Annotated in this window: 58 protein-coding genes and 4 tRNA genes; 28 read left to right on the plus strand and 34 right to left on the minus strand. The window is 72.2% G+C overall.

Translation table 11 applies throughout. The features are described 5' to 3' along the window. Window positions 1–87 precede the first annotated feature (87 nt). The 8 genes from AC0693_RS23590 (at window position 88) to AC0693_RS23625 (ending at window position 7,923) form a co-directional block, all read left to right on the plus strand. The gene (locus AC0693_RS23590; protein ID WP_469319641.1) at window positions 88–399 is read left to right on the plus strand and encodes a hypothetical protein; all 312 of its coding nucleotides are present in this window, start codon (window positions 88–90) and stop codon (window positions 397–399) included. A 173-nt stretch (window positions 400–572) separates the two neighbouring features. After that, window positions 573–1,730 carry an acyl-CoA dehydrogenase family protein gene (locus AC0693_RS23595; RefSeq protein WP_478802776.1) on the plus strand — a complete coding sequence of 386 codons (1,158 nt, stop codon included), beginning with the start codon at window positions 573–575 and terminating at the stop codon, window positions 1,728–1,730. Between the two features lie 80 nt (window positions 1,731–1,810). Next, the gene (locus tag AC0693_RS23600) at window positions 1,811–2,749 is read left to right on the plus strand and encodes a bifunctional MaoC family dehydratase N-terminal/OB-fold nucleic acid binding domain-containing protein (protein ID WP_469319656.1); all 939 of its coding nucleotides are present in this window, start codon (window positions 1,811–1,813) and stop codon (window positions 2,747–2,749) included. Continuing rightward, a complete protein-coding gene (locus tag AC0693_RS23605; RefSeq protein WP_478802777.1) occupies window positions 2,749–3,813 on the plus strand; it encodes an acyl-CoA dehydrogenase family protein in 1,065 nt (354 codons plus the stop codon). The genes AC0693_RS23600 and AC0693_RS23605 overlap by 1 nt, the downstream gene beginning before the upstream one ends. An 18-nt stretch (window positions 3,814–3,831) precedes the next feature. Continuing rightward, complete coding sequence (locus AC0693_RS23610) at window positions 3,832–4,239, plus strand: MaoC family dehydratase (protein ID WP_478802840.1); 408 nt, start codon at window positions 3,832–3,834, stop codon at window positions 4,237–4,239. Continuing rightward, window positions 4,236–5,402: a lipid-transfer protein gene (locus AC0693_RS23615; protein ID WP_478802778.1), complete on the plus strand. Its 1,167-nt coding sequence runs from the start codon at window positions 4,236–4,238 to the stop codon at window positions 5,400–5,402. Before AC0693_RS23610 ends, AC0693_RS23615 begins: the two co-directional genes overlap by 4 nt. 133 nt (window positions 5,403–5,535) lie before the next feature. Beyond that, a complete protein-coding gene (locus tag AC0693_RS23620) occupies window positions 5,536–6,081 on the plus strand; it encodes a SigE family RNA polymerase sigma factor (protein WP_469319645.1) in 546 nt (181 codons plus the stop codon). Window positions 6,082–6,273: 192 nt separating this feature from the next. Next, window positions 6,274–7,923 (plus strand): long-chain fatty acid--CoA ligase, encoded by a 1,650-nt coding sequence (locus AC0693_RS23625; protein ID WP_478802779.1) that lies wholly within the window; start codon window positions 6,274–6,276, stop codon window positions 7,921–7,923. Between the two features lie 33 nt (window positions 7,924–7,956). Here the strand turns inward: AC0693_RS23625 and AC0693_RS23630 are convergent, their stop codons facing one another. The 3 genes from AC0693_RS23630 to AC0693_RS23640 form a co-directional block, all read right to left on the minus strand. Continuing rightward, window positions 7,957–8,532 carry an antibiotic biosynthesis monooxygenase gene (locus tag AC0693_RS23630; RefSeq protein WP_469319647.1) on the minus strand — a complete coding sequence of 192 codons (576 nt, stop codon included), beginning with the start codon at window positions 8,530–8,532 and terminating at the stop codon, window positions 7,957–7,959. A gap of 13 nt (window positions 8,533–8,545) precedes the next feature. Beyond that, entirely contained in the window at window positions 8,546–11,860 is a 3,315-nt protein-coding gene (locus AC0693_RS23635; protein ID WP_478802780.1) for a response regulator, read from the minus strand. 130 nt (window positions 11,861–11,990) lie between these two features. After that, window positions 11,991–12,419: an SSI family serine proteinase inhibitor gene (locus AC0693_RS23640; RefSeq protein WP_356403404.1), complete on the minus strand. Its 429-nt coding sequence runs from the start codon at window positions 12,417–12,419 to the stop codon at window positions 11,991–11,993. 191 nt (window positions 12,420–12,610) lie between these two features. On the opposite strand from AC0693_RS23640, the gene AC0693_RS23645 reads away from it, so the two are divergent. Together AC0693_RS23645 and AC0693_RS23650 are read left to right on the plus strand one after the other, a co-directional pair. Continuing rightward, window positions 12,611–12,701, plus strand: a tRNA-Ser gene (locus AC0693_RS23645). A gap of 237 nt (window positions 12,702–12,938) precedes the next feature. Next, window positions 12,939–13,011 (plus strand) — tRNA-Arg (locus tag AC0693_RS23650). A gap of 79 nt (window positions 13,012–13,090) precedes the next feature. On the opposite strand, the gene AC0693_RS23655 is transcribed toward AC0693_RS23650, so the two are convergent. The 12 genes from AC0693_RS23655 to AC0693_RS23710 all read right to left on the minus strand — a co-directional run bounded on the left by AC0693_RS23655 (window position 13,091) and on the right by AC0693_RS23710 (window position 20,265). Further along, on the minus strand, window positions 13,091–14,326 hold the full coding sequence (locus tag AC0693_RS23655; protein ID WP_478802781.1) for a site-specific integrase: 1,236 nt from the start codon (window positions 14,324–14,326) through the stop codon (window positions 13,091–13,093). Beyond that, a complete protein-coding gene (locus AC0693_RS23660; RefSeq protein ID WP_478802782.1) occupies window positions 14,314–14,523 on the minus strand; it encodes an excisionase family DNA-binding protein in 210 nt (69 codons plus the stop codon). Before AC0693_RS23660 ends, AC0693_RS23655 begins: the two co-directional genes overlap by 13 nt. Then, window positions 14,511–15,923: a replication initiator protein RepSA gene (gene repSA / locus AC0693_RS23665; RefSeq protein WP_478802783.1), complete on the minus strand. Its 1,413-nt coding sequence runs from the start codon at window positions 15,921–15,923 to the stop codon at window positions 14,511–14,513. The genes AC0693_RS23660 and repSA overlap by 13 nt, the downstream gene beginning before the upstream one ends. 5 nt (window positions 15,924–15,928) lie before the next feature. Continuing rightward, a complete protein-coding gene (locus AC0693_RS23670) occupies window positions 15,929–16,114 on the minus strand; it encodes a hypothetical protein (RefSeq protein WP_478802784.1) in 186 nt (61 codons plus the stop codon). Window positions 16,115–16,204: 90 nt separating this feature from the next. Continuing rightward, window positions 16,205–16,750 carry a GGDEF domain-containing protein gene (locus AC0693_RS23675; protein WP_478802785.1) on the minus strand — a complete coding sequence of 182 codons (546 nt, stop codon included), beginning with the start codon at window positions 16,748–16,750 and terminating at the stop codon, window positions 16,205–16,207. A 5-nt stretch (window positions 16,751–16,755) separates the two neighbouring features. Continuing rightward, window positions 16,756–17,118 (minus strand): SpdD-like protein, encoded by a 363-nt coding sequence (locus AC0693_RS23680; protein WP_478802786.1) that lies wholly within the window; start codon window positions 17,116–17,118, stop codon window positions 16,756–16,758. Window positions 17,119–17,129: 11 nt separating this feature from the next. Continuing rightward, a complete protein-coding gene (locus tag AC0693_RS23685) occupies window positions 17,130–17,285 on the minus strand; it encodes a hypothetical protein (protein WP_478802787.1) in 156 nt (51 codons plus the stop codon). Window positions 17,286–17,297: 12 nt separating this feature from the next. Further along, window positions 17,298–17,483, minus strand: coding sequence for a mobile element transfer protein (locus AC0693_RS23690; protein WP_478802788.1), 186 nt, complete (start codon window positions 17,481–17,483; stop codon window positions 17,298–17,300). A gap of 20 nt (window positions 17,484–17,503) precedes the next feature. Further along, window positions 17,504–18,232: a DUF2637 domain-containing protein gene (locus AC0693_RS23695; protein ID WP_478802789.1), complete on the minus strand. Its 729-nt coding sequence runs from the start codon at window positions 18,230–18,232 to the stop codon at window positions 17,504–17,506. Window positions 18,233–18,304: 72 nt separating this feature from the next. Then, on the minus strand, window positions 18,305–18,502 hold the full coding sequence (locus tag AC0693_RS23700) for a hypothetical protein (RefSeq protein WP_478802790.1): 198 nt from the start codon (window positions 18,500–18,502) through the stop codon (window positions 18,305–18,307). A gap of 81 nt (window positions 18,503–18,583) precedes the next feature. Further along, window positions 18,584–19,933, minus strand: coding sequence for an FtsK/SpoIIIE domain-containing protein (locus AC0693_RS23705; protein WP_478802791.1), 1,350 nt, complete (start codon window positions 19,931–19,933; stop codon window positions 18,584–18,586). Window positions 19,934–19,935: 2 nt separating this feature from the next. After that, window positions 19,936–20,265, minus strand: a complete 330-nt coding sequence (locus AC0693_RS23710; RefSeq protein ID WP_266614957.1) for an SCO3933 family regulatory protein — start codon at window positions 20,263–20,265, stop codon at window positions 19,936–19,938. Window positions 20,266–20,417: 152 nt separating this feature from the next. On the opposite strand from AC0693_RS23710, the gene AC0693_RS23715 reads away from it, so the two are divergent. The 10 genes from AC0693_RS23715 (at window position 20,418) to AC0693_RS23760 (ending at window position 32,045) form a co-directional block, all read left to right on the plus strand. Then, window positions 20,418–21,284: a GntR family transcriptional regulator gene (locus AC0693_RS23715; protein ID WP_478802792.1), complete on the plus strand. Its 867-nt coding sequence runs from the start codon at window positions 20,418–20,420 to the stop codon at window positions 21,282–21,284. Next, window positions 21,271–21,960: an HAD family hydrolase gene (locus tag AC0693_RS23720; RefSeq protein ID WP_478802793.1), complete on the plus strand. Its 690-nt coding sequence runs from the start codon at window positions 21,271–21,273 to the stop codon at window positions 21,958–21,960. The genes AC0693_RS23715 and AC0693_RS23720 overlap by 14 nt, the downstream gene beginning before the upstream one ends. 1,355 nt (window positions 21,961–23,315) lie before the next feature. Continuing rightward, window positions 23,316–23,681, plus strand: coding sequence for a PH domain-containing protein (locus tag AC0693_RS23725; protein WP_356403407.1), 366 nt, complete (start codon window positions 23,316–23,318; stop codon window positions 23,679–23,681). Between the two features lie 117 nt (window positions 23,682–23,798). Next, complete coding sequence (locus AC0693_RS23730) at window positions 23,799–24,233, plus strand: Lrp/AsnC family transcriptional regulator (RefSeq protein ID WP_356403410.1); 435 nt, start codon at window positions 23,799–23,801, stop codon at window positions 24,231–24,233. Between the two features lie 17 nt (window positions 24,234–24,250). After that, a complete protein-coding gene (locus tag AC0693_RS23735) occupies window positions 24,251–25,126 on the plus strand; it encodes a DUF2797 domain-containing protein (protein WP_478802794.1) in 876 nt (291 codons plus the stop codon). Window positions 25,127–25,227: 101 nt separating this feature from the next. Then, complete coding sequence (locus AC0693_RS23740) at window positions 25,228–26,253, plus strand: amidohydrolase family protein (protein ID WP_478802795.1); 1,026 nt, start codon at window positions 25,228–25,230, stop codon at window positions 26,251–26,253. 69 nt (window positions 26,254–26,322) lie between these two features. Continuing rightward, window positions 26,323–27,090 carry a response regulator transcription factor gene (locus AC0693_RS23745; RefSeq protein ID WP_356403419.1) on the plus strand — a complete coding sequence of 256 codons (768 nt, stop codon included), beginning with the start codon at window positions 26,323–26,325 and terminating at the stop codon, window positions 27,088–27,090. An 11-nt stretch (window positions 27,091–27,101) separates the two neighbouring features. After that, window positions 27,102–28,637, plus strand: coding sequence for a sensor histidine kinase (locus AC0693_RS23750; RefSeq protein WP_478802796.1), 1,536 nt, complete (start codon window positions 27,102–27,104; stop codon window positions 28,635–28,637). Window positions 28,638–28,662: 25 nt separating this feature from the next. Next, window positions 28,663–29,931 (plus strand): bifunctional glycosyltransferase family 2/GtrA family protein, encoded by a 1,269-nt coding sequence (locus AC0693_RS23755; RefSeq protein ID WP_478802797.1) that lies wholly within the window; start codon window positions 28,663–28,665, stop codon window positions 29,929–29,931. Continuing rightward, window positions 29,928–32,045 carry an ArnT family glycosyltransferase gene (locus AC0693_RS23760; RefSeq protein ID WP_478802798.1) on the plus strand — a complete coding sequence of 706 codons (2,118 nt, stop codon included), beginning with the start codon at window positions 29,928–29,930 and terminating at the stop codon, window positions 32,043–32,045. Before AC0693_RS23755 ends, AC0693_RS23760 begins: the two co-directional genes overlap by 4 nt. A gap of 94 nt (window positions 32,046–32,139) precedes the next feature. On the opposite strand, the gene AC0693_RS23765 is transcribed toward AC0693_RS23760, so the two are convergent. Next, window positions 32,140–33,753 (minus strand): MDR family MFS transporter, encoded by a 1,614-nt coding sequence (locus tag AC0693_RS23765; RefSeq protein WP_478738394.1) that lies wholly within the window; start codon window positions 33,751–33,753, stop codon window positions 32,140–32,142. A gap of 83 nt (window positions 33,754–33,836) precedes the next feature. Then, the gene (locus tag AC0693_RS23770; RefSeq protein WP_469330949.1) at window positions 33,837–34,286 is read right to left on the minus strand and encodes a MarR family winged helix-turn-helix transcriptional regulator; all 450 of its coding nucleotides are present in this window, start codon (window positions 34,284–34,286) and stop codon (window positions 33,837–33,839) included. Window positions 34,287–34,406: 120 nt separating this feature from the next. Here AC0693_RS23770 and AC0693_RS23775 point away from each other — a divergent pair, with 120 nt between their 5' ends. Beyond that, window positions 34,407–34,625 (plus strand): hypothetical protein, encoded by a 219-nt coding sequence (locus AC0693_RS23775; RefSeq protein WP_356403434.1) that lies wholly within the window; start codon window positions 34,407–34,409, stop codon window positions 34,623–34,625. Between the two features lie 19 nt (window positions 34,626–34,644). On the opposite strand, the gene AC0693_RS23780 is transcribed toward AC0693_RS23775, so the two are convergent. The 9 genes from AC0693_RS23780 to AC0693_RS23820 all read right to left on the minus strand — a co-directional run bounded on the left by AC0693_RS23780 (window position 34,645) and on the right by AC0693_RS23820 (window position 40,590). Next, the gene (locus AC0693_RS23780; RefSeq protein ID WP_478802799.1) at window positions 34,645–35,490 is read right to left on the minus strand and encodes a hypothetical protein; all 846 of its coding nucleotides are present in this window, start codon (window positions 35,488–35,490) and stop codon (window positions 34,645–34,647) included. Between the two features lie 84 nt (window positions 35,491–35,574). Then, window positions 35,575–36,426: an RNA polymerase sigma factor SigF gene (locus tag AC0693_RS23785; RefSeq protein WP_283456862.1), complete on the minus strand. Its 852-nt coding sequence runs from the start codon at window positions 36,424–36,426 to the stop codon at window positions 35,575–35,577. Between the two features lie 219 nt (window positions 36,427–36,645). Beyond that, window positions 36,646–37,527 carry an RNA polymerase sigma factor SigF gene (locus AC0693_RS23790; RefSeq protein ID WP_478802800.1) on the minus strand — a complete coding sequence of 294 codons (882 nt, stop codon included), beginning with the start codon at window positions 37,525–37,527 and terminating at the stop codon, window positions 36,646–36,648. A gap of 222 nt (window positions 37,528–37,749) precedes the next feature. Further along, the gene (locus tag AC0693_RS23795) at window positions 37,750–37,911 is read right to left on the minus strand and encodes a hypothetical protein (protein ID WP_356403443.1); all 162 of its coding nucleotides are present in this window, start codon (window positions 37,909–37,911) and stop codon (window positions 37,750–37,752) included. 376 nt (window positions 37,912–38,287) lie between these two features. Then, entirely contained in the window at window positions 38,288–38,575 is a 288-nt protein-coding gene (locus AC0693_RS23800; protein WP_356403446.1) for a hypothetical protein, read from the minus strand. Between the two features lie 197 nt (window positions 38,576–38,772). Further along, window positions 38,773–38,859: transfer RNA gene (locus AC0693_RS23805), tRNA-Ser, on the minus strand. Window positions 38,860–38,982: 123 nt separating this feature from the next. Next, complete coding sequence (gene tadA / locus AC0693_RS23810) at window positions 38,983–39,411, minus strand: tRNA adenosine(34) deaminase TadA (RefSeq protein ID WP_478802801.1); 429 nt, start codon at window positions 39,409–39,411, stop codon at window positions 38,983–38,985. A gap of 89 nt (window positions 39,412–39,500) precedes the next feature. Then, on the minus strand, window positions 39,501–40,067 hold the full coding sequence (locus AC0693_RS23815) for a tRNA adenosine deaminase-associated protein (RefSeq protein WP_356403702.1): 567 nt from the start codon (window positions 40,065–40,067) through the stop codon (window positions 39,501–39,503). Between the two features lie 325 nt (window positions 40,068–40,392). Further along, on the minus strand, window positions 40,393–40,590 hold the full coding sequence (locus tag AC0693_RS23820) for a hypothetical protein (RefSeq protein WP_478802802.1): 198 nt from the start codon (window positions 40,588–40,590) through the stop codon (window positions 40,393–40,395). 211 nt (window positions 40,591–40,801) lie between these two features. Between AC0693_RS23820 and upp the strand changes: the two genes are divergently transcribed. After that, window positions 40,802–41,437, plus strand: coding sequence for a uracil phosphoribosyltransferase (gene upp, locus AC0693_RS23825; RefSeq protein WP_356403452.1), 636 nt, complete (start codon window positions 40,802–40,804; stop codon window positions 41,435–41,437). 101 nt (window positions 41,438–41,538) lie between these two features. On the opposite strand, the gene AC0693_RS23830 is transcribed toward upp, so the two are convergent. Together AC0693_RS23830 and AC0693_RS23835 are read right to left on the minus strand one after the other, a co-directional pair. Then, a complete protein-coding gene (locus tag AC0693_RS23830) occupies window positions 41,539–42,201 on the minus strand; it encodes a LytR C-terminal domain-containing protein (protein ID WP_468466905.1) in 663 nt (220 codons plus the stop codon). 137 nt (window positions 42,202–42,338) lie between these two features. Further along, the gene (locus AC0693_RS23835; protein ID WP_330331599.1) at window positions 42,339–42,635 is read right to left on the minus strand and encodes a type II toxin-antitoxin system VapB family antitoxin; all 297 of its coding nucleotides are present in this window, start codon (window positions 42,633–42,635) and stop codon (window positions 42,339–42,341) included. Window positions 42,636–42,723: 88 nt separating this feature from the next. Between AC0693_RS23835 and AC0693_RS23840 the strand changes: the two genes are divergently transcribed. Both AC0693_RS23840 and opcA read left to right on the plus strand, forming a co-directional pair. Beyond that, window positions 42,724–44,322 (plus strand): helicase HerA-like domain-containing protein, encoded by a 1,599-nt coding sequence (locus AC0693_RS23840; RefSeq protein ID WP_478802803.1) that lies wholly within the window; start codon window positions 42,724–42,726, stop codon window positions 44,320–44,322. 106 nt (window positions 44,323–44,428) lie between these two features. Then, window positions 44,429–45,364, plus strand: a complete 936-nt coding sequence (gene opcA / locus AC0693_RS23845; RefSeq protein ID WP_356403460.1) for a glucose-6-phosphate dehydrogenase assembly protein OpcA — start codon at window positions 44,429–44,431, stop codon at window positions 45,362–45,364. Here the strand turns inward: opcA and AC0693_RS23850 are convergent. Then, window positions 45,313–45,819, minus strand: a complete 507-nt coding sequence (locus tag AC0693_RS23850; protein ID WP_468466898.1) for a cupin domain-containing protein — start codon at window positions 45,817–45,819, stop codon at window positions 45,313–45,315. The genes opcA and AC0693_RS23850 overlap by 52 nt on opposite strands. Before the next feature lie 73 nt (window positions 45,820–45,892). Next, on the minus strand, window positions 45,893–46,486 hold the full coding sequence (locus AC0693_RS23855) for an HhH-GPD-type base excision DNA repair protein (protein WP_478802804.1): 594 nt from the start codon (window positions 46,484–46,486) through the stop codon (window positions 45,893–45,895). Between the two features lie 151 nt (window positions 46,487–46,637). Here AC0693_RS23855 and AC0693_RS23860 point away from each other — a divergent pair, with 151 nt between their 5' ends. Further along, window positions 46,638–47,450, plus strand: coding sequence for a VOC family protein (locus tag AC0693_RS23860; RefSeq protein WP_478802805.1), 813 nt, complete (start codon window positions 46,638–46,640; stop codon window positions 47,448–47,450). 6 nt (window positions 47,451–47,456) lie between these two features. On the opposite strand, the gene AC0693_RS23865 is transcribed toward AC0693_RS23860, so the two are convergent. After that, window positions 47,457–47,972: an SRPBCC family protein gene (locus AC0693_RS23865; protein ID WP_468466892.1), complete on the minus strand. Its 516-nt coding sequence runs from the start codon at window positions 47,970–47,972 to the stop codon at window positions 47,457–47,459. 550 nt (window positions 47,973–48,522) lie between these two features. On the opposite strand from AC0693_RS23865, the gene AC0693_RS23870 reads away from it, so the two are divergent. From AC0693_RS23870 to AC0693_RS23880, 3 genes are all read left to right on the plus strand, one after another. Then, entirely contained in the window at window positions 48,523–48,726 is a 204-nt protein-coding gene (locus AC0693_RS23870; RefSeq protein ID WP_330331611.1) for a cold-shock protein, read from the plus strand. A gap of 112 nt (window positions 48,727–48,838) precedes the next feature. After that, window positions 48,839–49,594 (plus strand): DEAD/DEAH box helicase, encoded by a 756-nt coding sequence (locus AC0693_RS23875; protein ID WP_478802806.1) that lies wholly within the window; start codon window positions 48,839–48,841, stop codon window positions 49,592–49,594. A 94-nt stretch (window positions 49,595–49,688) separates the two neighbouring features. Continuing rightward, a complete protein-coding gene (locus AC0693_RS23880; RefSeq protein ID WP_356403474.1) occupies window positions 49,689–49,982 on the plus strand; it encodes an SCO5918 family protein in 294 nt (97 codons plus the stop codon). Between the two features lie 85 nt (window positions 49,983–50,067). On the opposite strand, the gene AC0693_RS23885 is transcribed toward AC0693_RS23880, so the two are convergent. From AC0693_RS23885 to AC0693_RS23895, 3 genes are all read right to left on the minus strand, one after another. Then, complete coding sequence (locus AC0693_RS23885; protein ID WP_478802807.1) at window positions 50,068–52,494, minus strand: helicase-associated domain-containing protein; 2,427 nt, start codon at window positions 52,492–52,494, stop codon at window positions 50,068–50,070. 180 nt (window positions 52,495–52,674) lie between these two features. After that, entirely contained in the window at window positions 52,675–54,420 is a 1,746-nt protein-coding gene (locus AC0693_RS23890; RefSeq protein WP_478802808.1) for a TnsA endonuclease N-terminal domain-containing protein, read from the minus strand. A 134-nt stretch (window positions 54,421–54,554) separates the two neighbouring features. Beyond that, window positions 54,555–54,642: transfer RNA gene (locus AC0693_RS23895), tRNA-Ser, on the minus strand. Window positions 54,643–54,732 lie beyond the last annotated feature (90 nt).

Genomic DNA, 54,732 nt, shown 5'->3' on the forward strand with positions numbered 1-54,732 from the left:
AGCGACGTCGTCACCACACAGCGATCGAGGCGGTCGGCCAACTGCCTTGTCAACAGCCCGATTTCGGGTTCTCTGGAGGATAAAGACATGGCAAGCATCCGTACCGCCCGCGTCATCGCCACCGTCGCCGCACTTCCCTTCGCCCTCGCCCTCTTCGGCGGGGTGGCGCAGGCCGACAACGGCGGCTTCGCGAACGACGGATCGAATGCGAGCGTCGCCAGCATCATCGGCAGCGGCGTCGGCGGGAACAACAACGGCAACTCCGCCACCACCCAGCAGGTGGCCACCGGCGCCGGCGCGTCCAACCAGAACAACTCCGCACAGGTCAACGGCTCCGCCTTCACCGCGATCCATCAGTCGAACAGCAGCGTCGCGGTCAACTTCCACCCCTGGTGGTAGAGGCCCGCTGAACGCTGAGGGCGCCCGTGCGACCGGACCGGCTGGGGTCCGGTAGCGCGGGCGCCCTCGCGCGCCGGGGTCGTCCCGCGGTGCGTTCCCGACCTTGACATCAGCGGGGAATCTGACGGACAGTCAGGTTCCTCGCTGATGTGTGATGCCGGGAGGCCCGCGCCGTGCACCTCGCCCCGACCGAAGAGCAGTTGCGGCTCCGCGCCGAACTGCGCTCGTACTTCCGGACCGTGATGCCGGACGGAGTCCCTCAGGACCCGGACGCTCAGCGCGCCCTGCTTCGCCGCATCGGCGCCGACGGGCTGCTCGGCCTCGGCTGGCCCGTCGAGTACGGCGGTCAGGGGCGCGGCCCGGACGAGCAGTTCGTCTTCTTCGACGAGGCCTACCGGGCCGGGGCGCCCGTGTCCATGGTCACGCTCAATACCGTCGGTCCAACGCTGATGCGCTACGGAACCCAGGAGCAGAAGGACTTCTTCCTCCCCCGGATCCTCAAGGGAGAGATCGTCTTCGCGATCGGCTACTCCGAGCCCGCGGCCGGCACCGATCTGGCCTCCCTGCGCACCAAGGCCGTGCGCGACGACGCCGTCGGCGAGTGGGTGATCGACGGACAGAAGATCTTCACGTCGAACGCGCAGCACGCCGACTGGATCTGGCTCGCCTGCCGCACCGACCCCGAGGCTCCCAAGCACAAGGGGATCTCCATCATCCTCGCCCCCACCGACGCCCCGGGCTTCTCGTGGACGCCCATCGACACCGTCGGCGGACTGACGACCACCTCCACCTACTACGACGGCATCCGCGTCCCCGCCGGAAACCTCGTCGGCCCCGAGCACGGCGGCTGGGGTCTCATCACCAACCAGCTGAACCACGAGCGCGTCGCCCTCGCCGCCATCGGCATGCAGGCGGAGGACTTCTACGACGCCGCCCTCGCCCACGCCCGCACCCCCGACCCGGCCACGGGCGATCGCCCGGCCGACCGCCCCTGGGTGCGGTCGCGGCTCGCCGAGGCACGCGCGCGGCTGGCCGCCGTACGCCTCCTGAACTGGCGCCTCGTCCAGGACGTGGGCGAGGGCAACCTGGCCCCCGGCGACGCGAGCGGCGTGAAGTTCCTCGGTACCGAGTCGACCGTCGAGGTGTACCGGATGTGCCAGGAGGTGGTGGGCGAGGAGGCGCTCGTACGCGGCCCCGACGCCTTCGCGGGCGGCGAGCTGGAGCGGATGAACCGAGCGGCCCAGATCAACACCTTCGGCGGCGGTGTGAGCGAGGTCCAGCGCGAGATCGTCGCCATGATGCGGCTCGGCATGAAGGGGAGGAAGCGGTGATCGCGACACCACGGAGCCAGGGCGGGGAAGAGGGCGGGAGCAGGGGCCCGGCCCCGCACCACGACGACGCGGAAGACCGGCTGCACCCGCTGCTGAAAGCCTTCGAAGGGCGTGCGGCGGCCACCTCGGGCCGGGGCAAGGACCCCGTCAACGAGCCGATGATCCGCCACTGGTGCGAGGCCATGGGCGACACCAGCCCCGCGTACACCGGCCCCGGCGCGACGGCCCCGCCCACGATGCTCCAGGCCTGGACGATGGGCGGGCTCTCCGGCCACACCGACCGCTCCTCCGCCTACGACGAGCTGTTCGTCCTCCTGGAGGGCGCCGGATACACCTCCGTGGTCGCCACCGACTGCGAGCAGGAGTACCTGCGGCCCCTGCGCCCCGGGAACACCATCACCTTCGACGCCGTGATCGAGTCCGTGTCCCCGCGCAAGAGCACCGCACTGGGCACCGGGTACTTCGTGACCACCCGGATGGACGTCCACGCCGACGGCGAACTCGCCGGGACCCACCGCTTCCGCATCCTGAAGTACGCCCCCGCCACCACCGCCCCCGGGCCCACCACGCCAGCGGAGGACCGGTCGCGGGCACAAACGGACGCCAAGGCGAAGGCCAAGGCCCTGCGGCCCCGCCCCGTCGTCAACCGCGACAACCAGGGCTTCTGGGACGGGGTCCAGGAGCACCGGCTGCTCATCCAGCGCTGCGCCTCCTGCGCGGCCCTGCGTTTCCCCTGGCTCCCCGGCTGCAACGACTGCGCCTGCCTGGAGTGGGACACCGTCGAGGCGTCCGGCGCCGGGACGGTGTTCAGCTACGTGGTCATGCACCACCCGCCCTTCCCCGCCTTCGATCCTCCCTACGCGGTGGCGGTCGTCGAACTCGCCGAAGGCGTCCGGATGGTCAGCAACATCACCGGCGTCCCCTACGACAAGGTCCGCATCGGCATGCCCGTCCGACTGGAGTTCCTGCGCGTGGACGAGGAACTGGAACTGCCCGTCTTCCGGGGGAGTGAGGGCTGATGGACTTCCGGCCCACCGAGGAGCAGACCGCCGCCGTCGGTCTCGCCGCGCGGATCTTCCGCGATCTGTCCACCCATGAGCGCCTCGCTGCCGCGGGTACCGGCACGGACGCCGAACTGTGGAAAGCACTCGTGGGCTCCGGGCTGATCACCGCGGTCGAGGACATCGGGCTGCTGGGCCTGGTGCTGCTGCTGGAGGAGCAGGGGCGCACCACCGCCCAGGTCCCCTTCGCCGCCACCTGCGTGTACGGACTGCTCGCCGTCGCCGCCCACGGGAGCGAGGAGCAGCGCGCCCGCCTGCTCCCCGCCCTCGGCGCGGGTGACGTGGTGGTCACCGGGGCCTTCCCGGCACGCGGCCGCTTCACGGCGGACGCGCACGGCCGCCTCACCGGGGTGGCCCCGGCCGTGCCGTGGCTGCGCGATGCCACGCACGTCCTGGTCCCGGACGCCGACCGGGCGCTGTGGCTCGTACGGACGGACGCCCCCGGGGCGGGGACGGCGCGGGAGGAGACCACCGCCCCGTGGTCGGCCGGGCGGCTGACCCTGACCAGCGCCCGAGCCGAACGGCTCGGGGACGGCGCTCCACCGGTGGCCGGAGCGGAAGAAGGGCCCGGCGGGACGTACGAGGCCGTGCTCGCGGGCGCGCGGACCGCGTTCGCGGGGCTCCAGGCGGGCGTCTGCGCGGGGTCGCTGGCCCGGGCCGTCGCGTACACGAGCGAACGCGAGCAGTTCGGCCGTCCGCTCTCCACCAACCAGGCGGTCATGATGCGCGCCGCCGACGCGTACATGGACACCGAGGCCATCCGGGTGACGGCGTACGAGGCGGCCTGGCGGATCGACCAGGGGCTCCCGGCGCGCGAACACGCGCTGACCGCCGCCTGGTGGGCCTCGGAAGCGGGCAAGCGGGTCGTGCACGCCGGTCAGCACCTGCACGGCGGTACGGGCGCCGACCTGGACCACCCCGTCCACCGGCACTTCCTCTGGGGGCGCCAGCTGGACGCGTACCTCGGCTGTGGCAGCGAACTACTGGAAGAACTGGGCGCCGTCCTGGCGCGGGAGGTCTGAGGGATGGAAGCCGACGGGATGAGGGTGGGCGACCGCCTGCCGCCGCTGGAGATACCGGTCACGCGCACGCTGATCGTGGCGGGCGCGATCGCCTCCCGCGACTACCAGGACGTGCACCACGACGCGTCGCTGGCGCGGGAGAAGGGCTCTCCGGACATCTTCATGAACATCCTGACGACCAACGGGCTGGTCGGCCGGTACATCACCGATCACCTCGGGCCGGGCGCCGTGCTGCGCAAGGTGGCGATCCGGCTGGGCGCGCCCAACTACCCCGGCGACACCATGACCCTCACCGGTACGGTCACCGCGGTGGCCGAGGACACCGTCGAGATCAAGGTGGTCGGCGCCAACGGCATCGGCCACCACGTCACCGGTACGGTCACCGCCACCCTGTCGTCCCCGACCGGGAAGGGGGCCGCGGCATGAGCGTCCGCGCCCGGGATTCCCTCGGGGGCCGCGCCGCCATCGCCGGGATCGGCGCCACGGAGTTCTCCAAGGACTCCGGCCGCAGCGAGCTGCGGCTCGCCGTCGAGGCCGTGCACGCGGCGCTCGACGACGCGGGTCTCACGCCCGCCGATGTCGACGGCATGGTCACCTTCACGATGGACACCAGCCCCGAGATCACCGTCGCCCAGGCTGCCGGGATCGGTGACCTCTCCTTCTTCTCCCGCGTCCACTACGGCGGTGGGGCCGCTTGCGCCACCGTCCAGCAGGCGGCGCTGGCCGTTGCCACGGGCGTCGCCGAGGTCGTCGTCTGCTACCGCGCCTTCAACGAGCGCAGCGGCCGCCGCTTCGGCAGTGGAGTGCAGCAGCGCGAGCCGTCGGCGGAGGGCGCGGCCCTCGGCTGGTCCCTGCCCTGGGGCCTGCTCACCCCGGCCTCCTGGGTGGCCATGGCCGCGCAGCGCTACCTGCACGTCCACGGGCTGACCCCCGAGGCCTTCGGGCACGTGGCCGTCACCGGCCGCCGGTACGCCGCGACCAACCCGGCCGCCTGGTTCCACGACAAGCCCATCACGCTCGCCGACCACGCCGCCTCCCGCTGGATCGTGGAACCGCTGCGGCTGCTGGACTGCTGCCAGGAGACGGACGGCGGCCAGGCGATCGTGGTCACCAGCGTGGAGCGGGCCCGGGAACTGCGGCAGGCGCCCGCCGTCATCACGGCCGCGGCCCAGGGTGCGGGGCGCCGCCAGGAGGCGATGACGAGCTTCTACCGGGACGACCTCGCCGGCCTACCGGAGATGGACGTGGTCGCCCGCCAGCTGTGGCGCACCAGCGGGCTGCGCCCCTGCGACATCGACGTCGCCATCCTCTACGACCACTTCACGCCGTTCGTGCTGATGCAGCTGGAGGAGTTCGGCTTCTGCAAGCCGGGGGAGGCCGCCGATTTCGTCGCCGCCGACACGCTCCCGCTCAACACCCACGGCGGCCAGCTCGGCGAGGCGTACCTGCACGGCATGAACGGCATCGCCGAGGCGGTGCGCCAGCTCCGCGGCAGCGCGGTCAACCAGGTGGCGGGCGCATCCCGCGCCCTGGTCACGGCCGGTACCGGGGTGCCCACCTCCGGTCTGATCCTGGGCACGGACGGCTAGCGGGGGGAGCTGCGACCCCCGCCTCCTCCACCTTCAGGAGGTGGGGGAAACCCCCGTCCTACAACCTGAGAGGGACCCGGCTTCGGCACCTGCGGGCGATCCCCGGGGCGGCCGCCGCTCTTAGCGTGGGGACATGACCACGCCAGTGTGCACGTACGCATCGAACCAGTCGTCGCACCCGTCGTCGTACCCGTCCTTCTCGTCGTACGTGCGGACCCGCGGGACATCCCTGATGCGCACGGCGCGGTCGCTGACCGCCAACCCCTGCGACGCCGAGGACCTGCTGCAGACGGCCCTCGCCAAGACCTACGTCGCCTGGGACCGGATCGAGGACCACCGGGCCCTCGACGGCTATGTCCGCCGGACCCTCGTGAACACCCGCACCTCCCAGTGGCGCAAGCGCAAGGTGGACGAGTTCGCCTGCGAGGAGGTGCCGGAGACGGACGTGAGCCCGGCGGCCGATCCCGCCGAGGCGCAGGCGCTGCACGATGCGATGTGGCGTGCGGTGACCCGGCTGCCCGACCGGCAGCGGGCCATGGTCGTGCTCCGTTACTACGAGGACCTGAGCGAAGCGCAGACCGCCGAACTGCTCGGGGTCTCCGTCGGCACCGTCAAGAGCGCCGTCTCCCGCGCTCTGGTCAAGCTGCGCGAGGACCCGGAGCTGAGCCCGGTCCGCTGAGTCGCTCGCTCCGCCGTCCTCGGCCGCCCTCCGGACAGCCGCATGTTTCACGTGAAACAGACCCAGCCGCGGCATGTTTCACGTGAAACAACGAGTCTCCCCCTCCGGGTAGTGACATGCCGAGCGGTACGTGAGCAGAATCGGCAGCATCTGTAGCCGTCGCAGCGCCGCAGCGCCCACCGGGAGGACGCTTTGCTGAGCACCATGCAGGACGTACCACTGCTCGTCAGCCGCATACTTCGACACGGGATGACGATCCACGGGAAGTCGCAGGTCACGACCTGGACCGGGGAGCCCGAGCCGCACCGGCGCAGCTTCGCCGAGATCGGTGTCCGTGCCACCCGCCTGGCCAACGCCCTGCGGGACGAGCTGGGCGTCCAGCAGGACGACCGCGTGGCGACGCTCATGTGGAACAACGCGGAGCACGTGGAGGCGTACTTCGCCATCCCCTCCATGGGCGCGATCCTGCACACGCTCAACCTGCGGCTGCCGCCGGAGCAGCTGGTCTTCATCGTGAACCACGCCGTGGACCGGGTCGTCCTGGTCAACGGCACCCTGCTGCCGCTCCTCGCGCCGCTGCTGCCGCACCTGCCCACCATCGACCACGTCGTGGTCGCGGGCATCGGCGACCGTTCGGTGCTGGAAGGGCTGGACGTCCGCGTGCACGAGTACGAGGACCTCCTGGCCGGACGCCCGGACACCTATGACTGGCCCGAGCTGGACGAACGCCAGGCCGCCGCCATGTGCTACACCTCCGGCACCACCGGCGACCCCAAGGGCGTCATCTACTCCCACCGCTCCATCTACCTGCACTCCATGCAGGTCAACATGACCGAGTCCATGGGTCTGACCGACCGCGACACGAGCCTCGTCGTGGTCCCGCAGTTCCACGTCAACGCCTGGGGCCTGCCGCACGCCACCTTCATGACCGGCATCAACATGCTGATGCCGGACCGTTTCCTGCAGGCCGCCCCGCTCGCAGAGATGATCGAACGGGAGCGCCCCACCCACGCGGCGGCCGTCCCCACCATCTGGCAGGGACTGCTGGCCGAGGTCACCGCGAACCCCCGGGACCTGACCTCCATGAAGCAGGTGACCATCGGCGGCTCGGCCTGCCCGCCCTCCCTGATGGAGGCGTACGACAAGCTCGGCGTCCGCGTCTGTCATGCCTGGGGCATGACGGAGACCTCCCCGCTCGGCACCATGGCCCACCCGCCGGCCGGTCTGAGCGCCGAGGAGGAGTGGCCGTACCGCCTCACCCAGGGCCGCTTCCCGGCCGGCGTGGAACCGCGGCTGGTCGGGCCCGCGGGTGACGTGCTGCCCTGGGACGGCGAATCCGCGGGTGAGCTTGAAGTGCGCGGCACCTGGATCGCGGGCGCCTACTTCGGCGGCGCGGCGGGGGAGCCCCTGCGGCCCGAGGACAAGTTCAGCGCCGACGGCTGGCTCAAGACCGGTGACGTCGGGGTCATCAGCCCGGACGGCTACCTGACGCTGACGGACCGGGCCAAGGACGTCATCAAGTCGGGTGGGGAGTGGATCTCCAGCGTGGAACTGGAGAACGCCCTCATGGCCCACCCGGAGGTCGCCGAGGCGGCGGTGGTGGCCGTCCCCGACGAGAAGTGGGGCGAGCGTCCGCTGGCCACGGTCGTCCTCAAGGAGGGCGCCACGGTGGACTACACCGGCCTGCGCGCCTTCCTCGCCCGGTCCGTCGCCAAGTGGCAGCTCCCGGAGCGCTGGACGGTCATCGAATCCGTGCCGAAGACGAGCGTCGGCAAGTTCGACAAGAAGGTGATCCGCAAGCAGTACGCGGAGGGCGCGCTGGACGTCACCACGCTCGACTAGCCACCCCGGACGGTCCCGCCCGGGGCAGCGGGTTCACCCGCGCGTGAGCCATGGCCGCAGCAGCTTGCTGACGGCGGGCATGGCCACGTAGGTCATCAGGGTGCTGAAGACGACGGCGAAGGCGGCCGTCCGCACGACGAAGTGCAGGTCGACCAGGTACGGCCCGAGCACCGCGTTGCCGAGCAGCGAGATCGGGAAGATGGCCAGGCCCGAGCTGACCGCCATCTTCCAGCGCGGCGGCGCGGGCCGGGTCGTCCCGGGCTTGGCGAACCACGTCTCCATGCCGTGCAGCTCGCGCCGGGCTATCTCGGTGTGGTGATGGCCGTGGCAGTGGGCGAACCATTCGGCGCGCTCCGCCGAGTCCTGCCACCGCTGGAAGGCCGCGTGGTGGCGGAAGCGGTGGACGAGGAACCACGGGCCGCCCTCGGTCGCCGGGCGGAACAAGCCGTACCCCAGGTGGTCGGGGAAGGTCGCCGCGGTCTCCAGGATCCCGCGCGCCCACACCTCGAAGGCCTCCTCGTGGCCCGGCTCCACCTGCCGGGCGATGAGGAGGCTCACCTCTCCGTTGTCCGCGGGGACGGTGTGTTCGGTCGTATCGGTGATGGCCATCGGACCAGGGTCGCTAATTGGTTCCGATCTTGGCCAGCAGGTCCACGATGCGGCCCTGCGCCTCGGCGGTGGTCGAACGTTCCGCGAGGAACAGCACGCTCTCGCCGGAACCGAGCCCCGGCAGGTCGGCCGGTTCGATCCCCGCGGTCGTGTAGACGACCAGCGGGGTCCGGTTCAACTGCCCGTTGGCACGCAGCCAGTCCACGATCCCGGCCCGCCGCCGACGGACCTGCATCAGGTCCATGACCACGAGGTTGGGCCGCATCCGGCTGGCCAGCTCCACCGCGTCGGTGTCGGCGTCCGCCCGCGCCACCTGCATGCCGCGCCGTTCCAGGGCGGCGGTCAGCGCGGTGGCGATCTCGTCGTGCTGCTCGATCAGCAGGACGCGGGAGGGGTGCTGCTCGCTGTCGCGCGGGGCGAGGGCCTTGAGGAGGACGGCCGGGTCCGCGCCGTACGCCGCCTCGCGCGTCGCGTGTCCCAGGCCGGCGGTCACCAGCACGGGCACCTCGGCGGCCACCGCGGCCTGCCGCAGCGACTGCAGGGCGGTCCGGGTGATCGGGCCGGTCAGCGGGTCCACGAACAGCGCGGCGGGGAACGCGGCGATCTGCGCGTCCACCTCCTCGCGAGAATGCACGATCACCGGGCGGTAGCCGCGCTCGCTCAGCGCCTGCTCGGTCTGTACGTCCGGGGCGGGCCAGACCAGCAGCCGCCGCGGGTTGTCCAGCGGCTCGGGCGGCAGCTCGTCGTCCATGGGGCGAGGTGCGGGCCGGTTGACCACCTCGACGGCGCCACCGGGCCCGTCGAGCGGCTCGGGACCCTCCGCGGAACCGGCTTCGGGTGCTCCTATGGCGAAGGCCCGGCCCTGCGGGGCGGGTTCGGACAGTCGGCGCCTGCGGCCGGAAGGGGAATCCACGGAGATGCCCTGGCCGAGGGTGCTGCCGAGCGGGCGCACGCTGATCGGCTGGGCGGCCTGCGGAGCGGACGGGGCCGCGGTGTCCCGGGACTGCCGGGCGCCGGGCAGCGCCACCGGGGCTGCCGGGTCCTCCTCCTCGGGAGCGGTCCGCGCGGCCGGTACCGGCCAGGCGGGGGCGGCCGGCAGGCCGCGGCGCCGGCCGGTGGGCGACTCGGGCGACCCGGACCCCTCGGGCTCCGCCTCGACCGGCGGATCGGCCGGAGCGGCCGCGGGCACGTGGGCAGCGGAAGCGGAGGGAGCGGGGACCTGCGGGCCGCCGAGCGCGCGCCGGACCCCGGCGCTGCTGGTCCCGGTACCGGGTACGGGAGCCACGGGTGCCAGACCGGTGGCCGGTACGGGCTGCTGCGGCCGGTCCGCCGCCTCGGCCCCTCGCGCGGGACCCTGTGCGGACCCCTGCGCCGGACCCAGCGCGCGGCGCCGGCCCACGGGGGCCTCGCCGGGCGGGCCCTGTACGGGAACGGGCGGCAGGGCGGGCATGCCCTGCGGGGACACCGGCCGCCGGACCGGAGCGCCTTCGGGACCGCCGTCCGCGCCGGCGCCCCCTTCGGGAGCACCGCTGTCGCCGTCACCGGCCCGGCCGCGCCTGCGGCCCGTACCGAGCCCGGCCGGGTTCACCGGGGACGCGGCCAGACCGCCGCCCGCGGGAGCATCGGCCGCCTCCGCCGCGTCACCCGCGCGGCGCCGCCCGGACGGCAGCGCGAGGGCGCTCCCGCCGGAACCGGAGGCCGCTGCGGGAGCCTGGCCGGGGCGGACCTCGTCGTCGAGGAAGGCGTCCACACCGCGCCGGGCGCGACGGCCTGCGGGGCCGTCCTTGGCGTCCTGGGCGTTCTTGGCATCGTCCGAGCCGCCGGCGGGCTCTGCCGGAGCGGGCTCGGGCGGCGGGTCGGGCAGGGTCACCGTGCCGGCCCCCGACCCCAGCGGCAGCTCCAGGACGAACGCGCCACCGGGCGCCCCGGGAACCTTCACGGTCTGCAGGACACCCCCGTGCGCGGCCACGATGCCCCGCACGATCGGCTCATGCACCGCGTTGCCCCCGCTGTAGGGGCCCCGCACCTCGATCCGTACGACGTCCCCGCGCTGCGCGGCGGCGACCACGATCGTCGAGTCCGTGTAACCGCTGCCCTGGGGGGTCTTGCCGGTGGCGTCCACCCCGGCGACGTCCGCGATCAGGTGGGCCAGCGCGGTGGAGATCCGGGCGCCGTCCACTTCCGCCTCGATGGTCGGGGCGTGGACGGCGAACTGCGCGCGGCCCGGCCCGATCAGCTCGACCGCCCCGTCGACACCGGCCGTGACGACCCCGTCGATCAGCACCTTCTTCTTCGCGAGCTTCTCGGTGCCCGCGTCCAGCCGCTGGAAGCCCAGCACGTTGTCGACCAGGGTGGTCATCCGGGCGTAGCCCGCCGCCAGGTGGTGCAGCAGCTGGTTCGCCTCCGGCCACAGCTGCCCCGCGTCGTCCGCGGCCAGGGTGGCCAGCTCGCCCCGCAGTTCCTCCAGCGGCCCCCGCAGGGAGTCGCCGAGGACCGCCAGCAACTGCGCGTGGCGGGCAGCGAGGGCGTCGTAGGGCCGCCGGTCGGTGAAGGTCATCACGGCCCCGACCAGCAGCTCCCCGTCACGCACCGGTGAGGTCGTCAGGTCGACGGAGACGGGCTTGCCGTTCTTGTTCCACAGCACCTGCCCGCGCACCCGGTGCTTGCGGCCACTGCGCAGGGTGTCGGCGAGCGGGGACTCGTCGAAGGGGAAGGGGGAGCCGTCGGCGCGCGAGTGCTGGATCAGGCCGTGCAGTTCGCGGTTGCCGAGGTCGGTGGCGCGGTACCCGAGGATCTGCGCGGCGGCCGGGTTGACCAGCACCACGCGTCCGTCGGTGTCCGTGCCGACGACGCCCTCGGCGGCGGCGCGCAGGATCATCTCGGTCTGCCGCTGCGAGCGGGCCAGCTCGGCCTCGGTGTCGAGGGTGCCGGTCAGGTCGCGCACGACGAGCATCAGCAGCTCGTCGCCCGTGTAACCGGGGTACGGGTCGCGGTAGGCGTCGCGGCCGTCGAGGTTGGCGCTGGTGACCTCGACCGGGAACTCGCTGCCGTCGGTGCGGCGCGCGACCATCCGCATCGGCGTGGCGCGCTGTTCCTTGTCCTCGTCGGGACGGCGCATGGAACCCGGGATCAGCTTCGAGTCGAATCCGGGCAGGAGGTCGAGCACTCCGCGCCCCACGAGCCCCGTACCGGGACTCTCCAGCACCTCGAGCGCGATCGAATTGGCGTTGACGACTGTGCCGTTGGCGTTCACGAGCAACAGTGCGTCAGGAAGAGCGTCGAGTATTGCTGCGAGGCGAGCAGCGCCTCGGGATGGCCTGCTGCTCACGACGAGCTTCCTCCCTGACCACGACTACCGGCATGTCACGGGAGGAGTCTAAGGGCACCTCCCCTCGGCGGGGCGGCGGATGCGGTGCCCGAGTCGGGCATATCCCACTTCCGGGCCGCATCCTGCCTGGTCAGGAACGCGCACTCGGAAGCAGAGGTTCCAACTCGTTCCACCGGCTGATCTCGCAGCCGTTGCTGCGGTCGAACCGGGCGTTCACCTCGCGGCCGTGCCAGGTTCCGGTCACCCGCGCTGTCGCCGGCCCGCCGTCCTGGAAGGTGCAGATCTGCCGCTTGGAGACCGGGGCGAAGGGGTCCTTGTGCTGCCGGGCGAGTTCGTCCAGCCGCTCGCAGGCCTTCGCCGCCTGCGGGTGCGTACCGCTCGGCGGGGTGCCGCACTCCAGCCGGTACTCCCCGTCGGCCCGCGGGTTGCCGCTGGAGGACACGCCGACGGTGAGCCGGTCGGGCGATGCCAGCAGTCCCAGGGGCAGCGGTGGCAGCGGCCCGGCGGCCGCGGCGGCCAGGGCGGAGGTGGTGACGGCGAAGGCGGCGAGACGCAGCATGGGGCACTCCAGGTCGTCCGTACGTCGTACGCCTGCCCAACGACCCGCTCGCCCCGACGTTGCGCGGTCACTTCTCGTCGGCTTAAGGCTTTGCCCTCGGGGCTCGCCGCCTAGTACCGTGAGAGCGGATTGGTGAGGGGCCCTGCGCCTGTGTCATCATCTGCACGCACCTTCGTACGCGAGGGTGTGCTGGAGGCGTCGCCTAGTCCGGTCTATGGCGCCGCACTGCTAATGCGGTTTGGGGCTTACCCCCCATCGAGGGTTCAAATCCCTCCGCCTCCGCACCTCACCGAAGCCCCGGTCCTCTTGGACCGGGGCTTCGGTGCGTTCCGGGTACGCAAGCGCCACGGACCCGCGGGACCACGGCGGGGGAGGCGCGCCGCCCCCTCGGGGAATCGCCCCTTCCGGGCCGTTTCCGCAGGTCAGGCGGGGTTTGCCTAATGGATTTCGCGTCCCGCCGAGGTCCATGTATTGTTGTTCTCGCAAGGCCAACGGGGCGCAAAACCCCGGGAAGCACAAGCACTCGTAGCTTAACGGATAGAGCATCTGACTACGGATCAGAAGGTTGCAGGTTCGAATCCTGCCGAGTGCACAGCAGGTCGAAGGCCCCGGACGAGAGTCCGGGGCCTTCTTCGTTTCGCGCCGTACAGCAGCGAAGTACAGCAACCGGGTCAGCCGGTGCCGCCCATGGCTTCCGACAGCTTGCCGAGGGCCTCGCGCACGTCTCCGTCGCTGGCGTCGGCGTAGACCTCCATCGTCATGGCGATCTGCGAGTGCCGCAGGATGCGCTGTGCCACCTTCGGGTGGACCTTGAGCACGACCAGGAGCGCGGCGCAGGTGTGCCGGGTGTTCCGCAGCGGGATCACCCGGAGACCGGCCCGGCGGGCGCGCAGGGCGAACATCCGGGTGAGGTTCCCCGGCTCGATCGGCGTCCCGTACTTCGTCGTGAAGATCAGACCGTGGTCGTCCTGCCACAGGTCTCCCGCCGCCTTGCGATCACTGGCCTGCTGTGCGCGCCGGATCCGCAGGGCCTTCAGACACAGCGGGGGCAGCGGCAGGAAGTCGTCCGACTCCTCCGTCTTGGTCTCGCGGTGCAAGATCTCCCGCCCGGCCCGCTGGATCTGGTGGTCGACGTACAGCTCCCCGGTCTCGAAATCGACGGACTTCCAGGTCAGACCCAGCACCTCGCCGCGCCGCAGCCCGAGCGTGAGGACGAGCACCCAGGCGGCGAGCAGGTGGTCATCCCGGGCCGCTCCGTCGGCCAGGAAACGGCCGGCATCGGCGACGGACCACGGCTTGATCCGCCGACGGCGGGGCTTGGGAACCTTCACCAGCGAGGCGACGTTCTTCCCGATCTCCTCCTCGGTGACGGCGTGGGTCAGCGCGGCCCGCAGCGCGTCACGGGCGGCCTGGACTACCCGGCGGGACGGGTACGCCTCGCAGCACTCACCGGCCGCGCAGCACTTCCGGCGGTCGGGCGCGCGCTTGGCGTCTTTGCCCTGGGCGCAGCACTGGCAGATCGTGGCGAGCTTGTTCAGCCACTCCCGCACGTCCCGGACCGTGAGCTTGTCGAGCCGCTTCGTCCCCAGGTGCGGGGCGATGTAGAGGCGGACCGAGCCCTCGTAGGACACGTAGGACAGCGGTGCGAGATTGGGCCTGACGATCTCGTCCAGCCAGTACGTGAGGAAGGCGGCGACGGTGCGGTGCCGAGTGGCCACGGGGCCCTTCTTGGCCTCACTGTGCAGCTTGATCCACTTGTCGTGGACCTCGTCGCGGGTCTTGCCGTAGACGTACTTCCGCTTGCGCTTCCCGTCGGGGGTGTCGACCCAGACGTACGCGGCGAACCCGTTCTTGTATGCGTAGATCGAGCCCTCACCATTGGCACGCTTGCCGCTCATGCCGACCACCGGCCCTCGGCGTCGGCAGTGATCCGCTGGACGTACTCGTCCACCCAGGCGGGCAGGATCCGTCGGTTCCGGCCGATCTTCACGGAGCGGATCTCGCCGGTGAGCACCAGCATCTTGGTCTTGGACAGGCCGAAGCCGAGCATCTCGGCGACCTCGGTGGTGGTGTACCACTTCCGCTGGATGACTACGGCAGCCACGCGGTTTCTCCTTCCAGTTCGGACAGGTCGGCCCGCAGCTCGCGGGCGGTCTCGCGGTCGTGCTGGATGTCCCGGCGGATGTTGGCGGCGAGCCAGGATTCGCCGGGGGTGGAGCCGTGGCCCGCGTAGGCCCAGTGGGCGACGACGAGGAGGGTGGCCTCGGGATGGTCGTCGGGGTTGGGCAGGCCGAGTGAGGCGCGTTGCTGGGCGGCGCGGTAGTCGGCGCGGACCTGGCGCAGGGCGCCGAGGGTGGTCGAGTAGCGGCGGGACTTGGTGGAGAAGTGCCCGCGGAAGCCGAGCATGTGGGCCCAGGCCCGGAGGCGTCGGTCGGGGTAGGCCGCGTCGAGGTCCATGCAGGCCGCCATGAGCCGCCGGGGGTGGTCGGGCACGCCGAGGAGGAACAGCGCTTCCTTATTGCCGACGGGGTGGTCGACGGTGCCGGTCGTCTCCGCTGCCTTGGTGGCGTACTTGGCGACGTAGGAGGCGACCGCTTGTTCCGTGAGGTCCTCACCGTTGCCGAAGGCGCCGATGGGCTGGACGTCGAGTTGATCGCCCCACTGGAGCACCCAGTCGGTCGCGTAGCCGTGGTCCGGGTTGGCCGGCACGACGACGCGTACGCGGGCGGCCGCGGCGCGGATGGCGTCGGTCAGCAGGTCGAGGGTGGCCCAGGGCGGGGGCGGGGTGTGGGGACCTGCGGGTCCGTCGAAGCGGATCACGGCGTGGAAGTGGACGGCGCCGCGCTTCTGGTACTCCGCGACCTTGCCGAAGGAGACGCGGGACTGCTCGCGGGCATCCTTCTGCGTCAACCCGGCGCGGGCGGCGATCTCGCGGCGGAGGTAGATCGTGAAGTAGCGCCACAGCTCGGAGGCGTGGTTGTTCCACAGGACCGCGCCCGCGTAGTCGTAGGTGCCCGGGTCGAGCGGGGTGCCGAGTTCGGGTGCGTCCTCGGGGTGGCGGGCGCCGCAGCGGCAGGGGCGGGGGCCGGGGCGGTTGTGGACCGGGCCGAAGGACGGGGCGGTCAGGGTGGCGAAGACACGGGGGTGTTCGCGGATCGTGTACGGGGTGCCCTTGGTCTGGTCACCGATCAGCCCGGCGCGGATCAGGTGGTAGGTGTCGCCCGCGTAGGTCCAGGCGCAGGCGGGGCAGCGTGAGGCCCGGCGGTTGCCGCAGGCGACGCGCAGGACCCCGCCGGGTTCGGTGTCGGTGGTGTAGGAGTGGAGGACGGTCCGCGTGGCCGGGTCGAGGAGCTTGGTGCCGCCGGAGAGGCGGATCGGGGCGGTGCATCCTCCGGTGCGGCGGATCTGTTCGTGGAGGCGGTCGAAGCCGGGGGCCCCGGCCACCCGGAGCAGGTCGCTCAGGGTGGCCGGGTCCAGGCCCGCCGCGGTGGCGGTGTCGGTCAAGGCGATCACTTCCCGGCGCGGACGAGGCCGACGGGGATGGTGCGGCCGAGGCCGCGGCACGTCGGGCAGTTGACGCGGATGGTGGTCCGGGAACCGTCCGGGAAGTGGGTGCCGGTGGTGATCGTGGCGGTGGCGAAGCCGTCGCAGTCGTTGCAGATGCGCGGCGCGGTCGAGGGGGTCTGGGGCATCATGAGGGCTCCCTTTCGGGTCCGTTGGATTTGGAGGGGATCAGGCGCCCGGGGCGGTGGAAGTTTGGCGACCGAGGCCGCCCCGGGGGCCGCTCAGCGTGTGTTGCGCCTGCCGTGGCCCTTGGCCGCGTACATCGCGGAGTCGGCGGCGGACAGCGCGTCCGTGAGGGCGGGGACCGGCAGGTCGGCGCGGTGGCAGTGACCGACCGAGGCCGAGACCGGCAGGACGATCCCGTGGTGCGTGACGGGTTGGTCCAGAGCGGTCCGAAGGGCCGGAAGGCCCGGGGCGCGTCCGGGGCTGGTGACGATGGCGGCGAACTCGTCTCCGCCGAGGCGGGCGGCGAAGCCGCGGTTTCCGCACCAGGTGGCCAGGCGGAGAGCGGTCGCGGTGAGGACCGCGTCCCCGGCGGCGTGGCCGTGGGTGTCGTTGACGGCCTTGAAGTCGTCCAGGTCGACCAGGAGCACGAGGGCGCCGGGGTGCTTGGTGAGCAGGTGTTCGGCGCGGGTGGTCCAACCGGCGCGGGTGTGCAGGCCGGTGAGGGGGTCGCGGCGGGCGGTGGCCAGTCGGCGAAGGAGCGTCCCGCCGTGGAGGGCCCAGCCCAGGGCCGGTAAGCCCGCTGCGATCACGTGGGTGTCCATGCCGGTCACCGGCCCTTCTGGAGATCCTTGATCAGCAGACGGAGGACGACGGCGACCAGGGCGACCGAGACGCCCGTGATGGCGACGGCGAGCAGCATCGAGACGAGGACCGCCCCGACGACCAGGACCGCGGCGGCGCCGCCCGCGACGAGGGCGACCGCGTTGCCGGGGGTGAGCTGGACCGTGGAGCGGGCCGGAGCCGGGGCGGGGTTGGCCGGGGCCGCGCTGGACGGCGCGAGGTCGGCCAGGCCGTGGGGGCCGTAGGTCACCGGAGCAGCGGAAGCGGCACCCGGCAGCGGGAAGGGCTGGACGAGCGGGGTCGTGATGCCGGTCGGGAGCGGGTTGACGGGGACTCGGGGGCGGATCATGGCGGTTCTCCTTACTTGCTGGTCAGCGGGATGAGAGCGGACAGGGAGCTTCCGGCGAGGAGGTAGCCGCCGAGGAGGATGACGGCGACGAGCCACCAGGGCGGGCGGACGAGCTTGATTCCGAGGGCGCCGACGACGATCAGGGCGAGCCAGAGCGGGACGTCCATGACGGTGATCTCCTAGGCCTTGCAGCGGTGGGTACGGGCGGCGAGTTCGGCTCCGGCGCGGCTGAGGTAGTCGGCGGAGAAGTCGCAGCCGGGGGCGGTGCAGACCGCGGTGTGCTTCGTGCGGCCCCGGCCGTCGCTGAAGGTGGCGACGCGCACCGGGCCGATGCGGATCACGTTGTGGAAGCGGTTCGGGCGCATGGGAGCGATCTCCGTTCAGGTCAGGTGAGTTGGAGTGCGATCGAGTCCGCGAGAGCGGCGGGTACGCCGAGACGGCCGCGGAGGGTGGCTCCGTCGATCGGCGTTCCGGTCTGTGCCTGGTGCGCGTCCGCGATCTTCCGGGCGTGGTCGAGGAGAGCGGGCGGGACCGGTGCGGCGGGTGCCGTGGGCGCGGGCGGAGCCGGTGCTGCGGGCGCCGTGGGCGGGGGTGTCGGCGGTGTGATCTCCGGTGGCGCGTCCTCCTGGACGAGCGCTGCGGGAGGCAGTTCGGGAGCCGCCTCGGGGGTCCGTTCCACGGTCAGGTCCGGCGCGGGTTCGAGACGGGGTTCTTCGTCAGGTTCGGATACGACGACCGTGGGGGCCGGGGCCGGGGCCGGGGCGTGGGCGAGGAGGGTGCCGCCGAGGAAGGCGAGGGCGGGCCATCCGGCGACGAGGATGCGTAGCCAGGCCGGGACGTCTTTCAGGTCGAGCAGTCCGGCGGTGGCGACGTTGGCGCCGAGCGAGGCGAACAGGGCGATGGCGAACCAGAGCCAGGCGTCGCGGTTTTCGGTGTCGGTGCGCATCCGGCGCCAGGCGGCGACCAACAGCAGGTCCACGCTGACCGGGTAGGCCCAGGCTTTCCAGCCGTCCTGACCGGCCGCCGCGGCCAGGTCGTGCAGGTGGGCGAAGGACAGGGCACCGGCGATGACGGCCTGGACGAGCACGGGGTCGAGACGGAGGGTGCGGAACACGGAGTCACCTCCTTCGGGGGAGGCCGGTGCCGGCGGTGTCCTCCGGCACCAGCAGATTCGGGAACGGGCTGGTCAGGCGGTGCCGGTGCCGAGGCAGTCCAGGCACAGTCCGGTCTGGGTGGCGTCGATCTCCCGCTGCTTGCGTCCGACCCGCACGGTCGTCGTGGTCTCGCCGGATCCGGCGCAGGTGCCGCAGGGCTCGGGGGCCGGAGCGGGCTTGGGCGACCGGGGCCGCCGGGTCCGGGTCGTCGGCTTGTTGCTGGTGGTCATGGCAGTTCCCTTCGGTTTCGGGCATGGCCCGGTAGGGACCTGGCGCGAGACAGCCGCGCCGACTGAGAGGGGAGAGGATCGCTAGTCCGCGACCGGGACCGGCGTAACCAGCGCACCCGGGGCAGCCGCCGAGGAACTGACGAGGATCTGCGGCCGGTAGGGGGCGAGGCACGGCAAGAGCGGGGTCAGGTGCGCGAACTGTGCGCAGACCGCCGTTGCCTCTTCGGCGCTCACCTCGGGGGTGCGGATGCGGGACCAGCCGCCGGAGGTGTCACTGGCCACCGCGAGGCCGGGCCGGTCGGGCGGGATCGCGGTCACGGCCGCCACCGCGTCCGGGGCGATGTCCCCCAAGCCCATGTCGGCGGTCTGCTTGTCGTTGACCCGGTGCACCACACGGCCGGTGAGCTGCGCGCGCAGGGTCGTGGCGCCCTTGCCGAGGTCGGAGCCGAAGCGCTGCCCGCAGATCTCCAGGTAGATCCCGGCGGCGCGGGCCATCTGTCCGAGCCGGATCATCTGCATGACCATCTGGTCCCGGCGTTCCTCGTCCTTCTTCAGCGCGACGAGGAACAGTTCGGCGACCTCGTCCACCAGCAGCACGACCGGCACCGGGCGGATCTTCTCCGGCAGGGCCCACACGTCGGCCGCACCATGGCTGCTCAGCAGGTCGAAACGGCTCTCCATCTCGCCGACCAGGGCGTCCAGCAGCCCCGATGCTTCGTCGGGCGTCGTGGCGAGTGCCGACAGCCGGGGCGCGTACCCGCGCTGTTCCACACCCCGCTTGCAGTCGATCCCCACCAGAGCGACCGGCATCCGCGCCAGGCCCACGACCAGGTTGCGCAGGTACATGGACTTGCCCGACTGGTTGGCGCCGAGCGTCAGCGCGTGCGGCACCTTCCGGTAGTCCCGGACGAACGCGGTGCCGTCCTCCCGGAGCGCGACCGGGACCGTCATCGGCCCGGACGGGCGGCGCCGCGGCATCTTCACCCGCCGAAGCACGTCGTAGCCGGTCATCCGCAGCTCGACGAAACCCGGCCGGGTCTCGACCACGGAGACGGAGTGGACCCCCCAGGCGTGCCGCAGCCGCTCCGACGCCGCGACCACGTCGGCAGGCTCCAGACCGGCCGGAAGACGGAGCGTTGCCCGCATCCCGGTCGAGGAACCCCGCACGCTACGGATCTTCGGCGGCACGGGCTGAACATCACTGCGCCGGGCGACGCTGCGCACGAGGAACGCCCGCAAGCGGGACGGCTGCACGGTCAGCCCGCACACGTCCATCGTGGAGCGGTACGTCACCGCGAACCGGACCTGTGCCACCGGCAGCCCGACCACGGACCAGAACACCCGCGGCGCGCGGGTCTTCGCGTAGGCGAGACCGCCACCCGCACCGGCCAGCGGGAGGCCGACCTCCCATAAGGCAGTCAGGTCGCCCATGATCAGGCCCCGGCCGTGAGGGCGACGGCGCGGAACGAGATGCCGTGCCGGGTCTGGCCGTTGAACGTGTTCTCCCAGTCCCGCGCCTTGAGGCCGATCACCGACACCGGCATGCCCGGCGTCAGCCCCTCCGGCAGACCGGTCTCCGGAACTGTCACCTGGTAGAGGTTGCCCTCCCCCTCGTCCGAGATCAGCAGGCCCACCGTGGAGAGCCCGGCACCGGTCTCCCGGTCCATCGCGCGCTCACCGGTCTGCTTGCTCACGAGCTTCGGCGTGGGAGCCGTAGCGACGAACACCACGGCGGTCGACGTGTCCACCTTGAACGACGGCATGGTTTCTCCTTCAGAGATGCCAGCAGGAAGCTAGATGACCAACTTGGCTAACCTGGTTGGTCACATCTCGAAGGTAGGAGAGTTGGCTAGCCATGTCAACAACATGACTGCCATGACTGTCCTGGCCTAGGCCACTCGCCTACCATCGACCCATGACCTTCGTCCCCGAGCCCCTAGACCCAGACGACGACCGAGCCCCCTACGAGCAGGTGGCCAGCAGCCTCAGCGCCGCCATCCGAACGCGGCGGCTCGCCCCTGGCGAAAAGCTCCCGTCCCACAAGGAACTGACGGAGCTGTACGGGTTCGCGCGGGCGACGATCCAGCGCGCACTGCGCGACCTGGAAGACGAAGGGCTCGTGGTCTCCCGCAAGGGCAGCGGCGTGTACGTCCGCAACCGGACCGAACGGCCGGCAGGACTGCGGCCCTACGTGGAGCAGGCATTCGCCAAGCAGCACGTGACCATCGATTTCGCCGGGTTCTCCAGCGAGACCCTGCACGGGGCGCTGCAAGAACCGCTCGACAAGATCCGGGTCGGTCGCCTCACGCCGTCTAGCATCACGGTGCGGATACTCGTCCCGGACATGTCCGTGCCCCAGGCCGCGCCGGTACGCATGGCGGATGGGGCCGATGACAAGCGGCTCCGCGACCGCATGCACGAGATCATGGTGAGCTACACCCGCAGCATCAGGGACGCCATCACCGAGCTGGAGCACCTTGGCCTTGTTGCCGAGACCCGGATCAATGTCCGTGTCCACAGCGGCACGCAGTTCTTCAAGCTCTACGTGGTCAACGGTGAGGACGCGTTCTTCGGGTACTACCCGATCCGCCCCAACAAGGTGGTCGCCCAGGGCGAGACGATCGAGATCTACGACCTGGTCGGCAAGGACGCGACGCTCTTCCACCACTCGATCAACGATGGCGAGTCATCGAGTGGAGCCCAGCAGGTCCAGCAGGCTCGCATGTGGTTCGACAGCGTGTGGGAGACCATCGGAAGGGACTACGACCTTGACGCACGATGACCGCCTTTCCGGAGTCCTGGAGAAGGCCCGGGTGGTCTTCTTCGACTTCGACGGCCCCGTGTGCGACGTCTTCGCCGGACTGCCCGCCCCCGAGGTCGCCAAGCAGCTCACGGCACGGCTCTCCGCCCAGGATGAAGCTGCGGGCACCAAGGCCGCCGAGACGGACGACCCGATCGAGGTCCTGCGCATCGCTCACGAAGCCGATGCCAGCTTCGGCCGGGAGGCGGAGCAGGCACTGACGGCCGCGGAAGTCGAAGCCGTGGCGGTGGCGGGTCCGCCGACTCCTGGGGCGGTGGAAGCACTCCAGGCCGCGCGGTTGTCCGGGCGGGCAGTGGTGGTGGTGAGCAACAACTCTGCTGCCTGCGTTCAGCGCTTCCTGGAGCTTCATGGCCTGGGTGAGTACGTCGCGAGGATCGTGGGCCGTCCCTCCGGGGAGCCGCACCTGATGAAGCCCAACCCGTTCCCACTGATCAGGGCGGCGGAGGAGGTGCACGTGGACATCACGCACTGCACCCTGATCGGCGACTCGCTCACGGACATCCAGGCCGCTCATGCAGCCGGCACGACGGTCATCGGCTACGCCAACAAGCCGCACAAGGCAGCGCTGTTTGCCGAAGCCGGGGCCGACGCCATCACGGATGCGATGCAAGCCATCGCCGATGTACTCGCGGCATAGCTGAGGAGCGGCGCGGAGCTGTTACAGGTTTCTCTACCTCATCAAGGCACCCGGCTGCGCTCCGCTCCGCCGGGCGCGCTTCCCGGCTCTGGCTGCGCCCGCGCTCCTGCCTCCGGCCCGCTCGGCGCTGCCGCCGCCGACGCGCGCCCCTACGGCGGGATAGGCCCAAGGGCATGAGCTGAACCTGACGCCCACGGAATCCCTCCCCTCACCGACATGCCTCCGGCGGGGGCGCTCCGACTCCGGGATGCGGGGCCAGTCGTGCGGCCGCAGCTCCGTTGTGGTTCGGGTGGGGCTGTCATCCCGCCTGCCGTCGTCCCAGGGCAAGCCGTAGCAGACCAGCCGCCAGGGGCCCAGGTCGTTCGTCCAGCGGGGCGCTCCACCTGGGCCCCTGGCGACTGCCCTGCTACCACTCCGTGTGGGACGACGGCAGACGGGATGACAGCCGGGGCTCATTGCGGCTGGCGCCAGTCGGATCTGGCACGAGTTGCTGACCCGTTGCCCAAACGGTGACATTAAGCAATAAGTCGGGCAATCGATATGGGAAAGCCGAAAACTTTCCGCGAATCTACGGCCCAACGGAAGACTTGAATGGGATATGCCACCCGAACGGGTGAGCGTGGGGGGTCCCTGGAGTCTTCGACGTGAAGACTTGATGTGCCGTCAAGGTGCAAATGATCCGAGGGGGATGCACCTTCGCTGTGGCGAGCACCCAGGGAGTCGTCCCACGCCAGCAGTTCGGCTCCCTGGGTGCCTCTAGCCCCTCTGAAGTCGAGACCCATCGGAGCTCTCATGAACGACCGTACGCCGACCGGGCCCTTTGGGCATCTCTCAGCAATTGAGCGCGCGAGATTGGCCCGTTATGACAAAATCACGGCCCACCTGTGCTATGTGGGGGTTGCCTTCCTATATCTGACAGCGGCTGTAGCGTCCCTTGCCCTACTCAAGGAGATCGCGAAGGGGGATGGTTCGATGGCGGCCGTCTATCTGGGCCTGGCGACCGCCCTATTCGCGGTTGCCGAGAAGTTCCGTCGCGCCTCACGCCACGCAAGGAGAGGTTTCCTGGAGACGGCCGCGAGGCCGTCCAGGTCGGCGTAGTACAGCAGTGATGTACCGCAACCGCAGCAGCTGGCCCTGTCCGGTAGGGTCCTTCAGGGGCCTTGAAGCGGCTGAAATGGCCGCTGCTGACCGATCTCGCTAGAGCTACGGATCAGAAGGTTGCAGGTTCGAATCCTGCCGAGTGCACAGCCCAAGAGGCCCCCTGGAGAAATCCAGGGGGCCTCTTGCGTTGGACCCGGCGCGAGCCGGGCACTGAGCCAGTCAGTGAACCTGTCACCGGAATGAGGGGGGCCCTCATGGGTCTGTTCGGGAACGCGCACACGGTCGACCCCGTGTCGGCGCAGCGGGACTACGCGCGGCTGCTGGGGCACGGGGAGCAGGTGCACGCGGCGTACCTGCTGATACGCGACACGATCCTCTTCACCGACCGGCGCCTGGTGCTGATCGACAAGCAGGGGATCACCGGCAAGAAGGTGGAGTACCACTCGGTCCCCTACCGGAGCATCACGCACTTCTCCGTGGAGACGGCCGGCCACTTCGACCTGGACGCCGAGCTGAAGATCTGGATCTCGGGGACCGCGGCGCCGCTGCAGAAGACCTTCACCAAGGGCGTGGACATCTACGAGGTCCAGGCGATCCTGACCCAGTTCGTCGCCCGCTAGCCGAAGCGGGCCGAATGGGGTTTGGCCCGGGGACGCTATCGCAGGATGCGATAGCGTCCCCGTACAGGATCGCCGGGATCGGCCGGGGTCCGCGGGACGGCGGGGCGGGAAGCACACGTGGACGACATCGACCGGGCGCTGGTCCTGCGGTTGCAGGAGGACGCCGGCCAGTCCTACGCCGCCCTCGGCGCTGCCGTCGGGCTCTCGGCCGGGGCCACCCACGAGCGCGTGCGCAAGCTGCGCGAGCGGGGGGTCATCCGGCGGACGACCGTCGACGTGGACCCCGCGGCCGTCGGCAGCGGGGTGCTCGCCTACGTGAACGTCGACTCCAACGCCTGGATGGGCGAGTCCGGGGCCGCCTTCGCCGCGATCCCCGAGATCCAGGAGGCCCACATCATCGCGGGCAGCGCCTCGGTCCTGGTCAAGGTCCGCACGGCGAGCACCGAGCAGCTCCAGGACGTGCTGCGCCGGCTCTACGCCATCGAGGGCGTGAGCGGCACCCAGGCGACCGTGGTCCTGGAGACGTTCTTCGAGCGACCGCTCCCGCTGTGATCTGGCGGTGCACCGGCATGGGGTGGAGCGGCGGACAGCCCTCCATCGGCTGGTACGCCGAGGCCGCCGGGCCGGGGTCCGGCGAGCGCAGGAGCGTGCTCGAAGCCGGGCAGCGGCTGGCCTTCGAGGGCCGGGGCGAGCGACGCTGCCTGGGCATCCGGCGGGCCGGGAAGCGGACCCCGTGCCCGACCGCCGCCGCGGTGCCGGGTCGCGCGGGCAACGCCCAGTGCCCCGAATGCGCCCGCCTGGACCGGTCCTTCTCGGTGGCCGCCGACACCAACGCCGCCGATCCGCGGACCTACCGCGTCTACCTCGCCTGGTTCGGGCCCGGCCTGGTCAAGGTCGGGATCACCGCCGAGGAGCGCGGCCCGGACCGGCTGCGGGAGCAGGGCGCGGTGGCCTGGAGCTGGCTCGGACGGGGGCCGTTGATGGCGGCCCGCCGCACCGAGGAGCTGCTGCGGGCCGCGCTCGGGGTGCCCGACCGGATCGCGTACGCCCGCAAGCGCGCCGTACGGGCCGCTCTGCCGCCCGCGGCGGAGCGGGCCCGGGAGGTGGCCGAGCTGCACGCGCGGGCCACCGCGCTCGCCGGATGGCCCGAATCGCTGGAGCGCACGGCCTGCGAGGTCGCCGACCACGCCGGGCTGTTCCACCTCGACGAGCTGCCGGTGCCGGCCCGGGTGATCACGGAGATGACGGCGGGCGGGTCGGTCGAGGGCGTGCTGGTGGGGGCGGCCGGACCGGACCTGCACCTCGGCGACGGGCTCGTGGTGGACACCCGGCTGCTGGCCGGCTGGGCGCTGGCCGCACCGCAGGGGGCGCTGCCGGCCACCCCGGCGCCGTGGAGGGACCTGTCGCCCGCGCTTCCCGCGGCCGAGCAGGACGGGCTCTTCTGACCCGAGCGGCAGCCGGCCCGGCCCGGCCCGGCCCGGCCCGGCCCGGACCTGACCGGCCGAACCGTGGACATCCGAGGGGGCCGACGCCGAGGGTGGGTGCCATGAGCATCCAGACGAGCGGAGCCACGACGCCGCCCGGCACGCCCGGTACGCCCGGAACAGCCGAGACACCGGGAGCGGCGGAAACGCCCGGCACCGCCGAAACGCCCGGCACCGCTGAAACGGCCGCGGCCGTCCACGCCTTCCGCCGGCGGCTCGGGCTCCCCGGGCTGGTCGACGTCCACACGCACTTCATGCCCGCCCGCGTCCTGGCCAAGGTGTGGGACTACTTCGACGCCGCCGGGCCGCTGACCGGCATGCACTGGCCCATCACCTACCGGCACGAGGAGGAGCACCGGGTCGCCCTGCTGCGGGAGTTCGGGGTCCGCGCCTTCACGGCCATGCTGTACCCGCACAAGCCGGCCATGGCGGCCTGGCTCAACTCCTGGTCCGTGGAGTTCGCCGCCCGTACCCCCGACTGCCTGCACACCGCGACCTTCTTTCCGGAGGAAGCAGCCCGGGGGTACGTCCGCCAGGCCGTGGAGAACGGCGCCCGCGTCTTCAAGGCACACCTCCAGGTCGGCGGCTACGACCCCAACGACGCGCTGCTCGACCCCGTCTGGGGTCTGCTCGCCGAGGCCGGGATCCCCACGGTGATCCACTGCGGTTCCATGCCGGCCCCCGCCCGGTTCACCGGGCCCGGACCGGTGGCCCGGCTGCTCGCCCGGCACCCCCGGCTGCCGCTGATCATCGCCCACATGGGGATGCCGGAGTACGCCGAGTTCCTGGACCTCGCCGACCGCCACCCCGAGGTGCGCCTCGACACCACCATGGCCTTCACCGACTTCTCCGAGCGAACCAGCGCCTTCCCGGCAGCGGACCTCGGGCGGCTGGCGGCCCTCGGCGACCGGATCATGCTCGGCACCGACTTCCCGAACATCCCCTACCCCTACGAACACCAGCTGGCCGCCCTGGAGCGGCTGGGCCTCGGGGACGACTGGCTGCGCGCCGTCTGCCACGACAACGCCGCCCGGCTCTTCGGGCTCCCGAGCGGCCCCCAGACGCCCGAGGCGGCCCCGCGGGCCTGAAACGGATTCTCAGGAGAATCACAGGAAGGGCCAAGGGGGCTTTCACCGGGGCGGGTCAGCGTGGTCGCCATGACTGCGACGACCACCTCCCACGCGTCCACGGCCACCGGCAACCCCATGGCCCTCGTCCGGCCCGACGGCGGCCCGTGCCGCGTGCTCGTCGTGGACGACGAGGCCTCGCTCTCCGAACTGCTCTCCATGGCCCTGCGCTACGAGGGCTGCGAAGTCCGCACCGCGGGCGACGGCGCGGGCGCGGTGCGCACGGCGGCGGAGTTCCGGCCCGATGTGGTGGTCCTCGACATCATGCTCCCGGACATGGACGGGCTGGCCGTCCTCGGCCAGCTGCGCCGTCGGCTGCCGCAGGTGCCCGTGCTCTTCCTCACCGCGAAGGACTCGGTCGAGGACCGCATCGCGGGGCTGACGGCGGGCGGCGACGACTACGTCACCAAGCCCTTCAGCCTGGAAGAGGTCGTGGCCCGCCTGCGCGGACTGGTCCGCCGCTCCGGGGCGGCCCAGGCCGCGCGCGGCGAGTCCGTACTGACCGTCGGCGACCTACGGCTCGACGAGGACAGCCACGAGGTCAGCCGGGACGGCCGGGAGATCCACCTGACCGCCACCGAGTTCGAGCTGCTGCGCTACCTGATGCGCAACCCGCGCCGGGTGCTCAGCAAGGCCCAGATCCTGGACCGCGTGTGGTCGTACGACTTCGGCGGCCAGGCCAACGTGGTCGAGCTGTACATCTCCTACCTGCGGCGCAAGCTGGAGAGCGGCCCCGGGCTGCCCTCGATGATCCACACCCGGCGCGGCGCCGGGTACCTGATCAAGCCGAGCGAATAGTGCGGCCGCGGATGCCGGGCCGGCGACCCTGGTCCCTGCGGACCCGGCTCGTCGTCTCGGCCGTCGTCCTCATCGCCGTGGTGGGCACGACCATCGGCGCCGTCACCATCCTCGTCCTGCGCTCCTACCTCGTGAGCCAGCTCGACCACCAGCTCGCGACCTCCGTGAACATGGCCGTCCGCGGCCCCGGCGGTGCGAAGCCGACCCGTGACCCCCTCGCCTTCGTCCTGGGACCCGGCAGCCCCTTCGGCGCCGCCGGGGTACGCCTCGACACGGACGGGAAGGTCATCACGGCGGCCCGCAGCGAACCCGCCGAGGGCGCCGCACCGGACCACCGCCAGCCGCTCACCGAAGCCCAGACCAAGGCCCTCGTCGCCGCCGGGGCGGCCCGCGCGGGCGAGGAGCGGCCGGTCGACGTACGCCTGCACGGCCTGGGCACCTACCGGGTGATCACCGCCGCCGACGGGAGCCTGGTCCTGGGCTTCCCCCTCGACGGGGTCGAATCCACCGTGAACACCCTGATCGTGGTGGAGGTCTGCGTCACCCTGGCCGGGCTGATCGCCGCCTCCCTGGCCGGACAGGCCCTCGTCGGCGTCGCCCTGCGTCCGCTGCGCCGGGTGGCCGCCACCGCGACCCGGGTCTCCGAACTCCGGCTGCACAGCGGCGAACCCGCCCTCGACGAGCGGGTTCCCGATGCGGAGGCGGACCCCCGGACCGAGGTCGGCCAGGTCGGCGCAGCCCTCAACCGGATGCTCGGCCACGTCTCCTCCGCGCTCACCGCACGACAGCAGAGCGAGACCCGCGTCCGGCAGTTCGTCGCCGACGCGAGCCACGAGCTGCGCACCCCGCTGGCCTCCATCCGCGGTTACGCCGAACTCACCCGCCGGGGCCGCGAGGAGACCGGCCCGGACACCCGCCACGCGCTGGGCCGGATCGAGTCCGAGGCGACCCGGATGACCGGCCTGGTCGAAGACCTGCTGCTGCTGGCCCGGCTCGACGCGGGCCGGCCGCTGTCCGCCGCCCCGACCGACCTGGCACCGCTGGTCGTGGACGCCGTCAGCGACGCCCGCGCGGCCGGTCCCGCACACCACTGGCGGCTCGAACTGCCCGCTGAGGCCGCGCCGGTGACCGCCGACGCCGCCCGGATCCAGCAGGTCCTGGTGAACCTGCTGGCCAATGCCCGCACACACACCCCGCCGGGGACCACCGTGACCGCCCGTGTTTCACGTGAAACATCCTCCGTCCGCGTGGAGATCGAGGACGACGGCCCCGGCATCCCGCCCGAGCTGCTGCCCCACGTCTTCGAGCGGTTCGCGCGCGGCGACGCCTCCCGCTCCCGCAACGCGGGCTCCACCGGTCTCGGCCTCGCCATCGTGCGGGCCGTGGTCTCGGCCCACGGCGGGACCGTCGGCGTACGCAGCGAGCCGAACCGGACCCGCTTCGAGGTCCGCCTGCCCCTCCACGCCGAGCCGCCTCTCCACGCCGAGCCCGGGCAGGCGAAGCCGCGGTACTCACAGAGGGGCCACAGCCTCACCACACGGCCGTGACAGCCCGTCCCGCGAGAGTCGGAGCATGCCAACCGACGTCTTTCCCGGGACCGGCGCCCTGCCCGCCCGGGCGCCGCTCGCACCCGTGCCCGGCGAACCCGTACTCGACGTGGTCATCCCGGTCTTCAACGAGGAGGAGGACCTCGGCCCCTGCGTGCGCCGCCTGCACGAGCACCTGACCCGCACCTTCCCGTACGCCTTCCGCATCACCATCGCCGACAACGCGAGCACCGACCGCACCCCCGAGGTCGCGGCGGCCCTGGCACGGTCGATCGGCGGCGTCCGCAGCACCCGCCTGGAGGAGAAGGGCCGCGGCAGGGCCCTGCGCACGGTCTGGGCCGCCTCCGACGCCCCGGTCCTCGCGTACATGGACGTGGACCTCTCCACCGACCTCAACGCGCTGCTGCCCCTGGTCGCCCCGCTGATCTCCGGGCACTCCGACCTCGCGATCGGCACCCGGCTCGCCCGCTCCTCCCGGGTGGTGCGCGGCGCCAAGCGCGAGTTCGTCTCCCGCGCCTACAACCTGCTCCTGCGCTCCTCGCTCGCCGCCCGCTTCAGCGACGCCCAGTGCGGATTCAAGGCCCTCCGGCGCGATGTCGCCGAGCGGCTGCTGCCCCTGGTGGAGGACTCCGGCTGGTTCTTCGACACCGAGCTGCTCGTCCTCGCCGAGCGCGCCGGGCTGCGCATCCACGAGGTGCCCGTCGACTGGGTGGACGACCCGGACTCCTCGGTCCACATCGTCCGCACCGCCACCGAGGACCTCAAAGGGGTCTGGCGGGTCGGCCGGGCCCTCGCCGTCGGCGCCCTCCCCCTCGACCGGATCGCCCGCCCCTTCGGAGACGACCCGCGCGACCGCGCGCTGAGCGGCGTCCCCCGGGGCCTCGCCCGCCAGCTCATCGGATTCTGCGCGGTCGGCCTGCTGAGCACCCTCCTCTACCTGGCGCTCTACTCCGCCTTCCGCTCGGGCGCCGGACCGCAGCTCGCCAACGCCGCGGCCCTGCTGCTCTCCGCCATCGCCAACACCGCCGCCAACCGCCGCCTGACCTTCGGCGTCCGGGGCCGGGACCGGGCCGTGCGCCATCAGGCCCAGGGCCTGGTGGTCTTCGCCATCGGGCTGGCCCTCACCAGCGGCTCCCTGGCCGCCCTCGGCGCGGCCACCACCACTCCCGCGCACGGCACGGAGCTGGCCGTCCTGGTGACCGCCAACCTCGCCGCGACCGTGCTGCGCTTCCTGCTCCTGCGCGCCTGGGTCTTCCCGGACCGCCCCGCTCCCACCAAGGACGACCTGCGATGACCACGGCCCTGCCCCTCCTGGACCCACCCTTCCCCGAAGGCGCCCCCGCCGCCGCGGTACCGCTGCGGCCCCGCTGGGAGCGCCCGGCGCTCGCCGTGCTCCTCCTGGCCACCGCCGTCCTCATGCTGTGGGGCCTCGGCGCCTCCGGCTACGCGAACTCCTTCTACTCCGCCGCGGTCCAGGCGGGCAGCGAGAGCTGGAAGGCCTTCTTCTTCGGCTCCTCCGACGCGGGGAACTCGATCACGGTCGACAAGCCCCCGGCCGCCCTGTGGCCGATGGCCCTGTCCGTACGGCTCTTCGGCCTCGGCGGCTGGCAGATCCTGGTCCCGCAGGCCCTCATGGGCGTCGGCACCACGGCGGTCCTGTACGCGGCCGTCCGCCGCCGGTTCGGGCCGGTGGCCGGACTGCTCAGCGGCACGGTCTTTGCGCTCACCCCGGTGGCCGCGCTGATGTTCCGCTTCAACAACCCCGACGCGCTGCTGGCTCTGCTGATGACCGTCACCGTCTACTGCGTGCTGCGCGCCCTCGAAGGCGCCCGCACGAAGTGGCTGGTCTGGGCGGGCGTCGCCGTCGGCTTCGCCTTCCTCACCAAGACCCTGCAGGCCTTCGTCATCCTGCCGCCGCTCACCCTCCTCTACGCCGTCTGCGCGCCCACCCGGCTGCGCCGCAGGCTGGGCCAGCTGTGCCTGGCCGGACTGGCCATGGTCGTCGCCGGCGGCTGGTGGGTGGCCGTCGTCGAGCTGTGGCCCGCCTCCTCCCGCCCGTACATCGGCGGCTCGCAGAACAACTCCTTTCTGGAGCTCACCCTCGGCTACAACGGTCTCGGCCGGATCAACGGCGACGAGACCGGCAGCGTCGGCGGTGGTGCGCGCGCCGGTGGCGGCCCGGGCGGCGGTGGCGGGGGCTGGGGCGAGACCGGGATCGACCGGCTCTTCTCGGCCAACATCGGCGGCCAGATCTCCTGGCTGCTCCCGGCGGCCCTGGTGCTGCTCGTCGCCGGTCTGGTGATCACCTGGCGGGCCCGGCGCGCGACCGACTCCCTGGAGAGCACGGCCAGGGCGTCCTTCCTGGCCTGGGGCGGCTCGCTGCTGGTCACCGCGCTGGTCTTCAGCTACATGCAGGGCATCTTCCACGAGTACTACACGGTGGCGCTGGCGCCCTACGTGGCCGCGCTGACCGGCATGGGCACGGCCGTGCTGTGGGAGGAGCGGGGCAGCCGGGCCGCCGCGCTCACCCTGTCGGGCACCCTGGCGCTGACCGCGGTGTGGTCGTACGTCCTGCTGGGCCGGGCCGCGGGCTATCTGCCCTGGCTGCGCTGGACGGTGCTCGTGTCCGGACTGCTCGCCGCGGCGGGGCTCCTGGCGGGCGCCCGCTTCGGCCGCCGGGCCGTGCTCGGCGCGGCGGCGCTGGGCCTGGGCGCGGCACTGGCCGGGCCCTTCGCGTACACCCTGGACACGGTGGGCACCGCGCACACCGGCTCGATCGTGACGGCCGGTCCGGCGGTCGCGGGCGGCCGGGGCCCGGGCGGCACGGGTGCGGGCCCGCGGTTCGCCGGGGCGGAAGGCGGCCCCGGCCGGGGCGGCTTCCCGCGCGGGGTACCGCCGCAGAATGCGGGCCGGGGCACCGGACCGGGCGCGACCGCGCCGGGCGGCCCCGCGGGCCAGGGCGGTCCCGGCGCCGGCCGTCCCGGCGGCGGGGGCATGGGCGGTCTGCTGGGCGGTACGAAGGCGAGCGCGGCGGCCACGGCGGCCCTGCGCGCGGACGCGGACCGCTACACCTGGGCGGCGGCGGCCATCGGCGCGCAGAACGCCGCGAGCTACCAGCTCGCCTCGGGCGAACCCGTCATGCCGATCGGCGGTTTCAACGGGAGCGATCCCTCGCCGACGCTGGCGCGGTTCCAGGAGTACGTGAAGGCCGGAAGGATCCACTACTTCATCGGCCAGGCCACGCAGGTGGGAACCGCCGCGGGAGCGGGCGAGGGCGGCGGCCGGGGTGCGACCCGCGCCGGTGGCCCCGGCGGTGGCACCAGCAGCGCCATCGAGGCCTGGGTGAAGGCGAACTACCGCTCCACCACGGTCGGGGGAGCCACCTTCTACGACCTCACCCCGTCCTGAGCCGGGCCCCGCAGCCGTACTTCCCGTACGGCTGCGGGGCCCGGTCCGGCGGGCGCCGGAGGACGAGAACGGGGCGCTCAGTTCCCCGAGCGGTTCACGAGCCGTCTGCCGAGCGGTTCACCGGCCCGGCAGGGACCTGGGCCTCGGCGACGACGGGCGCGGCGGCCGTCGCGGTGGCCGGGGAGGCGGCCACCGGCGCGTCGGCCATCGGCTTCGAGCGCAGCGCGACCTCCTTGATGAAGACCACGAGCACCAGCGCGAGCAGCGCGGTCGGGGCGGCGTAGAGGAAAACGTCGCCGACGCCGTGCCCGTACGCCGACTCGATGACCGTACGGAAGGGCTCGGGCAGCTCGTGCACGTCGGGGATGGACCCGCCGCCGGTGCCGCCGTGGCCCATGGCCGCCGCCTTCGGGCCGAGTGCGGCCAGACCGTCCTTGACGTAGTGCGTCACCCGGTTCGCCATCACCGCGCCGAGCGCCGAGACGCCCACCGCGCCACCGAGCGAGCGGAAGAAGGTGACGACGGAGCTGGCCGCCCCGAGGTCCTCGGGGGCCACCTGGTTCTGCGTGGCGAGGACCAGGTTCTGCATCATCATGCCGAGCCCGAGACCGGTCAGCGCCATGTAGAGCGCGATGTGCCAGTACGGGGTGTCGTGGCGCAGCGTGCCGAGCAGGCCCAGTCCGGCCGTCAGCAGGACGCCGCCGGAGACCAGCCAGGCCTTCCACTTGCCGGTCTTGGTGATCACCTGACCGGAAACGGTGGAGGAGACGAACAGCCCGCCGATCATCGGAATCGTGAGGATTCCGGACATCGTCGGGGTCTCGCCCCGGGCCAACTGGAAGAACTGGCTGAAAAACACGGTGCCCGAGAACATCGCGACGCCGACGAACAGCGAGGCCGCCGAGGCCAGCGTGATGGTCTTGTTGCGGAACAGGCGCAGCGGAATGATCGGTTCGCTCGCCCGGGACTCGACGAGGACGAAGAGCAGGCCGAGGGCCACGGACCCGCCGGTCATCGCCCAGGTCTGCCAGGAGATCCAGTCGTACGAGGTGCCGGCCTGGGTGACCCAGATCAGCAGGGTGGAGACGGCGCCGCTGATGAGCAGCGCCCCGAGCCAGTCGACCTTGACGTCCCGGCGTACGACCGGGAGCCGGAGCGTCTTCTGCAGGACGATCAGCGCGATGACCGCGAAGGGGACGCCGACGTAGAAGCACCAGCGCCAGCCGAGCCACGCGGTGTCGGTGATGACCCCGCCGAGCAGCGGGCCGCCGACGGTGGCGACGGCGAAGACCGCGCCGAGGTAACCGGAGTACCGGCCGCGCTCGCGCGGGGAGATCATCGCGGCCATCACGATCTGGGCGAGGGCCGAGAGGCCGCCGACGCCGATGCCCTGGACCACGCGGCAGGCGATCAGCGTGCCGGTGTTCTGGGACAGACCCGCGACGACCGAGCCGAGGACGTAGATGACCAGGGATATCTGGACCAGCAGCTTCTTGCTGAAGAGGTCGGACAGCTTGCCCCACAGGGGGGTCGCGGCGGTCATCGACAGCAGGGCGGCCGTGACCACCCACGTGTAGGAGGACTGGGTGCCGCCGAGATCGCTGATGATCTGCGGCAGGGCGTTCGAGACGATCGTGGAGGACAGGATCGCCACGAACATGCCGAGCATCAGGCCGGACAGCGCCTTCATGATCTGCGGGTGCGTCATGGGTGCGCCGTCCGGCACGGGCTCCGGCCGGCCGCCTCCCCGCACACCGGTGGGTGTGGTCGTCGCCATGTGGTTCCTTAGGTCTAGAAGCTCGATCGGAGTCGGGCCAGCAGGGTGGTCAGAAGGGTGATGTCCTCGGCGGCCCAGTCGCCCAGCGTCCTCTTCAGGGCGGCCGTGGAGCGCGCGCCCAGTTCGAGGAGCAGGGCGCGGCCCGCCGGAGTGAGGCGCAGGATCCGGGACCGGCCGTCGCCGGGGTCCGCCTCGCGGGCGATCCAGCCGCGTTCGGCCACGTGGGCCACGTGACGGCTGGTCACCGAGATGTCGATCGCCAGCAGTTCGGTGAGGCGGCTCAGCCGCATCTCACCGTGCCGGTCGAGGACGGCGAGGACGGCGGCGGATCCGGGCGGGCACTCGGGCGGGAGGGTACGGGCGAGCTCGCGCTTGACGGCACCGATGGCGGTGAGCTGACGGGCCAGCTCCGCGTACAACTCGTGCTGCCCGTGCTGCTCGTGCTGCGTCTCTCGCGTGAGCACCGCGCTCCCCTCCCCATGTTGTTGCTTTGGGCAACCATATAAGCGGATGGTTGCTACAGGCAAACGAATCGGGGGGAGGGGGCGGTAAAGGAATCGGAAAACCGGCTAGGGTCCTGAGCCATGGCTGCACACACCAACTCCCAGGGCCCCGAGGGCAACTACGACCCCGCGGGCAGCACCCAGATGTTCCGCGCCTTCGTCGACGAGGCGGAGACCGCCCGCCCGGCGGCCGCGGCCGCCTCGCACCGGCAGCAGGCCTCCAGGACGGGGCTGTGGCTGGCGCTCGCGGCCGCGCTCGTGGTCGTGATCGGCGCGGTCGCCTGGCTCGCGCTCGGCTGAACCCCGCCCTGCGGGGCGGTCAGTTCCAGGTGGCGGTGACCCGCTGGGTGTCGACGTGCATGCCCAGGGGGACCCGCCAGGACTCCACGCACACCGTGTACGTCTGCGTCTTCGCCGACCCGCCCGCGATCGGGGCGGGCAGGGGCTGGGCCGACGTGATCGTGGCCCAGTCGATGCCGAGCGCGCCGATGATGTGGGTGGAGAAGGTCACCGTGCCCGAACGGGCCGCCGTGTTGCCCGTGTTGGTGAAGGTGACGCCGACGCGCTCGCACCAGCGGTCCGCCGCCGCCGACCGTGCGGGGGCGCCGAGCACGAGCCGGGCCGGGGTGCTCGCCGGAGGCGTGGGCGTGGCCGTTCCGCCGGTGCCGCCCGACCCGCCGGTGCCGCCCGAGGAGCCTGTCCCGCCCGACCCGCCGGTGCCGCCCGAGGAGCCTGTCCCGGGGGAGCTGCCCGACCCGCCGGATGAGGTGGCGCCGCCGGACGCGGGGGCGCTGCCCCGGGGGTTCGGGGCGGGTGTCGTCGGGCTGGTGCCCGGTCCGCCGGGCGGGGTGGATCCGGGGGCGCTCGCGGAGCCCGTGGGGGCGCCCGGGACGGCTCCGCCCGCGCCGGAGCCATCGGTCGCCGGGTTTCCCGGCGCATTGGGCGACGTACTCGTGGATCGGGCGGCGGTGCCCGCGGCCGAGGGGTCGGCGAGGGGATGGTACTCGACCGCGCCCCGGGGGGCCACGGTCTCCCCCGCGCCCCGTTCGGGACCCGGGGCGGCGGCGCCCACGGCCACGTAGCCGTCGCGCGGCGGACCGCCGCAGCCCGTCAGGGTCACGGCGGTCACACACACGGCAAGCAGGGTGAGCGGTCCCTTTCGCATCGCGCCAGTTTTCCTGACGGAGTGTCAATTGGGAAGCGCTCGCGGCATGGTTACCCGGCTCGCCCGGCGGGCCCGGTGGCCGGGTTACTCGCCGATCAGGCCCTGGCGCAGCTGGGCCAGGGTGCGGGTCAGCAGCCGGGAGACGTGCATCTGCGAGATGCCGACCTCCTCGCCGATCTGCGACTGGGTCATGTTGGCGAAGAAGCGCAGCATGATGATCTGCCGCTCCCGGGGCGGGAGCTTGGCGAGCAGCGGCTTGAGCGACTCGCGGTACTCGACGCCTTCGAGCGCGGTGTCCTCGTACCCCAGCCGGTCCGCGAGCGAGCCCTCGCCGCCCTCGTCCTCGGGCGAGGGCGAGTCGAGCGAGGAGGCGGTGTAGGCGTTGCCCACGGCGAGGCCGTCGACGACGTCCTCCTCCGAGACCCCGAGCACGGCGGCCAGCTCCGGCACGGTCGGCGAGCGGTCCAGCTTCTGGGCCAGCTCGTCGCTCGCCTTCGTCAGCGCGAGCCGCAGTTCCTGGAGCCGGCGCGGGACGCGGACGGACCAGGAGGTGTCGCGGAAGAAGCGCTTGATCTCCCCGACGACGGTCGGCATCGCGAACGTCGGGAACTCCACCCCGCGTTCGCAGTCGAACCGGTCGATCGCCTTGATCAGGCCGATCGTGCCGACCTGGACGATGTCTTCCATCGGCTCGTTGCGGCTGCGGAAGCGCGCGGCCGCGTAGCGGACCAGCGGCAGGTTCAGCTCGATCAGGGTGTCGCGTACGTACGCCCGGTCGGGGCTGTCCGCGTCCAGGGCGGCGAGCCGGTGGAACAGGGAGCGGGAGAGCGAGCGGGTGTCATTGGGCGCTGGCGGGGCTTCCGTGCGGTCGGACACAGCGGGCGTCTCGCTCTTGACGAGCGTGAGCACCTTGGAGCTGCCCTGTTCTACGGACATGCCACCCCCTTGGGATCGCGGACGGTCGCGGTGGCGCGCCCGTCGGAGGAACGCAGCCTCCACCTGAATACCGGAGGCGGGGCTGCGGCAAACGCGGTTCCAGCAGAATGTCACATGTCGGCAACACGCTGTAGCGCCAAGTCGACATATAACTCCAGCGACAGAAGGGGTGTAGCCGGGCATGTCGGTAAAGCGTCCGGAGGCTTTCACCCGTACCGGTTACGCCTCGATCCTGTTTGCGGACCGCAGTCGCGCGAAGCTCCGGGCGAGCAGCCGGGAGACGTGCATCTGGGAGACGCCCAGCTCCGCGCTGATCTGCGACTGCGTCAGATTGCTGTAGTAGCGCAGGAGCAGGATCCGCTGCTCGCGCTCGGGCAGCTGGACGAGCAGGTGGCGGACCAGGTCGCGGTGCTCGACCCCGGTCAGCTCCGGGTCCTCGTAGCCGAGCCGGTCCAGCAGGCCGGGCATGCCGTCGCCCTCCTGGGCGGCTTCGAGCGAGGTCGCGTGGTAGGAGCGCCCCGCCTCGATGCAGGACAGCACCTCGTCCTCGCCGATGCGCAGCCGCTCGGCGATCTCGGAGGTCGTGGGCATGCGTCCGTGGAGCGTGGTGAGGTCCTCGGTGGCCGCGTTGACCTGGACCCACAGCTCGTGGAGGCGGCGCGGGACGTGGACGGTGCGGACGTTGTCGCGGAAGTACCGCTTGATCTCGCCCACGACGGTCGGCATCGCGAAGGTGGGGAACTGGACCCCGCGTTCCGGATCGAACCGGTCGATCGCGTTGATGAGCCCGATCGTGCCGACCTGGACCACGTCCTCCATCGGCTCGTTGCGGCTGCGGAAGCGGGCGGCCGCGTACCGGACGAGCGGGAGGTTCGCCTCGATGAGGGCCCCGCGGACCCTGCTGTGCTCGCTGGTGCCCGGTTGCAGGTCCTTGAGGCGCCCGAAGAGGACCTGCGTCAGGGCCCGGGTGTCGGCGCCACGGGTGCTCGGGGGGCGGCGGGCGAAGGCGACGGCCGTCGTGACGGCGCCGGCCGCGTCGGACGGTGGATCGGTCTGCGGGTCCTGCTGGGGTGGCACCTGAGGCGCAGTACTGGCCGGCACGGTCACGCCACCCCTTCAGTCAAGTCAACCAATCAGTCAAAAGCGGTCATAGCATCACAAGACATGTGCACTGTGCGCAAGCACCCTATCTAGCCGTGTTGAGGGCAAGTTGGGAATTTAGTGAGCATTAAGGGGCAATGCGAATCGAACGGGAACGCAAAAAGCCCCCCACCCGTCGGAGTGGGGGGCCGGGAAATCCGGAAGCCGCAGCAGCGTACGGGTTCAGCGCACCAGTGCGGTCATGAACTCGCCGATGCCGGAAGCGGCGTCCGAGATGCCCTGGAAGCCGATCTGAACGAATTCAGCCGCTTTGACCGGTTGGGTGATGATCACATAAAGCACGAAGACGACGAGTCCGCCCACGACGACCTTCTTGATGTCCACGAGCGGGTTCGGCCTCCCCTGCCGGTCCTTGCAACGACGAGTGAGTCTAACCGGTCAGGTTCGATCACTCACCTGTCCTTTAAGGACCAATGACCCGGCGTTCCGGGCCCTTTGGCGCCGAGGAGGCGGTGGCGGGGGGAGCAGGATGGGGGTGCGCCCACCGGTTCTGGCAGGAAACCGGGGGGTGAGGGACAGGGCCTCACTGCGGGGTCCGGCCGCGGGCTTCCCCCCCCCCTGACCGCGGCCGGGTCGGCAGGTCCCGTCCTCTTCGGGGGAAGTGACGTGTCCCCCCGATGTCACTTCCCCCGTCCCACCCGTACGAAGGTCCCGGCTCCGGCCGGGGCCTTTGACGCGTTGGGCACGCGCCGGTGCGGCCCTACTCGATGCCGGTCACCAGATTGGCCACCGGCGCCACCGGGTCCACCACGGGCGAGAGCTGGTCGGGGAGGTTCATCAGCTGGTTGAGCTGGTTCAGTTCGTTGAGCTTCGCGCCGATCTCCTGCACCGACCCCGGAGTCGCGCCCGCGGGCATCCCGGGAGCGGCGACGGGCAGGTCAGGCAGGGTGATCGGGGCGGCGGAGGCGAGGGGGGCGGTGGCGGCGGCGAAACCGGCCGTGGCGCCCGCGAGGGCCAGGGCTGCGAGCATGCGCTGGGTCTTGGTCATGCCGTGTCAACGGCCGAGCACCCGGCCGGTCACGCCCGCCCCGCCCGACACGGCCGCGGGCTCACTGGTGCGGAGTACGCGCGCGGGGCCGCCGGCGCCTCCGGAACGGGCGGCGCATGCCCCCGGATACGCCGAGAGAGTCCCGACGGATACGCCGAGAGCCCCGACCCTTGCGGGGCGGGGCTCTCGGATCAGAGCGGTAGCGGTGGGATTTGAACCCACGGACAGCTTGCACCATCACACGCTTTCGAGGCGTGCTCCTTCGGCCGCTCGGACACGCTACCGAGAGAGAGCTTAGCCCAAGGTGGCCCGTGCTCTGAAATCGATTCCCCGGGACGCGCGGACGGCTCGCGCCGGGCGCCCCGCCCCGCGGCTCGGGGGCCGGTGCCGGGACCGGAACCTGCGCCTCACAGGTTCCGGAAGAAGTCCGTCAGCTGCCGCGCGCACTCCTCGGCGAGCACGCCCGGGATCACCTCCGGCCGGTGGTTGAGCCTGCGGTCCCGTACGAGGTCCCAGAGCGACCCGGCGGCGCCCGCCTTCTCGTCGCTCGCGCCGTAGACGACGCGGGCGATCCGGGACTGTACGAGCGCGCCCGCGCACATCACGCACGGCTCCAGGGTCACCACGAGCGTGCACCCGGGCAGCCGCCATTCCCCGAGCCGCGCCGCGGCCCGGCGGATGGCGACCACTTCGGCGTGCGCCGTCGGATCGCCGGTCGCCTCGCGCTCGTTGTAGCCGGTCGAGAGCAGGCCGCCGTCCGGGCCGAGCACGACGGCGCCGACCGGCACGTCACCGGCCGGGACCGCCCGGGCGGCCTCCGACAGCGCCAGGCGCATGGAGGTCCGCCACGGGTCCCGGACCGGATCGGTCCCGCGGTCGTCTGGGTGGACGGGGGGATCGGGGACGGGGTGGTGCGCGGGGCCCACTAGCGGACGGCCTCCAGCACCTCGGTCGCGCCGAGCGATTCGGCGATCTGCGTGAGCGCGTCCCCGTCGAGGTCGAGCAGTTCCTTGTGGCCCACGCCGAGGTCGTCGAGGAGCCGGGGGTCGCCGAGCGGCCCCGCGGGCACCGGCTCCGCGCCGGCCCCCACCCCGTCGTCCACGTCGTCGACCGCGTCCTCGGTCGAGGTTCCCTGCTCGAACACGGCGACCACGTCCTCTTCGCCGTCCTCGGTGCCGTCGAGGTCCAGCACGTCGAGTTCGTCTTCCTCCTCGTCGCTGCCGAGCAGCTCGTCGGTGAGCATCGAGCCGTAGGAGCTGCGGGACGCCGCGGCGGCGTTCGAGACGAAGATCCGCGGGTCCTCCTCCCCGTCCACGCGGACGACGCCGAACCAGGCGTCCTCCTGCTCGATGAGGGCGACCACCGTGTCGTCGTCGACAGCGGTGGACCGGGCGAGATCGATCAGATCGGTCAGCGACTCGACGTTGTCGAGATCCGTGTCGCTCGCTTCCCACCCGTCTTCGGTGCGCGCGAGCAGTGCGGCGAAGTACACCGTGACTCTCCCACTGGTCATAGGCGTGCCGGTTGGAGGTCCCCCCGGCCGGAGGTTGGGGTGGAACGGCCGTCGTGCTCGCCGTACTGCCCCGCCCAATCGGCATCGTGGCAGAAACAGCGGCTTTGCGAGAGGTCTTCGGCGCTGCCGCGTGCCGCGCCGTGTCGCCGGTGGGCTGCTCGGGGGGTGTCCGGGGGCCGACCGGGGGGCGTGCGGGCGGGGCGCGGCGCGGACCGCGGGCGCGCACCGGGCACGCGGGACCGCCGGGGCGCGGATGCCGTGCGGATGCCGTGCGGGCGCGGCCAGGACGCCGTACGGGCGCGGCTCACCAGCGGAACGTGCGCATCCGCATCTGCTGGCGCATCCGGGCCGCGCGGGCACGCCGGGGCTGCACCCGGTCGCGCAGCTCGCGGGCCTCGTTGAGGTCGCGCAGGAACTGCGCGCGTCGCGCCCTTCGCTGCGCGGCGCTCTCCTGCGCCTGCGGTACTTCCCGGTCCTCTTCGATCGGCTGAACGTCGGGCATCCGCCACCACCCCGGCTGGTCCGGTCGTCCTCCTCCGCGTCGCGAAGCAGACCCCCCGCCACTCACCTTCCCCCCGACCCCCGGGTTGATGCCAGGGCTCGGCGGCATTGTCCCGGCACAGTTCCGGCATTTCGGCAGGTCACACGAGCGACGGAACGGGCCGGGCGGCCGGGCGGGGTCCGGGGCCGGTCCGCCCGGTTACTGTGGAGTCATGCGGATTCATGTCGTCGACCACCCGCTGGTGGCGCACAAACTCACCACTCTGCGCGACGCGCGCACGGACTCCCCGACGTTCCGGCGGCTCGCCGACGAGCTGGTGACCCTGCTCGCCTACGAGGCGACCCGGGACGTCCGCACCGAGCAGAGCGACATCGTCACTCCGGTCGGCCCGACGACGGGCGTCAAGCTCTCCCACCCGCGCCCGCTGGTGGTGCCGATCCTGCGCGCCGGTCTCGGCATGCTCGACGGCATGGTGCGGCTGCTGCCCACCGCCGAGGTCGGGTTCCTGGGCATGGTCCGCAACGAGGAGACCCTGGAGGCCTCCACGTACGCGACGCGCATGCCCGAGGACCTCTCCGGGCGCCAGGTCTACGTCGTGGACCCGATGCTGGCCACCGGCGGCACGCTGGTCGTGGCGATCCAGGAGCTGATCAAGCGCGGCGCCGACGACGTCACCGCCGTGGTGCTGCTGGCCGCGCCCGAGGGCGTCGAGCTCATGGAGCGCGAGCTGGCGGGCGCGCCGGTGACCGTCGTGACGGCCGCCGTGGACGAGCGCCTCAACGAGCAGGGCTACATCGTGCCGGGGCTGGGCGACGCGGGCGACCGCATGTACGGCTCGGCGGAGTAACCGGCGAAGCGGCCGAGAACAGAACGGACCGCCCCCGAGCCGACGCGGCTTCGGGGGCGGTCCGGCGTTTCCGCGGCCGGGGCGGGGCCGGGGCGGCCCGGTCAGCAGGTTTTGGCGGCCGCGGGCCTGGGGTGGGCCAGGAGGGCCACCGTCTTGTCCGCGTCCTCCTTCTTGGTCAGCTCCGTGAAGGCGTCCCCGAGGATCAGGTCGATGTCCGCGCCCGCGCGGGTGTCGGTCTGCGGAGAGGCACCGGCCAGCTGCGCGCCGAGCACCGAGAAGGCGGCCTTGTCGGTCTTGGGCGAGCCGAGCAGTATCCCGGGGCCGGTGACCTTCTTGTCGAAGCCGGCGGGGGCGTTGCCGACGTTGGCGACGACGAACCCGCGTTTCTTCAGTTCCTCGCCGACGGCCTTGGCCAGGCCCGCGCGCGGGGTGGCGTTGTAGACGTTGACGGTGATCTGGCCGGGCTGCGGGAGCGCGGCGGCCGGTTTGCCCGCGGCGCCTCCCGCCGTGTCGGTCCTGGAGACGGGTTTCGCGCTCGCGGCGGCCTTCGCGCAATCCTTGGCCGCGGTCGTGCGCTTGCCGCCGTCGCCCCGGAAGACGCCGATGAGCTGCAGCCCCCCGTAGCCGAGCAGGGCGAGCGCGACGACCGCTCCGAGCACGGCGAACACGATCCGCCGGCGTCGCCGGGGACGGTGCATGCGGGGGTAGGCGGCTCCCGTGACGCGGTACTTTCCGCCCATGCCGGGGGGAGTGAGCATGCTCATGAGCGGCAGCGTAGTGCGGCCCCGTGGGGATGCCTACTCAATGATCTGTTCATAGGCCAAGGGAGACCCGAAAGGCGCAATCCAGGGGATACCCGACACCCGGTGCGGATGCCCGGACCCCTTCACGCGCCCGCGCGTCAGCCCATTTCGAGGACGCGGGCGTGCAGCACCTGGCGCTGCTGGAGCGCGGCGCGGACGGCGCGGTGCAGCCCGTCCTCCAGATAGAGGTCGCCCTGCCACTTCACGACGTGCGCGAAGAGGTCGCCGTAGAAGGTCGAGTCCTCGGCGAGCAGCGTTTCGAGGTCCAGCTGCCCCTTGGTGGTCACCAGCTGGTCCAGCCGGACCGGGCGCGGGGCGACGTCCGCCCACTGCCGGGTGGTTTCCCTGCCGTGGTCGGGGTACGGCCGCCCGCTTCCGATGCGCTTGAAGATCACACGGAAAGCCTACCGGTCAAGGGGCTGCGGGCGCAGCCTCGCCTTCGGGGTGCAAAAGTGGCGGATAGTGCTATTTCGGGAGTGATGCATGAGCGAGAGCAGCCACGAGAACGGCGACACGGCGGCCGGAGCCGCCGCCGACCGGATCGCCGCCGGGTACGCCTTCACCGGACCGGCACTCGACCTGGGGGCCCTGCTCTGGGACGGGAATTGCCTTCCGGACCACCAGATCCGCATCCCGCTGTCCATGCTCAACCGGCACGGGCTCGTCGCGGGCGCGACCGGCACCGGCAAGACCAAGACGCTCCAGCTGATCGCCGAGCAGCTCTCGGCGCACGGCGTGCCGGTCTTCCTCGCCGACATCAAGGGGGACGTCTCCGGCATCTCGGCGCCCGGTGCGCCGGGCGAGAAGGTGCGGGAGCGGGCCGAGGACGTCGGCCAGGACTGGCGGGCCACGGGCCACCCCGGCGAGTTCTACTCGCTCGGCGGCATCGGGCCCGGAATCCCGGTACGGGCGACCGTGACCAGTTTCGGGCCGGTGCTCATGTCGAAGGTGCTCCAGCTCAACCAGACCCAGGAGCAGTCGCTCGGCCTGATCTTCCACTACGCGGATGCCAAGGGCCTGGAACTCATCGACCTCAAGGACCTGCGGGCCACCGTCGCCTTCCTCGTCTCCGACCAGGGGAAGGCGGAGCTGAAGGGGATCGGCGGGCTCTCCACGGTCACCGCCGGGGTGATCCTGCGCGCGCTCACGGCGTTCGAACAGCAAGGGGCCGCGGAGTTCTTCGGGGAGCCGGAATTCGACACCGGCGAATTCCTCCGTACGGCGGCGGACGGGCGCGGCACCGTCTCTGTCCTGGAGCTGCCCGCGGTCCAGGACCGGCCGCAGCTCTTCTCCACCTTTCTGATGTGGCTGCTCGCGGACCTCTTCCACGACCTGCCGGAGGTCGGCGACCTGGAGCAGCCGAAGCTCGTCTTCTTCTTCGACGAGGCGCACCTCCTCTTCAACGGCGCGTCGAAGGCCTTCCTCGACTCCCTCACCCAGACCGTCCGGCTCATCCGTTCCAAGGGCGTGGGCATCTTCTTCGTGACGCAGACCCCGAAGGACGTGCCGGCCGACGTCCTCGCGCAGCTCGGCAACCGGGTGCAGCACGCGCTGCGCGCCTTCACCCCGGACGACGCGAAGGCGCTCAAGGCGACGGTCAGGACGTTCCCCACGTCGGAGTACGACCTGGAGGAACTGCTCACCGCACTGGGCACCGGCGAGGCCGTCGTCACCGTGCTCAGCGAGAAGGGCGCGCCGACGCCGGTGGCCGCGACCCGGCTGCGCGCCCCGCAGTCGCTGATGGGGCCGGTCGAACCGGCCGAGCTCGACCGGGCGGTGAAGGCCTCGCCGCTGTACGCGCGCTACGCCGAGCCCGTGGACCGCGAGTCGGCGTACGAGAAGATCAGCGCCGAGCAGGCGGCCGCGGAGGCCGCGGCGGAGGCGGCGGCCGCCCAGGCGCAGGCGGAGAAGGAGGTGAAGGAGGCCCGGAAGACGGCGGGCGGCGCCGCGAAGCCGGATCCCTCGCTGGCCGAACAGGTGGTGGGCAGCGGGCTGTTCCGCTCGCTGGCCCGCTCGATCGGGACCCAGCTGGGCCGGGAGATCTCCCGCTCGCTCTTCGGCACGGCGAAGCGGCGCCGCTGAGGGAGGTCCCGCCGGGGAGCGGACCCCGCCCGGACGTTCCGGGCCTCCAGGGGGAATCGAGCCATCCGGGTGACGTCCCCGTACCCGACGCTGAGAGACTCGTGGAATGCGGACCGAACTCACCGACACCACGTCCAGCCAGGTAAACCGGGCCCTGCTGGCGGCCCGGCGCGCCGTCGGCAGCCCGACCATGGGCCTCGTCCTGACCCTGGTGGTGGTCACCGACGAGGAGAACGCCTACGACGCCGTCCGCGCGGCCTCGGAGGCCTCGCGCGAGCACCCCTGCCGGATCATCGCCGTCATCAAGCGGACCGCGCGGGGCCCGCACAAGCTGCGCCAGACCCGGCTCGACGCCGAACTGCGGGTCGGCGGCTCGGACGCCGGCAGCGGCGAGGTCGTGCTGCTGCGGCTGCACGGCGAACTGACCGGCCACCCGGGCCCCGTGGTGCTGCCGCTGCTGGTGCCGGACGCGCCCGTGGTGGCCTGGTGGCCCGCCGACGCCCCGGCCGATCCGGCCCGGGACCCGCTGGGCGCCCTGGCCAAGCGCCGGATCACCGACGCCCAGTCGGCGCTGGACCCGGTCGCGGTGCTGGACGAGCGGGCCGCGGTGTACGCCCCGGGGGACACCGATCTCGCGTGGACCCGGCTGACCCCCTGGCGGGCCCTGCTGGCCGCCGCCCTGGACCAGAAGCCGCTCCCGGTGACCGGCGGGTCCGTCGAGAGCGAGGGCGACAACCCGAGCGCCGAGCTGCTGGCCCGGTGGCTGGAGGACCGGCTCGGGGTGCCCTTCACCCGGGTGACCACCGAGGGCCCGGTCATCACCCGGGTCCGGCTGGAGACCACGGGCGGCGAGATCCGGGTGGACCGGCCCAAGGGTGCGCTGGCCACGCTGGTGCTGCCGGGGAGTCCGGACCGTACCGTCGCGCTGAAGATCCGCAGCAACGCCGAGCTGATCGCGGAGGAGCTGCGCCGCCTGGACGCCGACGAGACCTACGGCTCGGCGCTGCGCCGGCGGCCGCTCCAGGCGGCGCTCTCGGCGTAGTGGTTGTCGTAGAGGGGTGAAGAGTCCTTGATGTCCTGGACGCTCGCCCCGCCCGCGTGGACCCGGCCGAGCAGCCGGTAGTAGTCGAAGCGCCCCATGCCGGGCGTGAAGCCGACGAGCACCTCGGCGGTGTGCCCGGCGGCGGGCGCGAAGGCGTGCTTGACGCCGGGCGGCACGGCGAGGAAGTCGCCCGCGCCGAGCGTGCGGACCTCGTCGTCGACGAGGACGTCGAGCTGCCCGGAGGTCACGAAGAAGAACTCGGTCGCCTTGGTGTGGAAGTGCACCGGAGCACCCGCCGCGCCCTCGTCGAAGACCGCGGTGTTGCAGGTCAGCGCGCCGCCGGTGGTGTCCGAGTCGGCGAGCAGGGTGATCAGGCTGCCGGGGGCGTCGGAGATGGTCTCGGCGGTGGCGGCTCGGGTGAGGTGCGGGGCGCTCTGCGCGGTCTCGGTGTTCATGTCCTCAATCTAGGCGCCCTGTTGACCGGGGTCAGGGGCCAATCCCGACCCTGATTTCCCGGTCAATTCCCGGTCAGTCGCTCTTCCCCCGGTCCGCCTTGGCCGCCGCCTTCTGCTCCTGCTTGTAGGCCCGTGCCTTCGCCAGTGACTCCGGCCCGGTGATGTCGGCGGCGGAGCGGTACACCCCGGTGTCGCCGTACCCGCCCGCAGCCTCCCGCCACCCCTTCGGCCGCACGCCGAGCCGCTTGCCCAGCAGGGCCAGGAAGATCCGGGCCTTCTGGTCGCCGAAGCCGGGCAGCGCGCGCAGGCGTTCGAGCAGCTCGGCGCCGGTGGTGACGCCGGTCCACACGGCGGCCGCGTCCCCGTCGTAGTGCTCCACCAGATACGCGCACAGCTGCTGCACCCGCTTCGCCATGGCCGCCGGATAGCGGTGCACGGCCGGTTTCTCCGACAGCAGGGCCGCGAAGGCGTCCGGGTCGTGGGCGGCGATCGCGTGCGCGTCCAGATCCTGCGATCCCAGCCGCCGGGCGATCGTCCAGGGGCCGGCGAACGCCCACTCCATCGGCACCTGCTGGTCCAGCAGCATGCCGACGAGCGCGGCCAGGGGGCTGCGCGCGAGCAGCGCGTCGGCGTCCGGCTGCTGGGCCAGCCGCATCGTGATGTCCATGCCCCCAGCGTCCCGCGTGCCCGCGCTCCGCGCGCGGGCGGCACGACGCGCACCTAGCGTGAGAGGCGAACGTGGCGGGTCACGCCTCGCGCGGCCCCCGCAGGCCCCGCATGCCCCACGGGCCGCCGTAACGACTCAGGAGCCGATGACCATGACCGATTTCCCGGAAGGCGCACCGTGCTGGGTGGACGCGATGTTCACCGACGTGGAGGGCGCCAAGGAGTTCTACGGCGCGGTGCTGGGCTGGACCTTCGGTGACTCGTCCAGCGAGTTCGGCAACTACACGCAGGCCTACGCCGACGGCAAGGCGGTGGCGGCCGTCGTCCCGCCGATGCCGGGGCAGGAGGGGACCTCGCAGTGGTGCCTGTACTTCGCCTCGCCCGACGCGGCCGCGACCGCCGGGAAGATCAAGGAGGCGGGTGGCGAGGTGCTGATGGAGCCGATGCAGGTCGGCAGTTTCGGCACCATGTCGCTCGCGAAGGAACCGAGCGGCGCGGTCTTCGGGATCTGGCAGCCGGGGGACCACAAGGGCTTCGAGAAGGTCGCGGAACCGGGCGCTTACTGCTGGGCGGAGCTCTTCACCCGGGACGCGCCCGCGGCGGACGCCTTCCTGCCGAAGGTCTTCCCCTACACCGCGCACCAGGTCGAGCTCGGCGACAGCCCTGAGGCCGCGGGCATGGACTTCAAGGTCTTCGCCCTGGGCGGCCCGGACAACCCGGTGCTGGGCCGGATGACCATGGGTTCCGAGTTCCCGCCGGAGATGCCCTCGTACGTACAGGTCTACTTCACCGTCCCGGACTGCGACGCGGCCCTGGCCCGGGCCACGGAACGCGGCGGGACGCTCCGCTTCGGACCGATGGACAGCCCCTTCGGCCGGTTCGCCGCCATCACGGACCCGCAGGGCGCCGCCCTCACCCTGATCGACGTCACGACGACCGTGGGCGAGATGCCGCAGCTGGGCTGAGGCCGCCTAGCCCGCCGACGGACCGGCTTCCAGTGCCGACTTGAGGTTGCGCAGCGTCGTACGGATGTTGCGCCGCTGGAAGTCGGCGAAGGTGTGGCCGCGCGTCGCGAGCCGGTCGAAGGCGTGCGCCACCGGGTCGGGCCACGAGCGCCGGTCGTCCGTCCAGGTCTCGGTCACCAGGGTCTCGTCCCCGGCCGCCTCGAAGCGGTACTCCCAGGTGGCGATGGGCCCCGGCAGCAGCGGCCGCCTGAGCCCGATGGCGTGTACCCGGAAGCGGAAGAGCCGGTCCGGTTCGGCCGCGGTGACCGTGCAGCGCGTGGTCCAGCGGAAGGGGCCGCGCTTGTTGTGGCCGTCGAAGGTCATGCCGGCGTACGCGCCCTCCCGGCGCTCCCCGCGCAGGGTCGCACCCAGGTTCTCCGGGCTCCAACTTCCCATCAGCGCCGGGTCGGAGACCTGCCGGTAGGCGGTGGCCGGGCTGACGCCGATGCGGATGCTGTCGGACACGCTGAAGGTGCGGGGCATGACACTCCGGTCTCTCATGTCTCTCGGCCGTCTCGCGACTGCCGCTCGGCGTCACGCTATCGCCGGAGCTACCGTTCGGTAACCCCGCGGGCGGGAGAAGCGCCCGCCGATGCCCGGCGGATGCGTGGCCTGCGCTTCTCCGGAGTGGCCCGAGAATATCTACGACGGCCGCGGCAGACTTTATCCGGCAATGGCCGGGGTGCGGCGTCCGCCCGTGGGGAGAGCGGCCGGACGAAGCCCTGTACGGGGGCGGGGAGCCGCGGTGGACTGGCGAAATATCTGCTTTCGCGGATACAGAAACTGTGTTCAAGGAGCCGACTGTGCGGGCGAATTCGAATAACCGGCGCACAGCGGTGCCACTCAAGGCCGTGGTACTGTCGATTCAGTTGCAGTTGTGGTTCCCAAAAAACGACAAGCGCTTCCGACCTGGTGTTCTACCGGCGGACGCGCTTTTTGTTTCCGGTGCTTTCCGGTACGGGGCAATCATCGCGGCGACGCGGGGCTCGCACAGTGCGGCCTCCGGAACTGCCCCGTTACAAGGAGATTTGACATGGCTACTGGCACCGTGAAGTGGTTCAACGCTGAAAAGGGCTTCGGCTTCATCGCTCAGGACGGCGGCGGCGCCGACGTCTTCGCCCACTACTCGAACATCGCTTCCCAGGGCTTCCGCGAGCTCCAGGAGGGTCAGAAGGTTTCGTTCGACGTGACGCAGGGCCCGAAGGGCCCGCAGGCGGAGAACATCGTCACCGCCTGATCGCCGAGGCGACTTCGCCGGGGCCCGCACCTTGGGTGCGGGCCCCGGTTCGTTTACCGGCCGCTTTCCGCTCTTCCGCTCTCCGCGACGTGTCGTACCAGGAGGGTTCTTCATGGACCGCACCACGGACACGAACAGCACGTTCACGGCGCTCGGTCTGCCCGCGCCCCTCGTGGCCGCGCTGATCGCGAACCGCATCACCCTTCCCTTCCCGGTGCAGACGGCCACGCTGCCGGCCTCGCTCGCGGGCCGGGACGTACTCGGCCGGGAACGCGCCGACTCGGGCAACTCCCTTGCCTTCGGCCTGTCGTTGCTGGCGCGCACCGCCGGGCACCGGGCCGAAGCACGACGGCCACTGGCCCTCGTACTGGCCCCCACGAGAGACCTCGCCGACCAACTCGCGTCCGAACTCGCGCCCTACGCGCGGTCGCTGGAGCTCCGGCTCGCCACCGCCGTCGGCGGCGCCTCCTCGCGCCGCCAGGCCGCCACGCTGCGCGAAGGCGTGGAGATCGTCATCGCCACCCCGCAGCGGATGAGCGACCTCGTGCAGCGCGGGGACTGCCAACTGGACGCCGTACGCGTCGTCGTGCTCGACGGAGCCGACCGCATGGCGGACCTCGGCCTGCTGCCGCGGGTCAACTCCCTGCTGGACGCGGTGGGTCCGGACGCGCAGCGGATGCTGTTCTCCGCCGCACTGGACCACGGGGTCGACGAGCTCGTACGCCGCTACTTGCGCGCCCCCGTGGAATACGCCCCGGCGCCCCTGCCCGGCGGCTCCCCGCCGGTCCACCCGGTCCGCGGCCCCGCCCCGGACGCGGACGCCGCCGCGGGCGCGGCCCACCGCCCGCCGACGGGCCGGGCCGCCTGAACCGCCGGCCGCACCGCACCACCCCCGCACCACCAGCACCACCCCTGGCCGGGAACGCCGGACAGGGTCGCTCCCGCCCCGAGGAGGTACCACCATGCGCCTTGTGATCGCCCGCTTCCCCTTCGACCTGAGCAAGAGCGAAGTGGAGGCATCCATGAAGGGCGTCGCACCGCAGCCGATCACCGTCGCCTCGGTCGCGTCGGTGACCATCGGCCGCCGGGTGTACCCGGTCAAGCAGGTCGGCCAGGTCATCACCCGCCAGGACCCGCGCGACTTCACCGCCAACGAGGTCGTCCGCGCGCTGACCCGGCTGGGCTTCACCTGCCAGCCCGCCCTCGCCCCGGAAGAGGCCGCTCCCCCGGCCGGCGACGGCATCAACCTCTGGTAGCCGTCTGCGACCCGTCAGGCGCGACGAAGGGCCCCGCTGCTCGCAGCGGGGCCCTTCGTCCGTGGGCCCCGGGCGCCCGGCCGGCCTACGCGGGCATGACGCCGTGGATGCGGGAGAGCGTGAAGACGCGTTCGGCTTCCCGCAGATGACACCAGGCTTCCAGGAAGGGCGGGTCGAGTTCCAGGCCGCTCAGGGTGCGTACGGTGCGACTTCCCGATGACGCGACGTAGTCGACCGTGAGGGCGGTGCCGGCGTCGATGGCGTGGGCGAGCTGGCGTACATCGCTGTACGACAGCTGCTTCGCGTATCCGGCGACGATTTCCTCGGTGTCCGTCCCGTAGGGGACTCCGCCGCGCAGGGGGGCGGGTTCCGGCGCGGTGGGCGGTGCGGCCAGCAGCCGGAGGGCGAGAGCCTCGGTGTCGGCGCCGCTCGGCGGCTTCGCCGTGGGGGCGGCAGCGCTTCGCACGCCGCGTCCGTCACCGGTCCGACGAGGGGCGGGCACCGGAGCGGTGGCCCGCAGGGGGCGGACCTTCTCGATCCGTACGGTTCCCCCGGCCGTCTCCGCCACGGGCGCGTAGCCCTCGGCACGGAGTGCGGCAAGGGTGGTGTCGAGCGGGCTGCCACTGACCAGAACGGTCGGCGCGAGCCGGCGCAGGCCGAGCCGGGAGAGCCCGCGGTGGGCGGCGAGTTCGGCGAGGAGCGCCGGCTCCTCGCCGTGGAGGACGCAGGCGGCCGGAGCGATGCGCACGCGTCCGTGGCCGCGTGCGGTGTCGGCGATGAGATAGGACAGCGGCTGGGGCAGCGGCCCGGCCGCGACGGAGGCCACGTCGGCTGCGATCTCCTGCGGGGTGCGGCCGGCGTCCAGGGCCCGTCGGATGCCGGCGGGACTGAACCGCCACACCGTGGCCGTGCCACTGGTCTCCCGGTCGGCGGTGGCGTCGAGGACCTCGGCGACCCGCGCGGCCGGTGTGCCGGCGACGACGGCGGTGAGGTCACCGCCGATCCGGGCGGTCTCGGCGGCCGGGGGCAGCAGTCGTCGGCAGGTGGCGGCCAGTCCTTCCGCGTCGTGGGCGAACAGGTGGACGCCCAGGGCCGACAGGGCGCCCCGGGCGATCACCCCGACGATCTCCGCTTCGCGGATCACCGTGGCGAACGGGGTGATGTCCGCGGGCGAGGTGTCGGCGAGCGGGCGGTGCCAGGCCACCACCGGCCCGAGATCGGCAGCGTCCTTCACACCCTGACCGGCCGGGAGCCGTGCCGCGGCGGCGACCAGCCCGTGGCGGGCCTCGCGGCAGCCGTCGCAGGGCGGTGCTCCCGCGAGGGCGGGCAGCGCCTTGTCGTTCTCGTCGCGCGCACGGGCGGCCGTGAGCGGCAGTTCGCGCCATGCCCGGAGCAGCGTGGCGAAACGCTCCGCGGGCTCCTGTTCCGCCCAGTCGTCGTACGCCCCGGTCGGTGCCACGCGGTCGCCGGCCGGTGCCAGCAGCCCTGCCCCGTAAGCGGCTTCCAGGGTGATGCGGACCACCGCGTCGTCGGCATGGGCGGCCTTGCCGATCCGGGCCAGCTCGCGCGCACCGATCCCACCGGACTTGAGCCGTGCGGGCGGAGCCGAGGAACAGACCGAGAGGACCGAGGCGGCCTGGGCCGACCACGCCGCCGCCGCGGCCGCGGACTCCCGCTCCACGTCGGCGGGGGTGACGGCCACCAGCCGAGGGACGGGCGGAAGCGGGGTGAAGGGGGCGCGCCACGCGGGGCCGCGCAACGCGAGCGCGACTTCGACGGGCATGAGCACAGGACCGTACCGGCTGTGGTCCTCGATCAGCAGGCCCCGGTCGAGTGCCCAACGCGCCCCCGGTTCGAGGGCGGGGTCGTAGATCCCGTACACGTCGGCCCGCCGCCGCTGCGGGGCGGGTCCTGCCCAGTCCGTCAGCAGCTCCCGGGTGACCGCGGGCGCTCGCGCCACCACGTCGACGATGACCGCGGGGTCGCTGTGGTGGGCGACGAGCGCCGCCATGCGCTGCTGCTTGGTGCCCGGCGTTCTGATGCCCAGTGCCGCCAGCAGGCAGTGCAGCTCGTCGGAGGTCGCGTCCGCCAGCAGCTCCGCCAGGGGCGCGTCCAGCCCGAGCGGCGCGTCCCACGCCTGCCGCAACGGCGCCGCGGCGTGGAGCCTTCCGTCGCGGTCCGGCCAGACCAGCGCGTGCCCGGCCAGGCCGTCCAGGACCGCTTCCAGTGCGAGGCCGGCCTCGCCTTCCGTCGCTCCCAGCAGCTTCGCCACGGCCTCGCGCGACGCGGTCGCCCCGAGCGCCGCCACGGCCTCGGCCACCTGCAGTTTGGGCAGGGTGAGCGAGGGCAGTGCCCGTGCGACCGACCCCGGCCGCTGAAGGCGGTCCGCCAGCTCCCCCAGGGAGCGGGGCTCCGGAGGGGCCGTGGTGTCGCTCCGTGCCGCGAGCACCCGTGCCAGGCGCGGGCCGTCGAGACCGCTCAGCCAGGCTGTCAGCGTTGATCCGGACGCCATGGAAACCTCTCCTCCGGCCAGGAACGGGCCGCGGCCGCACCTCGGCCGGTCCGGCACCGGGATCAAGGATGGCGCATCCGACGGGTGTGGACGTGAGGAACCGAGAAGGGTCCCCCCACCGGGGCACCGCGGATCGTCAGGCGTCACTCAACGCTCTGGTGAACGCCGGCCCGGGCCCCGTTACCCGGCAGCGCCGGAGGCAGGATCGCGCGCTCGAAGGCGATACGGGCGGGTGGACCACGACCAGCCGCGCTTCAGGATCAGGGCGGACATGGTCAGAGAATCCACCTCCAGGTCGCCCAGTGCCACACGTACCCCGGGCCATGTCAGTTCGCCGTGCGCCTCCAGTGCTGCGGTCAGCGCGCTGTCCACGCGCGGGTCGACGGGCCGGTTCTCAAGGAGGCTGAGCGTGCGGTTCCCGTCGGTGGCGATGAGCCCCCAGCCCCGGTCGCGGCAGAGGGTCCGGACCGCTCGGTACTTGGCGATGTTGACGGCCATCGCCATCTCGTAGAGGGGCTTCACCTCGATGAGGACGCACCGGCCGTCGACCGTGGCCACCAGCAGATCGGGGTAGTAGGTGCGCTGCCGCCCGGCGAACCGGTAGCTGATCGCAAGGGGCTGTTCCTGGTAGTACGCGACCTGAGGGGCGAAGCTGAGCAGCTGGATCACCCGTAGTTCCGTGTCCGACTCGTAGGCCACCTCCCGGCCGAGCTTCGGGCAGTGCCACATCCCGAAGTCCCCGCGGCCGCCCTTCTCCCGGAGCCCTTCCAGCTCTTCACGCGCAGGCGCCGGCTCCGCCCTCCCGAACCAGTTCACGTCGGTGGACAGGGCGTCCCAGCGCCGGGCGGCACGGTCGACGCGCCCCTGCCGCGCCACTTCGCGGCGAGCGGCCTCGTGGCGCAGCATGCGCACCGTGGCGGCCTCGGCGCCGAGATTGTCCGCGCGTACCTTGTCGGCTCCGGCCAGACGGGCCAGCAGGGGCACCGCTTGTCGCGGAGCCACCGAGGGGAGCAGCGCGTCGGCCAGGTCGAGCAGACGTTCCGCAGCCGGCGGCCCCGAGTCCGGTGGCACATGGTCCACGCAGCTCAGCTCGGCCAGCACCGCGCGGATCTTCCGGGCCGCCGGGCTGACGGTGCGGGCCATGCTGCGGATGGCTCGTGTCTGCAGCTGCCGAACCCGCTCTCGGGAGATTCCGAGGGCTTCGCCGGCCTTCTCCAGCGTGTGAGCCGGCTGGTCGTGCAGACCGAGGCGCCGCGAGAGGACATCCCGGTCCCGCTCCCTGACGATCTCGCCCACAGCGGCAGCGAGCAGCTCGCGCAGGACCAGCAGCACGTCCGCATCCCGCTCGGCAATGCGGTCCCAGTCGGCCGTCACGCCCACAGCACCTGGACACACGCATTCCAGCAGCCAATCGTCCAGCAGCAGTCGCGCTCCGGCCTGCCACAGCCGCCGGGCCGCCGCTCGTCGCACGTCCGAGGTCACAGCCGCCAGGGAGAGCACCACTGAGCGAGCGAGGAAGGCTTCGCGGCGTTCGGGACGAAGGACGTGACCGGTCGCCTGCTCCCAGTCGGCCAGAACCTCGGCAGCTTCTGCCGCACTCGGCGGGCCGGCAGGGGCGGGGGCGCTCGCATCCCGGTCCCGGGCTTGCCGCTCGCGCTGCTCGCGGAGCCGGCGCTCGGCCAACACGCTGTGCCACGGGTACGCGGGGTCGACGGTCAGCCGAGCCCTCAACCACGCCAGCGGCTCGTCGACGGCCGGTTGGACAACCATCCGGTCCAGGCGCGCACGGACGGCACCTTCCGTACGGCCGTGCCGCTCGGCAAGTGCTTGCAGAGAGACTCCCTCCCGCACACCGCCGACGAGCCGGGCGTCCTCTGCCTCGCTCCACGCCCGACCGCGTCTTGATTCGGATGCCTGCTCCTGCACTCGCTCCCCCCACGGCTGCGCGACTGTCCGGGCAGTATGCCCATCTGCACCGAAGACCGGAACGGAGACGGAGAACGAAGAAGGGCCCCGCTGCAAGCAGCGGGGCCCTTCGACGTATTGCCCGGTGAGAGCAATGGCGGAGGATACGAGATTCGAACTCGTGAGGGGTTGCCCCCAACACGCTTTCCAAGCGTGCGCCCTAGGCCACTAGGCGAATCCTCCGCGACGAACAATACAAGACGTTGGGGGGTGCTCGCGAACGTGATCGTCGGGCGGAGGTCCGGGCGGGGGTGGTGGGGGGTCCGGCTCGAT

It is taken from the genome of Streptomyces sp. NPDC043876, from assembly GCF_056435825.1.

What these genes read in the sequence shown, in the direction of transcription:
- AC0693_RS23840 (WP_478802803.1), top strand. Translation starts at nt 42,724, where the DNA reads ATGAGCGAGAGCAGCCACGAGAACGGCGACACGGCGGCCGGAGCCGCC.
- AC0693_RS23690 (WP_478802788.1), bottom strand. Translation starts at nt 17,483, where the DNA reads ATGCGCCCGAACCGCTTCCACAACGTGATCCGCATCGGCCCGGTGCGC.
- AC0693_RS23615 (WP_478802778.1), top strand. Translation starts at nt 4,236, where the DNA reads ATGAGCGTCCGCGCCCGGGATTCCCTCGGGGGCCGCGCCGCCATCGCC.
- AC0693_RS23710 (WP_266614957.1), bottom strand. Translation starts at nt 20,265, where the DNA reads ATGCCGTCGTTCAAGGTGGACACGTCGACCGCCGTGGTGTTCGTCGCT.
- AC0693_RS23865 (WP_468466892.1), bottom strand. Translation starts at nt 47,972, where the DNA reads ATGCCCCGCACCTTCAGCGTGTCCGACAGCATCCGCATCGGCGTCAGC.
- opcA (WP_356403460.1), top strand. Translation starts at nt 44,429, where the DNA reads ATGCGGACCGAACTCACCGACACCACGTCCAGCCAGGTAAACCGGGCC.
- AC0693_RS23610 (WP_478802840.1), top strand. Translation starts at nt 3,832, where the DNA reads ATGAGGGTGGGCGACCGCCTGCCGCCGCTGGAGATACCGGTCACGCGC.
- AC0693_RS23875 (WP_478802806.1), top strand. Translation starts at nt 48,839, where the DNA reads ATGGACCGCACCACGGACACGAACAGCACGTTCACGGCGCTCGGTCTG.
- AC0693_RS23880 (WP_356403474.1), top strand. Translation starts at nt 49,689, where the DNA reads ATGCGCCTTGTGATCGCCCGCTTCCCCTTCGACCTGAGCAAGAGCGAA.
- AC0693_RS23735 (WP_478802794.1), top strand. Translation starts at nt 24,251, where the DNA reads ATGGGGTGGAGCGGCGGACAGCCCTCCATCGGCTGGTACGCCGAGGCC.
- AC0693_RS23870 (WP_330331611.1), top strand. Translation starts at nt 48,523, where the DNA reads ATGGCTACTGGCACCGTGAAGTGGTTCAACGCTGAAAAGGGCTTCGGC.
- AC0693_RS23820 (WP_478802802.1), bottom strand. Translation starts at nt 40,590, where the DNA reads ATGCCCGACGTTCAGCCGATCGAAGAGGACCGGGAAGTACCGCAGGCG.
- AC0693_RS23830 (WP_468466905.1), bottom strand. Translation starts at nt 42,201, where the DNA reads ATGAGCATGCTCACTCCCCCCGGCATGGGCGGAAAGTACCGCGTCACG.
- AC0693_RS23670 (WP_478802784.1), bottom strand. Translation starts at nt 16,114, where the DNA reads ATGATGCCCCAGACCCCCTCGACCGCGCCGCGCATCTGCAACGACTGC.
- AC0693_RS23800 (WP_356403446.1), bottom strand. Translation starts at nt 38,575, where the DNA reads ATGACCAAGACCCAGCGCATGCTCGCAGCCCTGGCCCTCGCGGGCGCC.
- AC0693_RS23715 (WP_478802792.1), top strand. Translation starts at nt 20,418, where the DNA reads ATGACCTTCGTCCCCGAGCCCCTAGACCCAGACGACGACCGAGCCCCC.
- AC0693_RS23620 (WP_469319645.1), top strand. Translation starts at nt 5,536, where the DNA reads ATGACCACGCCAGTGTGCACGTACGCATCGAACCAGTCGTCGCACCCG.
- AC0693_RS23780 (WP_478802799.1), bottom strand. Translation starts at nt 35,490, where the DNA reads ATGCGAAAGGGACCGCTCACCCTGCTTGCCGTGTGTGTGACCGCCGTG.
- AC0693_RS23785 (WP_283456862.1), bottom strand. Translation starts at nt 36,426, where the DNA reads ATGTCCGTAGAACAGGGCAGCTCCAAGGTGCTCACGCTCGTCAAGAGC.
- upp (WP_356403452.1), top strand. Translation starts at nt 40,802, where the DNA reads ATGCGGATTCATGTCGTCGACCACCCGCTGGTGGCGCACAAACTCACC.
- AC0693_RS23740 (WP_478802795.1), top strand. Translation starts at nt 25,228, where the DNA reads ATGAGCATCCAGACGAGCGGAGCCACGACGCCGCCCGGCACGCCCGGT.
- AC0693_RS23775 (WP_356403434.1), top strand. Translation starts at nt 34,407, where the DNA reads ATGGCTGCACACACCAACTCCCAGGGCCCCGAGGGCAACTACGACCCC.
- tadA (WP_478802801.1), bottom strand. Translation starts at nt 39,411, where the DNA reads ATGCGCCTGGCGCTGTCGGAGGCCGCCCGGGCGGTCCCGGCCGGTGAC.
- AC0693_RS23755 (WP_478802797.1), top strand. Translation starts at nt 28,663, where the DNA reads ATGCCAACCGACGTCTTTCCCGGGACCGGCGCCCTGCCCGCCCGGGCG.
- AC0693_RS23725 (WP_356403407.1), top strand. Translation starts at nt 23,316, where the DNA reads ATGGGTCTGTTCGGGAACGCGCACACGGTCGACCCCGTGTCGGCGCAG.
- AC0693_RS23885 (WP_478802807.1), bottom strand. Translation starts at nt 52,494, where the DNA reads ATGGCGTCCGGATCAACGCTGACAGCCTGGCTGAGCGGTCTCGACGGC.
- AC0693_RS23685 (WP_478802787.1), bottom strand. Translation starts at nt 17,285, where the DNA reads ATGGACGTCCCGCTCTGGCTCGCCCTGATCGTCGTCGGCGCCCTCGGA.
- AC0693_RS23680 (WP_478802786.1), bottom strand. Translation starts at nt 17,118, where the DNA reads ATGATCCGCCCCCGAGTCCCCGTCAACCCGCTCCCGACCGGCATCACG.
- AC0693_RS23765 (WP_478738394.1), bottom strand. Translation starts at nt 33,753, where the DNA reads ATGACGCACCCGCAGATCATGAAGGCGCTGTCCGGCCTGATGCTCGGC.
- AC0693_RS23700 (WP_478802790.1), bottom strand. Translation starts at nt 18,502, where the DNA reads ATGACCACCAGCAACAAGCCGACGACCCGGACCCGGCGGCCCCGGTCG.
- AC0693_RS23630 (WP_469319647.1), bottom strand. Translation starts at nt 8,532, where the DNA reads ATGGCCATCACCGATACGACCGAACACACCGTCCCCGCGGACAACGGA.
- AC0693_RS23605 (WP_478802777.1), top strand. Translation starts at nt 2,749, where the DNA reads ATGGACTTCCGGCCCACCGAGGAGCAGACCGCCGCCGTCGGTCTCGCC.
- AC0693_RS23855 (WP_478802804.1), bottom strand. Translation starts at nt 46,486, where the DNA reads ATGGACATCACGATGCGGCTGGCCCAGCAGCCGGACGCCGACGCGCTG.
- AC0693_RS23705 (WP_478802791.1), bottom strand. Translation starts at nt 19,933, where the DNA reads ATGGGCGACCTGACTGCCTTATGGGAGGTCGGCCTCCCGCTGGCCGGT.
- AC0693_RS23750 (WP_478802796.1), top strand. Translation starts at nt 27,102, where the DNA reads ATGCCGGGCCGGCGACCCTGGTCCCTGCGGACCCGGCTCGTCGTCTCG.
- AC0693_RS23590 (WP_469319641.1), top strand. Translation starts at nt 88, where the DNA reads ATGGCAAGCATCCGTACCGCCCGCGTCATCGCCACCGTCGCCGCACTT.
- AC0693_RS23675 (WP_478802785.1), bottom strand. Translation starts at nt 16,750, where the DNA reads ATGGACACCCACGTGATCGCAGCGGGCTTACCGGCCCTGGGCTGGGCC.
- AC0693_RS23850 (WP_468466898.1), bottom strand. Translation starts at nt 45,819, where the DNA reads ATGAACACCGAGACCGCGCAGAGCGCCCCGCACCTCACCCGAGCCGCC.
- AC0693_RS23745 (WP_356403419.1), top strand. Translation starts at nt 26,323, where the DNA reads ATGACTGCGACGACCACCTCCCACGCGTCCACGGCCACCGGCAACCCC.
- AC0693_RS23640 (WP_356403404.1), bottom strand. Translation starts at nt 12,419, where the DNA reads ATGCTGCGTCTCGCCGCCTTCGCCGTCACCACCTCCGCCCTGGCCGCC.
- AC0693_RS23860 (WP_478802805.1), top strand. Translation starts at nt 46,638, where the DNA reads ATGACCGATTTCCCGGAAGGCGCACCGTGCTGGGTGGACGCGATGTTC.
- AC0693_RS23760 (WP_478802798.1), top strand. Translation starts at nt 29,928, where the DNA reads ATGACCACGGCCCTGCCCCTCCTGGACCCACCCTTCCCCGAAGGCGCC.